We start from the raw sequence: 40,751 nt of genomic DNA, 5'->3' as shown, positions 1-40,751 counted from the left end.
CGTCGACAACCTCGCCAACTGGATCGCCACCCGCGGCTACACCGCCACCAGCTGACCAACCCGAACAAGAAGCGTTAGGAAGGGGCCCTTCCTCTACACCAGGCGTTAAGAAGGGTCCCTTCCTTCCACCGATCCAACCGAACAACCACGAAGGGCCGACCCCAACCCGGGGTCGGCCCTTTGGCGTGCCCACCGAACGCGGCGCGGCCACCAGGTGCCTACCCGGGTCGGACGCGCCGGACGGCCCGCTCACCGGGCGGCCACCCGGCCGGGCCAGCCCCACCCGCCGCCGGGCGGCGATGGGATCACGCCGGGGTGAGGAACTCCAGCCGGTTGCCGTGAGTGTCCTCGGTGTGGAAGCGGCGCATCCCCGGCAGTTCGTCCCCGCCCCAGGTCACCGGGTATCCAGCGGCAGCCAGTCGGGCGGCGAGGGCGTCCAGGTCCGGCCGGAGCAGGGCGGGATGCGCCTTGCGGGCCGGGCGGAAGTCGTCCTCGATGCCCAGGTGCAGTTCGGCACCGTACCCACTGAACCAGCAACCGCCGCGGGCCGCGAGAGCCGGCGGTTTGGCCTGCTCGGTCAGGCCGAGGAGGCCGACGTAGTAGGCCCGCGAGCGGTCCTCGGAGCCCCGCGGGCAGGCCAGCTGAACGTGGTGGATCATGGTTGCACCTCCCGTCCACACGATGGCATCGGGTTGCACTTATAGCAAGACGGACGTACGGTTTTGTTGACAGCGAGAATCGGCGGTAAGTGTTGCCTAACCACGGCGGCGCTCCGGCCGGTGCGACAGACTGCTCAGGACTACTCACGGTCGCTGGTGTGAAGGAGTACGACGTGGCGAGCCTCGACACCTTCGGTGCGAAGACCCAGCTACGCGTCGGAGACGCGAGCTACGAGATTTTCAAGATCAGCCAGGTGGAGGGCCACGAGCGGCTCCCCTACAGCCTGAAGATCCTGCTGGAAAACCTGCTGCGGACCGAGGACGGCGCGAACATCACCGCCGAGCACATCCGCCAGCTCGGCGCCTGGGACCCGACCGCGGACCCGAACGTCGAGATCCAGTTCACCCCGGCCCGGGTGCTGATGCAGGACTTCACCGGCGTACCGTGCGTGGTCGACCTGGCCACCATGCGTGAGGCCGTCCGCGATCTCGGCGGTGACCCCACCAAGGTGAACCCGCTCGCCCCCGCGGAGCTGGTCATCGACCACTCCGTGATCGCCGACCTGTTCGGCCGGGAGGACGCCTTCGAGCGCAACGTCGAGCTGGAGTACACCCGCAACAAGGAGCGCTACCAGTTCCTGCGCTGGGGGCAGACCGCCTTCAACGAGTTCAAGGTGGTCCCGCCGGGTACCGGCATCGTGCACCAGGTCAACATCGAGTACCTGGCCCGCACCGTGATGGAGCGCGGCGGTCAGGCGTACCCGGACACCGTCGTCGGCACCGACTCGCACACCACCATGGTCAACGGCCTGGGCGTGCTGGGCTGGGGCGTCGGCGGCATCGAGGCCGAGGCGGCCATGCTGGGCCAGCCGGTCAGCATGCTGATCCCCCGCGTGGTGGGCTTCAAGCTCTCCGGCGAGATGCCGGCCGGCACCACCGCCACCGACCTGGTGCTCACCATCACCGAGATGCTGCGTAAGCACGGCGTGGTCGGCAAGTTCGTCGAGTTCTACGGCCCGGGCGTGAGCGCGGTGCCGCTGGCCAACCGGGCCACCATCGGCAACATGTCGCCGGAGTACGGCTCCACCGTGGCGATCTTCCCGATCGACACCGAGACGGTCCGCTACCTGGAGCTGACCGGCCGCGACCCGCAGCAGGTCGCGCTGGTCGAGGCGTACGCCAAGGAGCAGGGCCTCTGGCACGACCCGGCCGCCGAGCCGGAGTACTCCGAGCACCTGGAGCTCGACCTGGGCACCATCGAGCCCTCCCTCGCCGGTCCGAAGCGCCCGCAGGACCGGGTGCCGCTGGGCAGCGCCAAGACCCTGTTCCGCTCCGCGCTGACCGACTACGTCGCGGCCGACCAGACCGGCAGCGACGCCGACGCCCGCGGCGGCGTGCGCACCAACCCGCCGTACGGCACCGCCGGCCCGGCCGACGAGGCCAGCGCCGAATCGTTCCCGGCCAGCGACTCGCCGGCCAACGAGGTCAACGACCCGGCCGACGCCCCGCGCGACCTGGTGACCGCCGCCGTCGGCTCGGGCGGGCGGGCCAGCAACCCGATCCGGGTCACCGGCGACGACGGCGTCGAGTACGAGCTGGACCACGGCGCGGTGGTGATCGCCGCCATCACCTCCTGCACCAACACGTCCAACCCGCAGGTCATGATCGGCGCGGCGCTGCTCGCCCGCAACGCGGTGGACAAGGGCCTGAACCGCAAGCCGTGGGTGAAGACCACCCTCGCGCCCGGCTCCAAGGTCGTCATGGACTACTACGAGCGGGCCGGCCTCACGCCCTACCTGGAGAAGCTCGGCTTCCACCTGGTCGGCTACGGCTGCACCACCTGCATCGGCAACTCCGGCCCGCTGCCGGAGGAGATCTCGGCCGCGGTGAACGAGGCCGACCTCGCCGTCGTGTCGGTGCTCTCCGGCAACCGCAACTTCGAGGGCCGGATCAACCCGGACGTGAAGATGAACTACCTGGCGTCCCCGCCGCTGGTGGTCGCGTACGCCCTCGCCGGCACGATGGACATCGACCTGGCCAACGAGCCGATCGGCGAGGACAGCGAGGGCCAGCCGGTCTTCCTGCGCGACATCTGGCCGAGCACCGCCGAGATCCAGGACGTCATCGCCTCGGCGATCGGCGCCACCGGCTTCAGCGCCGCGTACGCCGACGTCTTCGCCGGTGACGAGCGCTGGCAGTCGCTGCCGACGCCGACCGGGGACACCTTCGCCTGGGACGGCGAGTCCACCTACGTCCGCAAGCCCCCGTACTTCGAGGGCATGCGGCGCCTGCCGGCGCCTGTTCTCGACATCGGTCCGGCCAGGGTGCTGGCCAAGCTCGGCGACTCGGTGACCACCGACCACATCTCCCCGGCCGGCTCCATCAAGGCCGACTCCCCCGCCGGCGAGTACCTCGCCGGGCACGGCGTGCCGCGGCACGAGTTCAACTCGTACGGCTCCCGCCGGGGCAACCACGAGGTGATGATCCGGGGCACCTTCGCCAACATCCGGCTGCGCAACCAGCTGGTCCCGGGTGTGGAGGGCGGCTTCACGGTCAACCACCTGACCGGCGAGACGACCTCGATCTACAACGCCTCGATGACGTACCAGGAGGCCGGCGTCCCGCTGGTCATCCTGGCCGGCAAGGAGTACGGCTCCGGCTCGTCGCGGGACTGGGCGGCCAAGGGCACCATGCTGCTGGGCGTCAAGGCGGTCATCGCCGAGTCGTACGAGCGGATCCACCGCTCCAACCTCATCGGCATGGGCGTGCTGCCGCTACAGTTCCCGGTCGGGGAGAACGCCGATTCGCTGGGGCTGACCGGCACCGAGACGTTCACCATCACCGGGGTGACCGCGCTCAACGACGGCTCGATCCCGCGTACGGTGCGGGTCGCCACCGACGGCGGCCTGGAGTTCGACGCGGTCGTCCGGATCGACACCCCCGGTGAGGCGGACTACTACCGGCACGGCGGCATCCTGCAGTACGTGCTGCGCCGCATGATCGCCAACTGACGTACCACGGCCGAAGGGCTCCTTCCCGCGCTCGCGGGGAGGAGCCCTTCGTCATCTGGAGGTACCCGGCGTCGGGGGTTGTCGGCCCAGGGTCACCCGACGCGGCGGCGGGCGTCCCGGAGCTTCAGGGCGTGCTCCACCAGGCTGATGAGCACCTCCTTGGCCGACTCCCGTTGCCGGGCGTCGCAGAGCAGCACCGGCACCTCGGGGTCGAGGTTCAGTGCGGCCTGCACCTCGTCGAGCCGGTACTGCCGCGCCCCCTCGAAGCAGTTGACCGCGACCAGGAACGGCGTGCCCCGTTCCTCGAAGTAGTCGATGGCGGGGAAACAGTCGGCCAGCCGCCGGGTGTCCGCCAACACCACCGCGCCGATCGCGCCGAGCGCCAGCTCGTCCCAGACGAACCAGAACCGGTCCTGGCCCGGGGTGCCGAACAGGTACAGCACCAGGTCGTCGCCGATGGTGATCCGGCCGAAGTCCATCGCGACGGTCGTGGTCCGTTTGGCCTCGACGCCGGAGATGTCGTCGATGCCGACTCCCGATTCGGTCAGCACCTCCTCGGTCCGCAACGGGCGCGTCTCGCTGACCGCGCCGACCAGCGTGGTCTTGCCGGCCCCGAAGCCGCCCGCGACCAGGATCTTGATCGCTGTGGGCAGAGTGGTCGCACCCGGCGGCCGTTCAGAGTGCCCGTAGTCCATTGATAACCGCCTCGAAGATGCTGTGGTCGGGAACGCCGACCGCGCGGTGCGGCTCCCGGATCTGTACCAGGTTGCGCGCCACCAGGTCGCCGAGCAGGACCCGCACGGTGCCCACCGGCAGGTCCAGATGTGCCGCGATCTCGGCGACGGACTGCATCCGCTGGCACCGGCCGACGATCGCCAGATGCTCCGGGCCGAGCCCGATCTCCGGAGAGACGTCCCTGCGGGTCGCCGTCACCAGGGAGATCAGGTCGAACGTACCGGTGACCGGTCGGGCCCGGCCGCCGGTCACCGCGTACGGACGAACCACCGGACCGGCATGGTCGTCCACCCACTGCTGGTCGGCGGACTTCCCCTGCCCCGCCATCCGGGTTACTGCTCCCAGTTTGTCTGCTCGGCTGATCGTGACGGCGACGCGACGTACTTGCCGACCCGGGTGACCAGCATGGCCATCTCGTACGCGATCAGCCCCACGTCGGCGTCCTCACTGGCCAGAACCGCGAGGCAGGCGTTGCGGCCGGCGGCCGTAACGAACAGGAACGACGACTGCATCTCGATGATCGTCTGCTGCACCTGCCCACCACCGAACCGCTTGCCCGCGCCCCGGGCCAGGCTCTGGATGCCGGCCGCCATCGCCGCCAGGTGCTCGCCGTCGTCGCGGCTGAGCCCCTGCGAGGAGGCCATCAGCAGACCGTCACCGGACAGCGCGACCGCGTGCTCGGCCTGCTTGACCCGACCGACCAGGTCATCCAGCAACCACGTCAGGTCGGCACTCGAAGCCGTCTTCTGCGCCACTTCGTCGTCCTCTTCTCCCCGGCTCTACGCCGTGCTCATCTGGGACTGACCGGCGGTCGCCCGGTATCGCCGGGCTCCCGAACTCGGTCAGGTCGCCTGTTGGTCAGCGTCGCCGGACTCGTCCGCGTCACGCCGACCGCCACCATCGAGCAGACGGGCGGCGTCGGAGCGTCCGCGCCGGGTGCCCGTCTGGTACGAACTCATCATGCGTCGAACCTGTTCGGGTTCGCGGAGGACGTCGTCGCCCTCCGCCACGTCCTCGCGCTCGGCCCGCAGCGCCGGCGCGAGGCTGGCCTGCCGGACCCGGACTGGCAGGCCCGACTCGGTACGGGTCGGCTCGACCTCGGCCGCCGCGGCACCACCCGACTCGGTCCAGGCCGCTGCGGTGCTCGACGGCGGGGAACCGGCCGTGGTCACGGCGTCAGCCGGCTGACTCCCGTCCGCGTCCACGTCGGCGGGTCGCCGCGACGGCCGGGTCACCCCGTCCCCACTCGGCGTCGAGGTGATCGGCAGCTCGATCGGGATGGTCGGGCCGTCCAGTGCGGGATGTCCCGGGCGGCGCCGCGACCTGGTCGGCAGCCCGGTGCCGCCGGTGCCACCGGCGGGTCCGAGGTGAACCTCCATTGGCGCGTCCCCAGTGCGTTCGACGGCGCCGTCCTGCTTGCCGACCACGGTGTCGGCTTCGGCCGGGGCACGGGGTGCGGGAAGGGCCACCGGCGCGGCCGTCCGCTCACCCGGACCGGCCGGAGCCGGCCCGGTGGCCGGGGCCGAAGTTTCGGCCCGGATTTCGCTCAGGTCGCCCGGCTCCGCACCGTCGGCGATGATCAAGGTACTCGGAATCAGCACCACGGCGGTCGTCCCGCCGTACGCGGACTCCTTCAGCTGCACCCGCACCTCGTGCCGGTCGATCAGCCGGCTCACCACGTAGAGCCCCAGCCGGGACGCGTCGGCGAGGTTCAGCTCGGCACGGTCCACGATCCGGTGGTTGGCTGCGGCGAGGTCCACCTCGGTCATGCCCAGACCGCGGTCCTCGATCTCGATGGCGTACCCGTTGGCGACCAGTTGCCCGCGCACCTCCACGCTGGTGTGCGGCGGGGAGAAGGACAGCCCGTTCTCGATCAGTTCGGCGAGCAGGTGGATCACATCGCCGACCGCCCGCCCGGCCAGCGACACCCCGCCGATCGGGAGCACGGTGACCCGGCTGTACTCCTCGATCTCGCCGACCGCGCTGCGGATCACGTCCACCATGGGCACACTGCGCTGCCAGGCACGGTCGGGCGTGGAGCCGCAGAGCACGATCAGGTTCTCCGCGTTGCGCCGCATCCGGGTGGCCAGGTGGTCGACGCGGAACAGGTCCTCCAGTTCCTCCGCGTCGTGCTCCCGCCGCTCCATCGAGTCCAGCAGGGTGAGCTGGCGATGCACCAGCGACTGGTTGCTCCGGGCCAGGCTGAGGAATACCTCGCGGACGGCACGCCGCAGCTCGGCCTGCTCCACCGCGGTACGGATGGCGGTCTCCTGCACGGCGTTGAAGGCCCGACCCACCTGGCCGATCTCGTCGGCACCGAACTGCAGCGGCGATGTCTCCTTGGCGACGTCGACCTTCTCGCCGCGGCCGAGCCGCTCCACCACGCTCGGCAGCCGCTCGTCGGCGAGTTGGAACGCGGCGTCGCGCAGCCGTTGCAGCTGTTGCGCCAGCGCACGCGCGGTGGTGGCCGAGGCGACCACCGAGACGATGACCGCGAGCAGGCCGAGACCACCAGCGAGCACCAGCCGGACGATGACGCCGGCCGCGACCGGGGTGGCCCGCTCGACGAGGTCGTCACCACCGGCCAGCACGACGTCGCCGATCTCGATCAGCGAGGGGCTGGTGGTGTCGGCCCACTCCTTTGCGGTGAACGGCGGCCGGGAGTTACCGGGGCCGAGCATGATCTGGTTCTCCAGCTCGGCCAGCCGGCGGAAGTTCGGGCCGGCGATCAGCTGCGCGTAGCGACGCTGATCGGCGTCCGGCAGGCGGATGACCGCCTGCTCGGCGACGAACCGCCGGGCGCCCACCACCCGGGCGAACTCCGCCCGCTCGGCCGGGGTGATTCGGCCGGCGGCCAGCACACCGGCGAGCAGGGCGTCCTCCTGGGACAGCAGCTCCCGGGCCCGGTTGAGCCGGATCAGCTGGGTGGTGTCCTCGGCGACCTCGTCGTCGTCGAGATTGCCGAGCTCGTGGTAGATCTGGTAGATCGACTCGATCAGCTCGGTGAACGCCCTCCCGGCCTCGCTGCGGCCGATGTTGCGCCCGTCGACGGCGGTGCGGGTGTCCCGCAGCGTGTCCAGTCCCCGATTCAGCTCCGTGACGCGCTCGCGCAGGTCCTCGCTGCCGAGTAGGCTGACCTGCCAGTTGTCGGCCGACTCGGCGAACTCGGCGGCCAGTTCGTCGGTACGCTGCCGCAGCTGTTCCAGCTCACCCCGCTGCGCCTCGGCCGGCCGCCCCAGGTACGCCAGCGAGGTACGCCGTTCCAGCTGCAGTTGCAGCAGCAGCGGCTCGCTGGGGTCGAACACCCGCCCGTCGAGCGCCCGCACGCCGACCAGGTTGACTCCCTCTCGGACGGTTACCCAGGCGGTGAATCCCCAGAGTGCCACCAGCAAGACCAGCAGGGCCACGACCTTGGTACGCAGGTTTGAACTGCGGGAGTTCATCGCACCGTCCCTGGCCGTTAACTAGCTGATCGGTCAGTCAGGAAGGCGTCACACGCACCGACCCCGGCGCACGCTAACAGCGTCGCAGCAGCAACTCAAGCGCTCGTGATCATGCCCTGGTCGCCCCGGGGCGGCGCTGCGCCGGCCCGCCGCTCGGGCCCGGCACGGTCGGCACGAACGCGAGCTACCGCGCCGCGAGCAGCGCCGCCCGAACGATCAGCACCGGCCCGTAAAGCCCCTTGTCGCACCACAGTGGCGGATGCTCCACCAGGTCGGCGCGGTGGTGCGAGAGCGCCCGAGTTGTCGACCAGCCGCAGGATCCGCCGCGCCGGGCCGCCCCCATGAGCCACCGTACCGAGGGCCCCGGCGATCTACACCCTGCACCGTCGGGCCGTTCCGCCGCGTCGCCGGGTTCACCGGGGGGAATGCGGGCGCGGCCCGCCTCGCTGTGCCAGGCTCAGAGGCATGGACGACAAGACCATCCTGAGCCGGATCTCCGATCTGGTCGACGAGGAGCACCGCCTGCGCGCAGCGGCGCAAGCCAACGAGGCGGGCACCGACGACGAGGCCCGCACCCGGCTGCGTGAGCTGGAGGAATCCCTCGACCAGTGCTGGGACCTGCTGCGCCGGCGCCGCGCCGCCCGGCAGGCCCACGGCGACCCCGACGCCCAGGGGGCCCGCCCGGTGCCCGAGGTCGAGCGGTACCTGCAATGAACGAGCGCCGCGTGACGGCGTGAGCCCAGGGGCTCCGGGCGGCGGTCCACCCGCCACCCGGAGCCCGCTGGTCAGCGCAGGCCCGCCTCGCGCGACAGCGCCTCGGTCAGCGCGGCCGGGTCCACCACGTTCGGCGGCAGGCCGCGGGCCGCGAACCAGGTGGCGACGACCTGGACGTCCCGGGCCAGGAAGTCCCGCCCCTGCGGGTTCGCCACCACGTCGACCACCTGCGGCAGGTCGATCAACACCAGTCGCCCCGCGTGCACGAGCAGGTTGTACGGCGACAGGTCGCCGTGCGCGTACCCCGCCCGAGCCAGCACCACCAGGGCCTCGACCAGCTGCCCCCACAGCTCACGTAGCTCGGCCGGGGCCGGGCGTAGTTCGGCCAGCCGGGGTGCGGCCCGTCCCTCGTCGTGATCGCCGAGGAACTCCAGCATCAGCTCGGTGCCCCGCAGCTGCACCGGGTACGGCACGGCCACGGTGCCGTACCGCTCGCCGATCTCCCAGAGTCGGGCCAACGCGGCGAACTCCGCCGCCGCCCACTGCCCGGCGATCATCTGCCGACCGAACGCCGTCCGGCCGGCCATCGCGCGCATCTCCCGCGACCGGCGCACCCGGCGCCCTTCCAGGTACCCGGCGTCGCGGTGGAAGAGCCGGTGCCGAGGATCGCGGTAGCGCTTCGCCGCGAGCAGGCAGGACCGATCGGTGCCGGGGACGGCCCGGCGGACCAGGTGGACGTCCGCCTCCTTGCCGGTCTTGAGCACCCCGAGTTCGGTGTCCTTCGCGGCCAGCTCGGTGACCAGCCAGTCCGGGTGGGGTTGCGGACCGTGCACGGCATCGTCCCAGGACGACCAGACCGCACCGGTGTCCGGTTCGGGTTCGTCGTCGGGGTCGGCCGGGGCGGGTCCGGAGGCCCGGCCGTGCTTCAGGAAGTGTGGTTCGTCGTCGTCGAAGCGGCGCCTGCCGCGGGCCCGGCGCTCTGGCGCCGGGAAGTCGTGATCGCGCACTGCGCTGGTCGTCCCTTGTTCGAGGTTGATGGAGGCAGGAAGTGACCTGCGAAGACGGCCATGACCGACCCCCTCTCCTCGACCGGACGCGCGCCCGGATGCACGATGCGACGACCATGCTCGCGGCGACGACGCGCCGGGTCAACCGGTTTTACGGTTCAGGCACCCATGGCGGCGGCGACCGCGGCGATCACCGTGTCGACGGTCGCGGTCGGCGCGAAGCGGGTGTCCGTCCAGGGCCGGCCCCGGTGCAGCCAGATGCTGGGCAGCCCGACCGCGGTGGCGCCGCCGATGTCCGCCTCCGGGCCGTCACCGATCACCCAGGCGCCGCGCAGCGGCATCCGGACCCGCTGGGCGGCCAGTGCGAAGATCCTGGGGTTGGGTTTGCTGACCCCAGCCTCCTCGGAGATCACCCAGTCGGCTACATACCGGTCCAGCCCGGTGCGCCGGATCTTGGCGTCCTGCAGGCGTACCGCGCCGTTGGTCACCACCACCGGCATCCAGCCGGCGTCGTCGGCGATCCGCAACGCACAGGCGACCAGCGGGTCGAGCCGGGTGAACTCGACGACCCCGTCGTGCAGTTCCTCGACCAGGTCGATGGAGGGAATGCGCAGCCGGTAGCGGTCCCGGATGGCGTCGGCGACGTCCCAGCGGTCGGTGAGCCCGTCGGCGTCGATGGACAGCAGCCATTCGAGGTCGTTCGGCGGGGCGCCGATGCCGTCGAGGAAGCGCTCTGCCCAGGTGCGGAACGGCCCGGCCCGGTCGAGCAGGGTGTTGTCCAGATCCAGCAGGAGCAACGGCACTCGGGAACCCTACGGGAATCCGGTACCCCGCCGACAGGGCCGCAGGTTACGCGCTCGTGTCAGGCTGGCACCGACGCCCGGGGTGCCCCCTGGCGCGGCAGCCGGTCGCGCAGCATCGAGTGCGCCGCCCGGGTAGCCGCCAGGGCCGCCGGGTCGAGGACGGCGACCAGCACCTCCTCACCGGCGTCGGCACCCCGGGCCAACGGTCGGCCCTGCGGGTCGTAGATCGCCGCCCCGCCGTTGAACCGCCACGGGTCCGTGCCGCCGACCGAATTGGCGAAGGCCACGTACATCGTGTTGTCGAGCGCCCGCGCGGCGTAGTAGAGGTCGCGACGGTGTTCGGAGCCGACCAGGTAGCCGCTGGGGCAGAGGTAGCCGTGCGCCCCGTCGTCGGCGGCGGCGCGGCCGTGCTCGGGGAAGCAGCCGTCGTAGCAGATGCCCAGACCGAGCCGCCAGTCGTCGACCAGCAGGGTGGCACCGCGCAGGCCAGGCTGAAACAGCTCCCCCTCCCCGCCCCAGAGCTGCTGCTTGTCGTACCCCACCCGGATTACGCCGGCACCGTCGACGACCAGCGCCGAGATGCACCGGCGCGCCTCGGGATGGCGGACCGCGGCGCCGACCACGACGGCGACGCCGGCGCTCGCGACGGACCGCAGCGGATCCAGCCGCGAGTCATCCACCCGCCCCGCGGCGTCGGCCGCGACGTCGGTGCCGGCGGGGTCGGCGGCCAGCGTCGGCGGATGGTACGCGGGCAGGAAGAGCTCTGGCAGCACCACGACCCGGGCGCCCAGCTCGGCGGCCCGGCGGGCCAGTCGAGCGGCGGTGACGGCGTTGCCGGCCACGTCTCCGGGGACCGGCTCGGCCTGGACGACGGCCACCGTCAGTGGCGCGGACGGCAGGGGGAAGGTGGGCGGCGGCACCGCCAGATCCTAACCGGGCCGGCAATACCAAGCCGTACGTACGGTTTGCGTTACCCGGTGTGAGCTGACACGATCGCGATGTGCCCAGAGTAAGTCAGGATCAGCTCGATGCCCGCCGGCAGGAGATCCTCGCCGCCGCGCGGGCCTGCTTCGCCCGGCATGGCTACGAGGGCGCGACCGTCCGCCGCCTCGAGGAGGCGACCGGGCTGTCCCGGGGGGCCATCTTCCACCACTTCCGGGACAAGGATTCGCTCTTCCTCGCCGTCGCCGAGGACGACGCGGCGGCGATGGTGGAGACGGTCGCCCGCAACGGTCTGGTGCAGGTGATGCGTGACCTGCTCGCCCGCGCGATCTCCCCGGACACCACGGGCTGGCTGGGCAGCCAGCTGGAGGTGTCCCGGCGGTTGCGTACCGACCCGGCCTTCGCCAAGCGGTGGGCCGAGCGGTCGGCGGCCATCGCCGAGGCGACCCGGGAGCGCCTGTCCCGGCAGCGGGAGGCCGGTGTGCTCCGCGACGACGTGCCGATCGACGTGCTGGCCCGCTTCCTCGAACTCGCCTACGACGGCCTGGTGCTGCATCTGGCGATGGGACGCCCGGCCGGCGACCTCGGCCCGGTGCTCGACCTGGTCGAGGAGGCCGTGCGCCGGCGCTGACGCGTCAGGTAACGACGAGATAACTGGCCCCCTGCGGGACCAGGTTGCTGGCGTCGCCGCTCCACAATGAAACCGCGTCTCCCCTCGCGCGACAGGAGCAGGCCATGATGGGTCTCGCAGCAGATTTCGACACCTGGGGCGTCCCGAGCCGGACCTTCCTCATCTTCTACCTGGTGGCGACCGTCGTCCTCGTCACCGGTGTGCTGATCCACCGCCGGGCGCTGCTGGCGGGCCGGTCCGCGCCCCCTGCCGACCAGCTCGGCCCGCAGCAGGTCGCCTACCTCAACGGTGGGGAGGACCTCGCGGTCTGGACCTCGCTGAGCACCCTGCGCAGCCAGGGCTCGATCGGGGTGCAACCGGACCGCCAGCTGACCACCGAGGGCCCCCTGCCGCCTGGGGCCACCCCGCTCGACCGGGCCGTCCACTACGCCGCGGCCCAGCACACGACCGCCCGGCAACTGCGCGGCACCGAGTGGGTCGACCGCGCCCTCGTCGAGCTGCGCGACGGGCTGGACCGGCGAGGTCTGGTGGTCGGTCCGAACCGGCGCACCGCCCTGCGTATGGGCCCGCTGCTGCTGGTCGCGTTGCTGCTGCTCGGCGTCTTCCGGATCGTCGCCGGGCTGGCCAACGACCGTCCGGTCTGGTACCTCGTACTCATCGTCTGCGGGCTCGCGGTGGTCACCACGGTGCTGTTCGTCCGGGTGCCCCGGCGGACCCGGGCAGCCGACGTCGCGGTCCGGAGCCTCCGCCAGCGAAACCGCCACCTCGCGCCGGCCTCGCACCCCGCGTACGCCGTCTATGGCGCGGCCGGGCTGGCGATGGCCGTGGCGCTCTACGGCACCGCCTCACTCTGGGCACTGGACCCGACCTTCGCCCAGCAGGCCGAGATCCAGCGTCAGGCGATGACGGGCGGCGGCACCAGCACGACCAGCAGCTGTGGCAGTGGCAGCACCGCGGGTGCCAGCTGCGGCAGCAGTTGCGGAGGCGGTGGTGGCGGCGGTGGCGGCGGGGGCTGCGGCGGGGGCGGGTGCGGCGGATGACCGGCCCGCACGGGGTAGGCATCGGCTGGCGGCCGGAGATCGCCGGGTTCGTCGCCGAGCTGCCCGGCCTGCGCTTCGTCGAGGTGATCGCCGAGGCGGTGCCGGCCGCCGGTCCGCCGCCGGACGGGCTGGTCGAGCTGCGGGAGCGCGGCGTGACCGTGGTACCGCACGGGGTACGACTCTCCCTCGGCGGCGCGGAGCCGGTCGAACCGGCCCGGGTTGCCCACCTGGCGGCGGTCGCCGACCTGCTGGCGGCCCCGCTGGTCAGCGAGCACATCGCCTTCGTCCGGGCCGGCGGGCTGGAGGCAGGGCATCTGCTGCCACTGCCGCGCAGCCGGGAGGCGGTCGACGTGGTCTGCGCCAACGTCGCCCGGGCACAGTCGGAACTGCCCGTACCGATCGCGCTGGAGCCGATCGCGGCCCTGTTCGACTGGCCGGACGACGAACTCGACGAGGCGGCGTTCCTGAGCGAGATCCTGGAGCGCACCGACGCGCTGCTGCTGCTCGACATCGCCAACGTGCACGCCAACGCCCGCAACCGGGGCACCGACCCGCTCGCGCTGCTGGACCGCCTGCCGTTGGAGCGGGTCGCGTACCTGCACGTCGCCGGTGGGGCCGAACAGGGTGGCTTCTACCACGACACGCACACCGACCCGGTTCCCCCGCCGGTGCTCGACCTGCTCGCCGAACTGTGCGCCCGGCAGCGCCCTCCGGCGGTGCTGCTGGAACGCGACGGGCACTACCCACCCGCCGCCGAGCTGCGCGCCGAGTTGGACGCCGTAGCCGCCGCCAGCGGGTTCCCGGTGGTGACATGAGCACCGCCGGCACCGATCCGGCGGCACCCGCCGGGGATACGCCGGGATCGCTGGAGCACCGGCAGGCGGAGCTGGTGGCGGCGTTGGTCGCTGGCGGCCCGCTGCCGCCGGGATTCACTCCCGCCCCGCTGGCCGCCGCCCGCGCCGCGCTGCTGCGCAAGCGCGCCGGTGAGGTCGCCCGGCACTGGCCGCTGCTCGCCGCCGGGCTCGGCGCTGATTGGCCGGCGGCCTTCATCGAGTGGGCGGCGGACCGGCCCACCAGCGGTGGCCTGCGCGACGGCTGGGACCTGGCCCGCGCGCTGCACGCCCGCGACGCGCTGCCGGCGCTGGGCGCTGAGGAGCTGGCCGTCCGGGAGGCGGCGTTCCGCTACGACGGGCAGCGCGCCCCGCGCCCGCGCCGGGCCCCCGCCGTCGGCCGGGCCGGCAACGCCGTCGCCGTGCAGTTCGCCAGCCGGGTACGCCTGCTACGCCCGCCCCGTTGAAAGGAAGGGCCCCTTCTTAACGCCTCCGGTAGAGGAAGGGCCCCTTGTTAACACCCTCCCCTCCGTCCGAACGGAAGCCGGGCGGGCCCGGGATGTCGCGCCGGGGCCAGCTGCGGCAGGATCGGTGGCATGGATCTCGGACTGACCGATCGGGTGTACGTGCTGACCGGCGCCTCCCGTGGGCTCGGCTACGCAACCGCGCAGTGCCTCGTCGCCGACGGCGCCCGAGTGGTGCTCTCCGCCCGGGACGCCGACGCGGTGGCCGCCGCCACGGCCGGCCTCGGCGGTCCGGATCGGGCCGTCGGCGTCACCGCCGACCTGGCCGACCCGGCCACGCCTGGGCTGCTGGTGGACGCCGCGCAGCGCCGCTTCGGCCGGCTCGACGGCGCCCTGGTCTCGGTGGGCGGCCCGCCACCGGGCACCGCCGCCTCGGTCGACGACGAGCAGTGGCGGCAGTCCTTCGAGACCGTCTTCCTGGGCAGCGTGCGTACGGTGCGCACGGTCGCGGCCGCGCTGCCCGACGGCGGCGCGATCGGGCTGGTGCTCTCCACCTCGGCGCGCGGCCCGGTGCCCGGGTTGGGCATCTCCAACGGGCTGCGTCCGGGCCTGGCCGGCGTCGCCAAGGACGTCGCCGACGAGTACGGCCCGCGCGGCGTACGGGTGATCGGGCTGCTGCCGGGGCGGATCCTGACCGACCGTAACCGGGAACTCTTCGCCGCCACCGGCGACCCCGTTCGGGCCCAGGCCGAGGCGGAGGCCGGCATCCCGCTGCGCCGCATCGGCGACCCGGCCGAGTTCGGTCGGGTGGCCGCCTTCGTGCTCTCCCCCGCCGCGAGCTACCTCACCGGGGTCACCATCCCGGTCGACGGCGGCGCGCTGCGCGGCCTGTGACCGCCTCGCCGGCACCAGACCGCAACCCGCGCCCGCGCCGCGACGAGCGGACCCACCAGCCGGCCCGCGACGAACCGACGGCCCGCCACCAGAACTGCGACGAACCGGCGGCCCGCCACCAGAACTGCGACGAACCGCCGGCCCGCCGGAACCCGCGTCCGAGCCGGGAGGAACTGGCCGCGGCGGCCGACCGGACCCTGCCGGATCTCATCTCCGCCGGGCTGGACGTGCTCTTCGTCGGGATCAACCCGGGGCTGTGGTCGGCGGCGACCGGCTGGCACTTTGCCCGCCCCGGCAACCGGTTCTGGCCGGCCCTGCACCGGGGCGGGTTCACCCCGCGCCTGCTGCACCCCAGCGAGCAGGACGAACTGCCCGGGCTCGGGCTCGGCATCACCAACCTGGTCGCCCGGGCCAGCGCCCGGGCCGACGAGCTGACCGCCGCCGAACTGGTCGCCGGCGCGCAGGAGCTGGCTGGCAAGGTGGCCCGGTACCGGCCCCGCTGGGTGGCCGTGGTCGGGGTGACCGCGTACCGGATCGGGTTCTTGCGGCCGAAGGCGACCTTCGGCCCGCAGCCGGAGCCGCTGGCCGGCGCCCAGCTCTGGGTGCTGCCCAACCCCAGCGGCCTGAACGCGCACTACACCCCGCCGACCCTCGGCGCGGCCTTCGCCGAGCTGCACGAGGCGGCTCGGCGGGAGTGAGCCGCCGGCGGCGTCCGTGACACGGGGCGACGGTGTCAGGCGAGCGCCCGCTCCGTCGTGGCCGGGGCGTCCCAGTCGATGGTGTAGCGCTGCTCCGGGCCCAGGGTCTTCTCCGGCTTCATCGCGACCTTCATCAGCATCCGCATCATCACCGGCATCACCACCCGGCCGACCGGTCCGGGTGCCTTGGCGTGGTTGATCCGGGCCGCGCGGGCGGCGATCCCCTCCACCCGGGCTCGGCGCAGCCGCTCGTACGTGGTGAAGGCCGCCGGTACGTCGGGCAGGTCGCGCAGGCAGCGGGCGAGTTGCACGGCGCTCTCGATGGCCAGCGACGCCCCCTGCCCGGAACTGTTGGACGGCGCGTGCACCGAGTCGCCGACCAGCACCATCCGGCCCCGGTGCCAGTGCGGCACCGGCGGCATGATGTGCAGCGATCCGGAGACCTGCAACCCGGCCGGGTTGCTGCTGCGGATCAGCGCGGCACCGGGGTCGTCGTCGCCGTACGCGTCCCACAGCCGGTGCAGCCAGTCCTCGGAGGACACCGCCCGCGCCTCGGCCAGGCTCATCGGCCGGTCCTGCGGCAGGTTGGCGCCCCAGCGGGTGCCGCCGCCCGGCTCGGACCAGTAGAGGTAGTAGCCGCGCCGGCCGAAGGTGAAGGTCATCGTTCCCGGCTCGACGTCCACGGTGTGCGCCGCCACCGATTCGAAGCCGAGCACGCCGGTGTATCGCGGCCCCGGCGCGTGCGGGTCGATCAGGTTACGCACCGTGGAGTGCACCCCGTCGGCGCCGATGAGGATGTCGGCGCTGGCGGTGCTGCCGTCGCCGAACTCGGCGGTGACCCCGGTGGCGGTCTCCCGTGCGCCGGTCAGCCGCTTGCCGTGCACGATGGGGATGCCCTCGGCGGTCGCCCGTTCGTGCAGCACCCGGTACAGGGCGTTGCGGTGGACCACGCGCAGCGGCGGGGCACCGGCCAGGACGGGCAGGTCGACACGGTTGGCGCCGATCACCAGCGCGGTGCGGTGCATCGGCGTGGCGGCGTCGGTCACCGCCTGGTCCGCGCCGACGATCCGCAGGGCCGCGACGCCGTTGGGCGCCAGCGCCAGCGTGCCGCCGATGCCGTCGGCGGTGCTCGGGTACGCCTCGTACACGGTCGCCGCGATGCCCGCCCGGTGCAGCGCGAGCGCCGCGACCGGGCCGGCGATGCCGCCGCCGATGATGATGGCTGTCCGTACGTCGGTCATTGGTCCTCCCTGGGACTCGGTCCGGTGCATGGCGAACCGCCCTGGGTGGGAACCCGGCTATCCTCGATGGTTGCCGCCTCGTGCCGAGCGCCTGCCCAGGTGTGGTTCGAGGTAAGGGCCCCGGCGCGGTGTTGGCGCACCGCGCCGGGGCCGCGTCGTTATTCGGATGGCTCGTCGGGAGTGCTCGTCCTTTCCGCGAGTGCGGCCAACTCGGCCGGGATCTCGCCGGTCTCGTGGAACGCCCGCCACTGGTCGAGCCCGGGGAAGGTGCCCGAGTCGAAATCGGCGAGGACGGTGCGGATCCAGGCCGCCTCGGCCTCCCGCATCGCCAGGTCGTACTCGGACTCGATCAGGAACAGCCGGGGCACCTCGGTGGAGTGTCCGGCAAGTTCGGCTCGGGCCGCGGTTATGTTCTCGACCACCTGCCTCAGCCGCTGCCGCAGCAGATCGGCGGCCTCGTCGGGGTGCACGGCGGCAAGGACCGACAGGCCGGCCCGGAACCGCGGGTACTCGGCCATCGGGGTGGCGAGCAGTTCGCGTGCCCAGTCGACCAGTTCGGCCCGGCCGGCGTCGGTGATGCGGTAGACCGTGCGCTCGGGGCGCCGGCCGGCGCGCACGCTCTCCACGGCCGTGATGAAGCCGTGTTTGTCGAGGTTGCCGACGACCGTGTAGAGCGACCCCCACTTGATCGGCATGTCCTGGTCCTTGCCCCAGCCGCGCAGCGCCGAGGCGATCTCGTAGGGGTGCATCGGTCGGTGCACCAGGACGGAGAGCACGGCCAGCGCCATCAGATTGTTGACCTTGCGACGCTTGGCCATCCGGCATCTCCTCGCACCCGATTACTCGCAGCCGAGTATACCTCCACGAGTAACCGCCGCAATCCTCGTTCTGACAGCGGACGGACCGGGGTCCACACCTGCGCCGGTGCGATCAGCACGAAGGGCACCCGTCCGAAGATCGGGTGCCCTTCGTGTTGACCGGCCGCGTCTACCGGCTACCCTCGCCGCCCTTGATCCCCTCGACGAATGCCGCCCACCCACCGGTCGTGAAGATGAGCGCAGGGCCCCCGGGATCCTTGCTGTCCCGTATGGCGATCATGTGTTGGAGGTCGGCAGCCTCCAGGCAGTTGCCGTTCGCGCCACTCCGGGTGCTCTTACGCCATGTCACGTCGCCCAGGTCTGGCGCGTCCACCTGCAACACCTTCCTTGCTATCTCTTCTCGATCAACTTTGAGATCAACATCTGACTGTCGGCGGTGTTCAGCGCAGCAGCTCGCAGCTGGTCGAACATCTCGGCGTAGCGGCGCACGTCGGCTTCCTTCTCCAAGAACAACGCGCCGGCCATGTTCTCGATGTACACCAACTCCGGATCGGCGGCGTCGGGAAAGTCCATCACGGCAAACGCACCGTGCATCCCCGCATGGGCGCCCACCTTGTACGGCAGCACCTGAAAGGTGACGTGCGGCTGGCTGGTCACGTCGAGCAGATGCCGCAACTGCTCGTCCATCACCTGCTCGCCGCCCACTTGGCGGTGCAGCACAGCCTCGTCAACGATCGCCCACAGCTTGAGCGGGTCGTCCTTCGTGATGGACGCCTGCCTCTGGGCGCGGGTATCCACGCGCTGTTGCACTTCGTCGCCGCTGGTGTAGGGCAAGCTTGCCGTCACCACCGCTCGCGTGTAGCCCTTGGTCTGAAGCAGGCCGGGCACGAACAGCGACTCGTAGTTGCGCACACTCCGGGCCTCGGCCTCGAAGCTGATGTAGGTGGTGTATTCCTCCGGCAGCTCGGCTTCGTACGCCTGCAGCCAACCGAGCTGGGTGGCCTGCCTGGACAGGTCGAGCAACGCGGCGCGGCGGGCCGCGTCAGTTACACCGTAGTGATCCAGGAGCGCGAGCAGCGTCCGCTTTTGCGGTCGGGCCTTGGCCGTCTCGATCCGGTAGAGCGTGGCGAACGGTAAGTGTCCAAGGTCTCGGAGGTTCTCCGTGATCCCTTCGTGCGGTCAGGTCGACAGGGCCGGCGCGCAGTTGTCGTGCCAGCGGCAACCGGGATGGCCCTCGAACTAGCCGGGGGCGCCGGGATCGTGTTGCCGCGCCGGGGCCGGTCGGCGGCCGCGTGCGGAACGGCGTAGATCTTGGTACGTTCCCGCCCCGCGGCGGGCCGCAACGTACCAAGATCTCGGCACCACGCCGTCAGTTGGCGGCGGCGGGCGGCAAAGCCTCGTCGGCGACGTACTCGCGGGTCGGGATGACCACCGGCTCCGGACCGGTGGCGGGGACGTGCGGGGTGGGCGAGTCGGCCACCGCGAACTGGGTGCGGTACAGCTCGGCGTAGAGGCCGCCGACGGCGACCAGCTCGGCGTGGCGACCCCGCTCGACGATCCGGCCCTCGTCGAGGACCAGGATCTGGTCGGCGTCACGGACGGTGGACAGCCGGTGCGCGATCACCAACGCGGTACGCCCGGACAGCGCCACCGACAGCGCCCGCTGCACCGCCGCCTCGCTCTCCGAATCCAGGTGTGCGGTCGCCTCGTCGAGGATGACGATCGACGGCGCCTTGAGCAGCAGTCGGGCGATGGCGATGCGCTGCTTCTCGCCACCGGAGAAGCGGTAGCCGCGCTCACCGACGGTGGTGTCCAGCCCGTCGGGCAGGGCGCGGACCAGGTCGGCGACCTGCGCACCCGCGAGGGCCGCCCACAGCTCGTCGTCGGTGGCGTCCGGCTTGGCGTAACGCAGGTTCTCCGCGATGGTCTCGTGGAACAGGTGGGAGTCCTGGGTGACCACGCCGATCTCGTCGCGCAGCGATTCTCCGGTGGCGTCGCGCACGTCCACCCCACCGACCAGCACCTGCCCGTCCGTGACGTCGTAGATGCGGGAGATCAGCATGGACAGCGTCGACTTGCCGGCGCCGGACGGGCCGACCAGGGCCACCATCTGCCCGGGCTCGACCCGGAAGGAGACGCCCTTGAGGACCGGTTCGTTGACCGTACGGTCCAGCGTGGCGACCTCCTCCAGCGAGGCGAGGGAGATCTCCGCCGCGCTGGGGTAGCGGAAGCGCACGTCGCGGAACTCGACGGTGCCCGTGCCCTGGGGCACCGGCACCGCGTCGGGCCGCTCCTGGATCGCCGGCTTCAGGTCGAGCACCTCGAAGACCCGGTCGAACGAGACCAGCGCGCTCATCACGTCGACGCGGACGTTGCTCAGCGCGGTGAGCGGGCCGTAGAGGCGGGTGAGCAGCAGCGCGAGGGTCACCACGGTGCCGGCGCTGACATCCCCGGTGACCGCCAGCCAGCCACCGAGGCCGTAGGTGAGCGCCTGGGCCAGGGAAGCCACCAACAGCATCGCGACGAAGAAGGTCCGCGAGTACATCGCGGACTGGATGCCGATGTCGCGAACCCGCTCGGCGCGCTGGGCGAACCGGCCCGCCTCCGCGTCCGGCCGGCCGAACAGCTTCACCAGCAGCGCGCCGGCGACCCCGAACCGTTCGGTCATGGTCGCGTTCATCTTGGCGTCGAGGTTGTACGACTCGCGGGTGATCTCGGCCAGCCGCCGGCCGACCCGCCGGGCCGGGATGATGAACACCGGCAGCAGCACCAGCGAGAGCGCGGTGATCTTCCAGGAGAGGGTGAACATCACGGCGGCGGTGAGCACCAACTGGATCACGTTGCTGACCACGCCGGACAGCGTCGAGGTGAACGCCCGCTGGGCACCCAGCACGTCGTTGTTGAGCCGGCTGACCAGCGCGCCGGTCTGGGTGCGGGTGAAGAACTGCAGCGGCATCCGCTGCACGTGGTCGTAGACCCGGGTACGCAGGTCGAGGATGATGCCCTCGCCGATCCGCGCCGAATACCACCGCTGGGCGAGCGAGAGCAGCGCGTCGGCGACCGCGAGCGCGGCGATGAACAGGGCCAGCCGGATCACCAGCGCGGCGGCCTCGGGGCCGCCCCGGGTGATCGCGTCGATCACGTCGCCGGCGAGCAGCGGGGTGGCCACCCCGATCACCGCGGCGATGATCACGGTCAGCAGGAAGATGACAATGTCCCGCCGGTAGGGCTGGGCGAACGCCACGATCCGCCGGGCGACCCCGCGTTGCAGCCGGTGGGTGGAGACCTCGTCGCGGCTGCGCATCGACCGGAGCATGCTCCAACCGCCCATGCCGCCAGCGGCCATCGGGTTGGACACGCACACCTCCGGATCAACAGGCTCGGCACACCGTCGGGTCAATTCTCCCGACGACTACGACAACCTTGCGAGTAACCCGGATCTTCCCGAACGGTCCTTACTATTCGCCCCGCCCGGCGAGATCGTGCAACCGCCGGGTCTGCGCCTCCCGCTCGGCCCGCTGCTGCTCGGCGTGGGTACGCCCGGCCGCACCGGCGAGCAGGGCCTTGATCTCCACCACGGCGTCCCGGTGGTGGGCGAGCAGCCCCGCGGTGAGATCCCGCACGGCGTCGTCCAGCTCGGTATTCGGCACGACGAGGGTGGCCAGGCCGATCCGGTCCGCCTCGGCGGCGTCCATCCGCCGGCCGGTGGCGCAGATCTCCAGCGCGCGGGCGTAGCCGACCAGCTCGACCAGGCGCTTGGTGCCGGCCAGGTCCGGCACCAGGCCCAGCGTGACCTCGGCCATGGAGAACTTCGCGTCCTCGGCCAGGACCCGCAGGTCGCAGGCGAGCGCGAGTTGGAAACCGGCGCCGATGGCGTGCCCCTGCACGGCCGCAACGGAGATCACGTCCGGGCGGTGCAGCCAGGTGAACCCGCCCTGGAACGCGGCGATCCGGTCGGCGCACTCCGCTTCGGGCAGGGCGGACAGCTCGGCGAACGAACCTGGCCCGGTGGCACCCGCGACCGACAGGTCGAGGCCGGCGGAGAAGGCGCGCCCCTCACCTCGCACGATCACGACGCGCACGTCACCGGGCAGGTCCCGGGAGAAGTCGCTCATCGCGCGCCACATCGCCGGGGTCTGCGCGTTGAGTACGTCGGGCCGGCACAGGGTGACCGTGGCTACCGGCCCGTCGCATTCCAGCCGGACCCCGGTCGCCTCGGCGGTCACCGGGCGGCCCGGGTCACGGTAGTGGTCGACAACGCTGACGGGCGGGTCACGCCTTCTTGCGACGCCGGGCCCCGCCGCGCTGCCGCAGCTGCACCCCGGACTCGGTGAGCACCCGGTGGATGAACCCGTAGGATCGGCCGGTCGAGGCCGCGAGCGCACGGATGCTTTCTCCCCCGGTGTACCGCTTGACGAGGTCCTTGGCGAGCGTCTGACGCTCGGCTCCGACGATCCGGCGACCCTTCTCAGTGCTGGTGGCTGTGCCAGTGGCTGCCATGCTGTGTCCTCACGTCCCAGACTGTGCGGTTCGGATACGGTCCCACCTATTAGACCGCCTCGAACGATCATGCGCCAGATATCAACTATTCGCCAACCGACACGCTATGCAATGTCAGCTTCCCGATAGGTGACGCTGGCGACCCGTCGCGATCTGATCGCTCTCCGCTACCGACAGCGGCCCGCCTCAGGCCAGCTCGACCAGTTCGAGCAGGTCGTCGCTCCAGGCGTCCTCGTCACCGTCGGGCAGCAGGATGGCGCGGTCGGGCTTGAGCGCGAGGACCGCACCCGGGTCGTGGGTGACCAGCACGATCGCCCCCGGGTAGCGGGCGATGGCATCCAGCACCTGCTCCCGACTGACCGGATCCAGGTTGTTGGTCGGCTCGTCCAGCAGCAGCACGTTGGCGCCGGAGCAGACCAGCGTGGCCAGGGCCAGCCGGGTCTTCTCGCCGCCGGAGAGCACCCCGGCGGGCTTGTCGACGTCCTCGCCGGAGAAGAGGAATGCCCCGAGGATCTTGCGCAGCTCGGTGTCGGTCTGCTCGATCGAGGCGGCCCGCATGTTCTCCAGCACGGTCCGCTCCACGTCCAGCGTCTCGTGCTCCTGGGCGTAGTAGCCCAGCCGCAGCCCATGACCGGGGAGGACCTCGCCGGTGTCCGGCTTCAGCAGGCCGCCGAGCATCCGAAGCAGGGTGGTCTTGCCGGCACCGTTGAGCCCGAGGATGGCCACCCGGGAGCCCCGGTCCACCGCCACGTCAACGTCGGTGAAGATCTCCAACGAGCCGTACGACTTGGACAGGCCGGTCGCGGTCAGCGGGGTACGCCCGCACGGGGCCGGGGCGGGGAACCGCACCTTCGCCACCTTGTCCGAGACGCGTACCTCCTCCAGGCCGGACATCAGCCGCTCGGCCCGGCGGGCCATGTTCTGCGCGGCGACGGTCTTGGTGGCCTTGGCCCGCATCTTGTCCGCCTGCGCCATCAGCGCGCCGGCCTTCTTCTCGGCGTTGGCCCGCTCCCGGCGCCGGCGCCGCTCGTCGGTCTCCCGCGCCTCCAGGTACGCCTTCCAACCCAGGTTGTAGACGTCGACCACGGACCGGGTGGCGTCCAGGAACCAGACCTTGTTGACCACCGACTCCAGCAGGTCACCGTCGTGCGAGATCACGATCAGCCCGCCCTTGTGGTTGGCGAGGAAGCCGCGCAACCAGGTGATCGAGTCGGCGTCGAGGTGGTTGGTCGGCTCGTCCAGCAGCAGGATGCCGCCACCGTCGTCAGCGGCGTCGCGGAACAGGATGCGGGCCAGCTCGATGCGGCGGCGCTGGCCGCCGGAGAGGGTGCCGATGGTCTGCGCGAGGGCCCGGTCGGGCAGCCCGAGGTTGGCGCAGATCCGGGCCGCCTCGGCCTCGGCCGCGTACCCGCCGAGGGCGGCGAACTGGTCCTCCAGCGCGCCGTAGCGGCGGACCAGCCGCTCGTCGCCGCCATCGGCGAGCTGTGCCTCCAGCTCCTTCATCTGGGCCATCAGCAGGTCCAGGCCGCGGGCGGAGAGCACCCGGTCCCGGCCGGTGACTTCCAGATCGCCGGTACGCGGGTCCTGCGGCAGATAGCCGACGGTGCTGCGCCGGTCGACCTGCCCGGCGTACGGCTGACCCTCGCCGGCGAGCACCTTGAGGGTGGTGGTCTTGCCGGCGCCGTTGCGGCCGACCAGGCCGATCCGGTCGCCCGGCTGCACCCGCAGGGTCGTGTCGGACAGCAGGATCCGGGCGCCGGCGCGCAGTTCCAGGCCGCTGGCAGTGATCATGTCGGGGTACTCGCTCTCGGGATCCGGAGGGCTGACTCAGGGCACACGAAAGCGCCGGCGAGTCCCGGTGGACCCGTCGGCGCGGGGCGTTCAGCCTTCGCAGAGCAGCACGGGTCAATTGTAGCGGGCCGCGACTGGCGGCCATCGCGGATTACCGACCAAGATCGTCGGGTACCGTCTCGCCGTCCGGACCGCTACCCGGCACCGCGACCACCACACTGATCATCGACTGATCGGGGTCATCATGGAGCTGAACGAGAACGCGCGGATCGACACCAGCCAGGTGGACGACCGGCGAGGAACCGGCGGAGGCGGCGGGCTGGGCATCCCCATCCCGATCGGCGGCGGGCGCGGCGGCATCGTCGGGATCGTCATCGCCGTGCTGGTCGCCCTCGTCGGCGGGGGCCTCGGCCTGAACGTCATGACCGGTGGCGACGAACCACAGGGCGACAATGCCTCGCTGGAGCAGCGGTGCGCGGCCGAGGACGCCCTGGACCAGCTCGACTGCCGCAACACCCTCTACGTCAACTCGATCCAGGCGTACTGGCGCACCGCCCTGCCGCAGGCGCTCGGCGAGCAGTACCGCCCGACCCGTACCGTCTTCTTCAGCCAGGCCGTGAACACCGCCTGCGGCCCGGCCGACTCCGGTGTCGGCCCGTTCTACTGCCCGGCGGACTCGCTGGTCTACATCGATCTTTCGTTCTACCGGGTGCTCGCCGAGCAGCTCGGCGCCGCCGGCGAGTTCGCCCAGCCGTACGTGCTGGCCCACGAGTACGGCCACCACGTGCAGAACCTGCTCGGCACCAACGAACAGGTCCGCCGCGCGCAGCAGCGCGACCCGGGCAACGCCAACCGGCTGTCGGTACTGCTGGAGCTACAGGCCGACTGCTACGCGGGCGCCTGGGCGCGCAACGCCACCGGCACCGCCGACGGCAGCGGCCAGAAGATCTTCAAGAGCATCACCGAGCGGGACATCGCCCAGGCCATCGACACCGCGGAGAAGATCGGCGACGACGCGATCTCGAAGCGGGCGAATCGCCCGGTCAACCCGAACGAGTTCACCCACGGTTCGTCCGCCGACCGCAAGCGGTGGTTCAGCCGGGGCTACGAGACCGGCGACCCGGCCTCCTGCGACACCTTCCGCAGCGGACAGTGACGGGGCCGGAACCATCGCTGGTTCCGGCCCCGCACCTGCCTCCGGCCCGAGCGGTCACTGCGGGAGCTGGCTGGCCAGTTCCCGCCACCGCCGGGGGATGCCGAGATCGAAGTACTTGGCCTTGATGAGGACGATCTTCTGTTCCCGATCGGCGAGCAGGGCCTGCACCGCCGACTGCGCCTCGGCGAGAAAGCCTCCCTCGCCGAACCGACGCAGACATCCGCTCTCCAGATCGACCGACCAGCCGGCCATGCCGGTGGTCCGGATCCGGACGGCGCCCGATGCCGAGATCCCCTCCCCCTCGACCCTGGCCAGGTCCTCGCTGTACTTCTCCCGCCGGGGATCCAGCGGCGCGGACTGTTCCGCCTGGACGACCTCCTGCTGGGTCATTCCCTGCGCGACGCGGTAGGCCTCGGTACGCGCCCGTTGCACGGAAACCCACGTCATCATGCCCAACCGGGACAGCTGATAGCTGAGTTGGTTCTCGTTGTATGTCTCGAAGGTTCCGGGTTGGAAAGTTAACTCCACCTGGCCGTCAGTCGACACCCGGGCCTTGACGTTGCGATCGGGCGAGAGGGCCGTCGCCACCCACTGATGGCTGCCAAAGGACATGATCCTCCTTAGTTTCGAAGCGCTCCCGGGCAGAGTGCACCACGCGGAGCGAGCGCGCGACCGCCCGGATCTGCGGCACTTGAGATACAAGATCTTGTGGTAGACACGTCGGGTGTTCACAACCCGGGGAATCGGTACCACGCTGGCGGCCATTGTCGCGAGCACCACGGCCTTGGTCCTTCCCCAGAACAATGCGGCGAACGCCGAGCGGCCCGTGCTGGTCGCCGGCATGGGTACCGCCGGCAACTCCGGCGACGGGGGTCCGGCGGCGTCCGCCGGGTTGAACACGCCCTCCGGGGTCGCGGTGGCGCCGGACGGCACCGTCTACATCAGCGACACCGGCAACCACACCGTCCGGGCGGTGTCCCCCGCCGGCACGATCACCACGGTGGCCGGCACCGGCCGGCCCGGCAGCCCCGGCACCCAGATTCCGGAGGGCGCGCCGGGAACCGAGGTCGATCTGGGCAGCCCCACCAGCCTGGCGCTCGGTCCGGACGGGACGCTCTACCTGGCGGACGTCGCTCTGCTCCGGGTCTTCGCGCTCGCCCCGGACGGCACGATCTCGGTGATGGCTGGCACCGGCTTGCCCGGCTCGGCCGGCGAGGGCGGTCCGGCGACGGCCGCGGCGATCGGCCAGCCCGGCGGTCTGGCCGTGGCCGCCGACCGCACGCTCTACCTCGGCGACCTGACCAGTCGGCGGGTGCGCGCCGTCACGCCGTCCGGCACCATCACCACTGTCGCGGGCAACGGCGCGAGCCAGTTCACCGCGGCGGGCGGCCCGGCCACGGAGGTGCCGGTACCGGCCGTGAACGGCATCTCAGTCGCGCCCGACGGGGACGTCTGGCTCGCGGACGGCCTGGTGCTGCATCGCCTCCGCGCCGGTGAGATCGCCACCGTCACCAGGCCGGGCGAGGGGGACGTCGGGGACGGACCGTGGACACTATCCACCTCGGAGTCCTGGCCACCGGCCCAGCCACCGTTGAACAACGTCGCCGCGGTCGCCGCCGGCACTCAGGGCATCTACCTCTACGACCAGGGCGAGCGCAAGCTCCTCCGGTTGGGGCCGGACGAGGTGGTACGGACCGTCGCCACGCTCGATCCGCAGACGGTCGGCACGCTGGTTCCACAGCTGGCGGTGAACGGCTCGGGCACGGTCTACCTGCTGGCCACGAGCGAGCACCGGCTGTACGCGGTGCGCGACGGGGGCGGGTCGCCGGACGAACCGGCCGCCGGCGGCACCCGCTGGTGGCTCCTGGCCGCCGGAGCCGGCGTGATCGTCCTGCTGACGGTCGGCTGGGCGGTGGCCCGTCGCCGTCGGCCCTGACCGCGTCGCACGCCGGACGGATGCCGACCTGACCTCCACCTCCGCCGGTCCCGGCCGGCGGAGATCAGATATCCAGAGACACGGGGACCGATGATGGCTGAGATTGTTGGTGGCGACCTCTACCGCCTCTGGCGGGTTTCCGAGGTGCACCTCCCCCGGATCGCCGACGTCTACTACGACGCCGCCCGGGTGGTCGCGGGCGCACGCGGTTCGGGTTCGTCGAGCGACGCCGACGCGTTCCGGGACAGCACCCCGGTCTATCCGGGCTCGACCGTGTTGTCGAGCCCGGTAGGGGCCGCCTGGGCCCAGCTGCGCAACGAACTGCAGCGCATGTACACGCAGATCGGCGACACGGTGCTGGTCGGCGCGGAGGGCATCCGGCAGGCGAGTCAGGCGTACCTCGACACGGATCTGGTCAACTCCGACGCCCTGCAGCTCTACCTGGACGACCCGAGGAACCACAACCCGAACGATCCGGCGTCGAACCCGCCGGCCGCGGGCGCCGACGACCACCCCGGCACCCCACCACCGCTGCCCTGACCGACAGCCTCACCGACCCCTACCCGTCAGGCAGAAGGACACCCCGCTGATGACCGAGTCCGTGACCACCCCGTCCGACCTTGCCGGCAGCGCCTACGAAAACACGGTACGGACCAAAGCCGCCGAGCTGAAACGGGAACTGATCCGGCAGACGCTCGACGACATCGAGTCCTGGCGCAAGGCCGTCGACGTGCAGTGGGAGCGGGCCCATCGGACCGGCAACACGAGCGCGCCGAGTCCGATGTCCCCGATCCCCCCGGAGGAGATCGAGGCGTACCGCCAGACCGTCCACAACGACTACTACGAGTGGGTGGTGCCCGCGTTCGAAAGGCACCTCCTGCCGGATCCGGACGCCATCAATCCGATGATCGACGGCCTGCGGACCATCGAGAGTTCGTTCCACGGCAGCCAGGACAACGCGGGAAACTTCACCCCGGCCAGCCCCGCCCTCTCCCGGATCAACGACGTCCGGGCGGACATGAACCACTGGCAGGGTGACATGCAGGTCAACTTCATCGACAACTTCCTGACCCCGTTGCAGAACGTCTCGGTCAACCAGGCGGCGGTGGCCAAGGTCGTCCGCGAACAGCTCGAGTGCAGCAAGATCATGTACATCCGGTACCGCAAGGCGGTCGTGAACCTGCTCGACCAGTCCATCGAAGCGGTCCGGGAGCTGAACAACAGCAAGGATCCCAAGAGCTACACCTGGGGGACCCTGATCGGGATCGCCGTCGGCACCGGGCTCACCATTGCCACCGGCGGAGTGGCCGTCGCCGGAGCCGTCCTCATCATGGGCAGCACCCTGGCCCAGGGCCTGGTGCCGGATCCGCCCAAGACCAACGAGCTGAGCGCGCCAACCGCCCAGGAGGTGGCGGTCAACGTCAGCGACGCGTTGAGCAAACTCAGCGGCGACGTGTTCGAAGAGGAGCGCAAGGTCCAGGACGCCTTCAACAACATCTGTCAGACCATCGCCGACTCCCGAGCCGCCTCGATCATGAACAACAAGGCCGGCCCGCTCGCGGTCGCCACACCGTCCGTGAGCACCGCGCGGCCGTCCGAGATCACCGACGGCTCGCTACGCCCGAGCCGCTAGCGTCTGCGGCTCGGGCGTCAGGGTTCTGCTCTGCTTTGCCCGCCGGCGTCGCTCTGCGGCTCCCGGATCAGGATGCGGACCGACCGGGCGGCGGCGACGGCGGCCACCAGCACCGCGTGCCGGGGCTCGGGCACGTCGAGCAGCCGCTCGGCGCGCAGCGCCGCGAGCGGGGCGAGGCGGCGGTCGGCCAGCACCGTGTCCACGGCCCGCCGATCCCCGCCGGCGACCACCGCGTCCAGCCGGTCGGCCACCGGCAACAGCAGCCGGGCCGCGAGGTCGACCGCGTCGGCCAGCGCCGCCTTCGCCTGGTTGTCGCGGCGGCGGGCGAAGCGCTGCTGAGACCAACCACCCGCGGCGGTACGGCCCTGCACGTAGCGGGTGTCCACCTTGTGCACCGACAGCTGTTCGCCCTCTGCGACGCCGACCGCCACCGCGCCCTTGCGGGCCAGCAGCAGGCCGATCCGGCGCGGCGCCGTCGCGGCGGCCACGAAGGTCTCCAGATCCGTGGTGGCCGGCGCGCCCGGTGGGGTGTGCAGCTCGGCGGTGGCCCCGTCCGGGGCGGTCAGCAGCAGTCCGTACTCCTGGGCGGCGGTGGTGGGCGGGCCGTGCCGGTCGGCGAAGCCGGCGACCCAGCGGGCGACGCGGGCCGGGTCGACCTCGACCCACCGGCCGCCCCCGGCGGCGGGTCGGCTGCTCATGCCCCGACCGTACGGCACGGGAGATCGCCACCGCGCGGCGGGAAACGGGTACGCGGGAGGACACCGCTGCCGGCGTCCTCCCGCGCTGTCACTCCGTCGGTTCAGTGCACGGTGAGGTTGCCGCCGGTCAGCTTGACCTCGCCGGTGCCCGCCCCCGTCCAGTCGGACGAGAAGAGCAGGACGCCGCCCTGCCACAGGGTGACGCCGACCGTGTCGTTTCGGCCGGGGGAACCCCCGTCGGTCACCATCACCGCCAGCGTCAGACCGCTGACCAGGACCTCGCCCTTGCTGTCGTACAGGCTGGCCCGGTAGCGCACCTCGGCGGCCTTACCCGCCGAGGTCACGCCGAGGCCGTCGACGGTGGATGCCTTGACCTTGTAGGTCTTGCCACCGGAACGGAACTCGATCTCCGCCTCGCCGGACGCGGCCTTCTTAACCGTGGCCGGCTTGGCGGTCAACTCCACCTCGACCTTCGACGCCGGGTCGGCCGGGTACGCCCCCGCCGAGCGGCTGACGACGGCGTGACCGTCACCGGTGAGGAACCCACCGTCGGAGACGGCCACCGTCACCGTGGCGCTGGTGCTGCCGGTGTAGTACCCACCGACCGTCGCGGTGACCGTGTGCGTGCTCGAAGCGCTGGAAGGTGCCGTCCGGGGCGGGCAGTGACACCACCTGCCGCTGCTGGCGCGCGTGATACTGCTGTCCATGGTGGATGGCGAGGGGCGATCATTCATTGAGGAGCATGCCCACGGCGAGCGCCGCGATGATGGCGCTCGACAGCAGCGCGGTGACCAGACGGCCGCGGTCGCTGGTGAGCACCCGACCGATCAGGGTGCCGCCCGTGGCGACCAGCAACTGCCAACTGGCCGAGGCGAGGAACACGCCGAGGGTGAAGAGCACGGCGGCGCCGATCTCGGACCCGCCCGGGTCTCCGCGGCCCAGCACCAGTGCCGTGAAGTAGACGACGGTGGCCGGGTTGAGCATGGTCAGCGCGAGGATCCCGGCGAACGCGCGGGCCGGGGTGTCCAACCCACGCCGCGCGCCCGCCGGGCCGGCCGGGGCCGCGACGCGCAGGGCGCGCCACGCCCCGTACCCGGCGAGGGCGAGCAGCACCGCGGCGGCGACCAGCCGCATCGGCCCGGCGACCGGGGCGAGCCAGCCCGCCACCACCGCGCCGCCGAGCGCCGCGACACCGGCGTAGATCCCGTCGGCGGTGGCCACTCCGAGCGCGGCGGAGGCGCCGACCCGGAACGAGGTACGTGCGGTGAGCCCGAGAATGAGCACCGCGATCGCGCCGACCGGGATGGCGACGCCGTAACCGGCGACCAGGCCGGCAAGGAACGCCGCGGTCACGACGGTGCGCGGCGCGACGAGGCCGGACCCGGCGCGGTCCGCTGTCGGCCCGCGGCAGTGGCCACGGCGACGGGGGACGGCATCATCGGGTACGGCTCGCTCACGCGCACCATCCTGCGCCGGCGACGCCACCCACGCCACGCCATTTCCGGTTGCCACCGGCGGCACGTTCGCGGCCACTGGGTACATCTGTTGTCGCTAAGCGACAACAGATGTACCCAGTGCAGCAGGTACCGACCGTCGACGAGGCGGCCAGGCTCGGCCGCTCAGCCCACCTCTAGCGGCAGCGTCGGGTCGCTGGTCCACTCCCGCAGCGAGCCGTCGTAGACCGCCACGTCGGTCTCGCCGATCAGGCGCAGGGCCAGGGCGTCCCCGGTGGCGGCGATCCCGCCGCCGCAGTAGGTGACCTTCCGTCCCGGCTGAGCCTGCACGTCCTTGAAGATCTCACGCAGCTCCGGCACCGACCGGAAGGTTCCGTCGGTCGGATCCAGCAGGGCGGCGACGAAGACGTTGCGGCTGCCCGGGATCCGACCCGGCCGCGGGTAGCTGATCGTCTCGGTGGCGTGGTGGTCCTCCGGCGACAGCGAGTTGATCAGGCAGGCGCCACTGCCGCTCTCCACCACCTGCCTGACCTCGTCGAGATCGGCGAAGAGCGCCGGGCGGGGGGTGCCGACGAACTCCGCGGGCGGGTAGCTCTCCGCCCCGGACCGGGTCGGCCGGCCCTCGGCGGTCCACTTGCCGAACCCGCCGTCGAGCACCGCCACGTTGTCGAAACCGTTGGCGAGCAGCAGCCACCACACCCGGGTGGCCCAGAACACGTTGGCCGCGTACACCACGACGGCGGTGTCGGGGCCGATGCCCAGCCGGCCGGCCGCAGCGGCGAACCGCTCCGGCGACGGCTTGGTGAACCAGCCGCCGTCCGGCTCGGAGAGGTCGTCGATGATGTCGGCGAACGCCGCTCCGGGGATGTGGGCGGCCAGGTAGTCGGGTCGGCCGGACGTCTGGCTCCACTCCCCGCCCGCCTCGGTCGGCGCGGCCAGGTGCACCGTCGCGTCGAGGATCCGCAGGTTTGGGTCGTCGACGTGCTGGGCGAGCCACTCGGTGGACACGAGTGGGGTGGGCAGGTCGGCTGTGCTCGGCATGAGTCCTCCTGGCGCCATCGTCGCTAATCCCTATCGGATTAGACGGGATCACGTAGCTGGCCAAGTCCGGCCCGCCAGCAGATATTCCTCCGGGTGGCGCAACTCACCCGACAGCACCCCGTGCCCTGCCGCTGGGCAACGGGAGTGAAACCGCGTCGAGCGCGCCACCCGGACGGGTTGACGCGCTCGACGGCCGGCGAACGCCGGGTCAGACGTTGAAGCCGAGGGAGCGCAGCTGGTCCCGGCCCTCGTCAGTGATCTTGTCGGGCCCCCACGGCGGCAGCCAGACCCAGTTGATCCGGATGTCCGAGACCAGCCCGCCGCCCGGCCCGGTGGTCAGCGCCTGGCGGGCCTGGTCCTCGATCACGTCGGTCAGCGGACACGCCGCCGAGGTCAGCGTCATGTCCAGGGTGGCCACGTTCTGGTCGTCGACGTGCACGCCGTACACCAGGCCGAGGTCGACCACGTTGATGCCCAACTCCGGGTCGACGACGTCCTTCATCGCCTCCTCGATGTCGGCGACGACTGCCTTCGTACCGGCCGACTCGGCCCCGGCGGATGCCGACGTGCCGGCGGCCGGCGGGGTCGCCGAACCGTCGGTGGCCACGGCCCCGGTCTCCGGCGTGGTGGTTTCCTCGCTCATGCCTTCACCTCCGTCGGGCTCGCGCCCACACCGGCGCGTGCCGCGGCGTCCTTGAACGCCATCCACGGCAACAGCGCGCACTTGACCCGGGCGGGATAGCGGGCGACTCCCTCGAACGCCACCCCGTCACCGAGCACGTCCTCGTCCGGCGTGACCTGGCCACGACCGGACATCAGCGCCACGAACGCCTCATGCACCTCGAACGCCGCGACCGCGCCCCGGCCGACCAGCAGTTCGTGCAGCACGCTCGCCGACGCCTGGCTGATCGAGCAGCCCACACCGTCGTACGACACGTCGTGCAGCACGTCGCCGTCGGTGGCCACCCGGATGGTCACCTCGTCACCACAGGTCGGGTTGACGTGGTGCGCCTCGCCGACCTGGTCCGCCGGGTCGGCGGCGTCGCGCAGCCCACGGCCGTGCGGATGCTTGTAGTGGTCCAGGATGATCTCCTGGTAAAGAGACTCAAGCTGCATCAGGCCGTCCTCCCGTCGATTCGCCGGGCTCCCGCGTCGCCCGGCTCATCGGAACACCTTCCGCACCTGCTCCAGCCCCGCCACCAGGGCGTCGACTTCCTCGGTGGTGGTGTAGAGGTAGAACGAGGCCCGGGTCATCGCCGGCACCCCGAACCGGGAGCACACCGGCCGGGCGCAGTGGTGGCCCACCCGCACCTGCACACCGAGCGAGTCGAGCACCTGCCCGACGTCGTGCGGGTGCACATCGCCCAAGGCGAAGGAGATGGTGCCGCCCCGGCCGACCGGCACCTCCGGGCCGAAGATCCGCAGGCCCGGCACGGTGGCCAGGGCATCCAGCGCGTACGCGGTCAACTGCTTCTCGTGCCACTGGATCGCCCGCATGCCGATGCCGGTGAGGTAGTCCACCGCGGCGCCGAGCGCGACCGCCTCGGCGATCGGCGGGGTGCCCGCCTCGAAGCGGGCCGGCGGCGGCGCGTACGTCGAGCCGCCCATCGCCACCGTCTCGATCATCGAGCCGCCGCCGAACACCGGCGGCATCGCCGCCAGCAGCTCCGCGCGCCCCCAGAGCACCCCGATGCCGGTCGGGCCGCACATCTTGTGCCCGGTGAACACGATGAAGTCCGCGTCCAGGTCGACCACGTCGATCGGCAGGTGCGGCACCGACTGCGAGCAGTCGAGCAGCAGCAGCGCCCCCACCTCGCGGACCCGCGCGGTGATCCGCGCGGTGGCGTTGACCGTGCCGAGGATGTTGGACATGTGCACCAGCGAGACGATCTTCGTCCGCTCGTTCACCAGGTCGGTCAGGCCCGACTCGTCCAGCCGGCCGTGGTCGGTGACCGGGAACCAGCGCAGCGTCGCGCCAGTGCGCTCGCAGAGCAACTGCCACGGGACGATGTTCGAGTGGTGCTCCATCTCGGAGATCACCACCTCGTCGCCGGGGCCGAGCCGGAACCGGGGGTCGGCGTCGGGTCGCAGCGAGGCGTTGGAGAAGGCGTACGCCACGATGTTGATCGCCTCGGTGGAGTTCTTGGTGAACACCACCTCGTCGACGCTCGGCGCGTTGACGAACGCGGCGACCTTCGCCCGGGCCCCCTCGTACGCCTCGGTGGCCTCGGTGCCCAGCGTGTGCACCGACCGGGACACGTTGGCGTTGTGCCGCTCGTAGTGCTCGCGCAGCACGTCCAACACCTGACGCGGCTTGTGCGAGGTGTTCGCGCTGTCGAGGTAGACCAGCGGATGCCCGTTGACCTCCCGACCGAGGATCGGGAAGTCGGCGCGCACCGCCGCCACGTCGTAGCGGGGCACGTCGTCGTACTGCGGCATCCCCGGTGGGATCGCGATGGTGGTCATCGTCGTGACCGGCCCTTCCTTCGGATCAGGCCCGCGCCGAACCGGCCCCGGCCACGTACCGCTCGTAGCCCTCTTCCTCGAGCTTGTCGGCCAGCTCCGGGCCGCCCTGCTCGACGATCCGGCCAGCGACGAAGACGTGCACGAAGTCCGGCTTGATGTAGCGCAGGATCCGGGTGTAGTGGGTGATCAGCAGCAGACCGGTGTCGCCGGTGTCGCGCACCCGGTTCACGCCCTCGCTCACCACGCGCAACGCGTCCACGTCGAGGCCCGAGTCGGTCTCGTCGAGGATGGCCATCTTCGGCTTGAGCAGCTCCAGCTGCACGATCTCGTGCCGCTTCTTCTCACCGCCGGAGAAGCCCTCGTTGACGTTGCGCTGGGCGAAGGCCGGGTCCATGTGCAGGCGCTCCATGGCACCGCGCAGCTCGCCGCCCCAGGTGCGCAGCTTCGGCGCCTCGCCGTCGATCGCGGTCTTGGCGGTACGCAGGAAGTTCGCCACCGACACGCCGGGCACCTCGACCGGGTACTGCATGGCCAGGAAGAGGCCGGCGCGGGCCCGCTCGTCGACGGACATCTCCAGCACGTCGACGCCGTCCAGGGTCACCGAACCGCCGGTGATCTCGTACTTCGGGTGACCGGCGATCGAGTACGCCAGGGTCGACTTGCCGGAGCCGTTCGGGCCCATGATGGCGTGGGTCTCCCCGGACTTCACGGTGAGGTCGACACCGGCCAGGATCGGCTTGAGCTCACCCTCGGGCAGCTTGACCGACACCTGCAGGTCACGGATCTCCAGGGTGCTCATTATCGGGTCACTCCATTGCTCGGCGTCAGACTGACGTAGATGTCGCCGTCGCGGACTTCGACGGGATAGACGGGTACGGGTTCGGTCGCGGGCAGCCCGGTCGGCTCACCGGTGCGCAGGTCGAATCGGGAACCGTGCAGCCAGCACTCCAGCGTGCAGCCCTCGACCTCGCCCTCGGACAGCGCCACCGCGGCGTGCGAGCACTCGTCGTGTACGGCGTAGAACTGCTCGTCCTCGCCGTGCACGAGCGCGATCTGGGTGCCGTTGACGTCGGCGCTGATCGCGGTGCCCTTCGGCACGTCCTCGACGGCGCAGATGCGGATCATCAGGCGCCGGCCTTGGTGAGTCGGGCCTCGATCGCCTCGCCGAGGCGGTCGCGCAGCTCCTCGACCGGGATCTTGTTCAGCAGCTCGGCGAAGAAGCCACGGACCACCAGCCGGCGGGCCTCGGCCTCCGGGATGCCGCGGGCCTGCAGGTAGAAGAGCTGCTCGTCGTCGAAGCGGCCGGTGGCGCTCGCGTGGCCGGCGCCAGCGATCTCGCCGGTCTCGATCTCCAGGTTGGGTACGGAGTCGGCCCGCCCGCCGTCGGTGAGCAGCAGGTTCCGGTTGATCTCGTACGTGTCGGTGCCGGTCGCCTCGGCGCGGATCAGCACGTCGCCGACCCAGACCGTGTGGGCGCTCTCCCCCTGCAACGCGCCCCGGTAGCCGACGTAGCTGCGGCAGTCCGGGACGGTGTGGTCGACCAGCTGGCGGTGCTCGAGGTGCTGGCCGGAGTCGGCGAAGTAGACGCCGTACAGCTCGGCCTCACCGCCCCGGTCGGTGTACTCGACGGTGGTGTGCTGCCGGACCAGGTCGCCACCGAGGGTGACCTGGACGTGCAGCACCCGCGCGTCGCGGCCCAGCTTCACCTTCAGGTGCTGCGCCTGCACCGCGTCGTCGGCCCAGTCGGCGACGGTGACCAGGGTCAGCTTCGCGCCGTCGGCCACCGACACCTCGACGTTGTCGGCCAGCGTCGCCGAGCCGACGTGCTCCAGCACCAGCGTCGCCTCGGCGAACCGCTCCACCTGCACCACGGTGTGCCCGAAGGCCAGACCGTCGGCGCCCTCGCCGACCACCCGCAGGGTCACCGGCTCGGCCAGCACGGCCTCCCGGGCGACCCGCACCAGCAGCGCCTGCCCGGCCCCGCCGTAGGCCAGCGCGCTGACCCGGTCGAACGGGGTGAGCACGGTACCGACCTGCGGGTCGTCGTGGCCGATCCGCTCGACGGTCACGCCCTCGGGCAGGTCGGCGTACTCGTGCCGGACCGTGCCGGTGGCGGTCCGGTCGGCACCGACCAGCCCGCGCAGCCGCTTGAGCGGGGTGAAGCGCCACTCCTCCTCCAGGCCGGTGAGGGCGGGGAAGTCGGCGACGTCGTACGAGCGCAGCGCCTGCGACTTGGTGCTGGGCGGCGCGGAAGCCTGGGTAGTCATCTCGTCCTTGGTCTGTTCTTGCGACGGCGTTCTGGTGCTCGGGTGGCGGGCCGGCGCGGGCCGGCCCGCCGGGCGGGGTCAGCCGACCGCGCCCTCCATCTGCAGCTCGATCAGGCGGTTGAGCTCCAGGGCGTACTCCATCGGCAGTTCCTTGGCGATCGGCTCGATGAAGCCACGCACGATCATCGCCATCGCCTCGTCCTCGCTCAGGCCCCGGCTCATCAGGTAGAAGAGCTGGTCCTCGCTCACCTTGGAGACGGTGGCCTCGTGCCCCATCGACACGTCGTCCTCACGGATGTCGACGTAGGGGTAGGTGTCGGAGCGGGAGATGGTGTCGACCAGCAGCGCGTCGCACTTGACCGTGCTCTTGCTGCTGTGCGAGCCCTCCAGCACCTGCACCAGGCCCCGGTACGAGGTCCGGCCGCCGCCCCGGGCGATCGACTTCGACACGATGGTGCTGCTGGTGTGCGGCGCGGCGTGCACCATCTTGGCGCCGGCGTCCTGGTGCTGGCCCTCGCCGGCCATGGCCACCGAGAGCACCTCGCCCTTGGCGTGCTCGCCGGTCATGTAGACCGCCGGGTACTTCATGGTCACCTTGGAGCCGATGTTGCCGTCGATCCACTCCATGGTCGCGCCCTCGTGACACACCGCGCGCTTGGTGACCAGGTTGTAGACGTTGTTCGACCAGTTCTGGATGGTCGTGTAGCGGCACCGGGCGTTCTTCTTGACGACGATCTCCACCACCGCGCTGTGCAGCGAGTCGGAGGAGTAGATGGGCGCGGTGCAGCCCTCGACGTAGTGCACGTACGCACCCTCGTCGACGATGATCAGCGTCCGCTCGAACTGGCCCATGTTCTCGGTGTTGATCCGGAAGTACGCCTGAAGCGGGATCTCCACGTGCACGCCCTTCGGCACGTAGATGAACGAGCCACCGGACCACACGGAGGTGTTCAGCGCGGCGAACTTGTTGTCGCCGACCGGGATCACCGTGCCGAAGTACTCCTTGAACAGGTCCTCGTGCTCCTTGAGGGCGGTGTCGGTGTCGAGGAAGACGACACCCTGCTCCTCCAGGTCCTCACGGATCTTGTGGTAGACCACCTCGGACTCGTACTGGGCGGCGACACCGGCGACGAGGCGCTGCTTCTCCGCCTCCGGGATGCCCAGCCTGTCGTAGGTGTTCTTGATGTCCTCCGGCAGGTCCTCCCAGCTGGCGGCCTGCTTCTCAGTGGAGCGCACGAAGTACTTGATGTTGTCGAAGTCGATCCCGGTGAGGTCGGCGCCCCAGGCCGGCATCGGCTTGCGCCCGAACAGCCGCAGACCCTTCAGCCGCAGGTCGAGCATCCAGGCGGGCTCGTTCTTCTTGGCCGAGATGTCCCGCACCACCGCCTCGCTGAGGCCGCGCTGGGCGACCGCCCCGGCGACGTCCGGGTCGGCCCAGCCGTACTCGTAGTTGCCCAGGGCAGCGAGCTGCTCCTCCTGGGTCAGGGGCTGGACGATCTGCTCGGTCATCTATCTGTCCTCACAGTGGTGACGGTCTTACCGGACTGGGCAGGCGGCTGAGCCGGAATGTGCGTGGTGCACACCCCGTCGCCGTGCGCGATGGTGGCCAGGCGCTGCACGTGAGTACCGACCAGGCGGGAGATCACCGTGGTCTCGGCCTCGCACAGCTGGGGGAACTCGGCGGCCACGTGCGCCACCGGGCAGTGGTGCTGGCAGAGCTGGCCGCCGGAAGCGATCGTGGACGCACTGGCAGCGTATCCCTCGGCGGTCAGCGCGGCGGCGAGTGCCTCCGCGCGGGCCATCGGATCGCCGCCGGCGTCGGCCAGCGCGGCCTGGCAGCGGGCCTCCAGGGCGGCCACCTGCTCGGCGGCGAACTGCTCCACCGCCGGCGAGCCACCGGTGCGGGCGATCCAGCGCAGCGCGGCGGTGGCCATGTTGTCGTAGTGGTGCGTGCCACACCGGCTGCGGGCGGCGTCGGTCAGCAGGAACACCTTGGCCGGGCGGCCCCGCCCCCGGTGACCGCGTACGGTCTGCTCGCGGGCGACCACGTCACCGTCAGCGAGCATCGCGTCGAGGTGCCGGCGGATCGCCGCCGGGCTGAGCCCCAGCGCGTCGCCCAGTTGGGCGGCGGTGACGGCACGCCGCTCCAGCAGCAGCTGGGTGACCCGGTCCCGGGTCGACAGGTCGGCGACGGGCGCGGCCTGGGCGGCCGGCACCGACCGACCGGCGGCCAGGTCAGCCGCCGGCTGGTGCCCGGAAAGCCCCGCCGCCTTTTTCACAACGCCCACGTTACGTAATTCGCCAGGGGCCTGCAAACGCGGGGTCCGGTGATCCGAACCACCGCGCGGGCGGAGTCACCCGATCGGGGTCAACTACGGTGCGTAGGATTCGCTCCGTGAAGCGAACTGTCCGGTTCCCGGTCTCCGCCACTCTGCTACGCCGCCTCGCGTACGCCAACATCGTCGCGAACGCGGCGATCGTCGTCACCGGCGGGGCGGTCCGGTTGACCGCCTCCGGGCTGGGCTGCCCGACCTGGCCCCGGTGCACCGACGAGTCGTACACCGCCACCGCCGAGATGGGCGTGCACGGGGTGATCGAGTTCGGCAACCGGCTGCTCACCTTCGTGCTGGTGCTGATCGCGGGTGCCACCCTGCTGGCCGCGCTGCTGCACCGGCCCCGCCGGCGCGGCGTGGTGCCGCTCGCACTGGCCGTCGTCCTCGGCATCGTGGCGCAGGCCGTGATCGGCGGGATCACCGTGCGCACCCAGTTGCACCCCTCGATCGTGGGCATCCACTTCGTGGTCTCGATGCTGCTGCTCCTCGTCGCGTACGCCCTCTGGCGCCGGGTCCGCGAGCCGGACGGCCCCAAGATCGCGCTGGTGCCACCCGCGCTGCGGACCCTGACCTGGCTCACCGTGATGGCCAGCGCGGCGGTGATCATCGTCGGGGTCGCGGTGACCGGCAGCGGCCCGCACGCCGGCGACGCCGACGCGATCCGCAACGGCCTCGACCCCCAGACGATCTCCCAGGTGCACGCCGACCTGGTCTTCCTGCTCGTCGGCCTGACCGTGGGCCTCTGGCTGGCCCTGCGGGCGATCGGCGCGCCGACCCACGTCGTCCGCGCCGCCCGCACGCTGCTGCTGGTCGAGCTGGCCCAGGGCGTGGTCGGCTTCGTGCAGTACTTCACCAACCTGCCCGTACTGCTGGTGGGCGCCCACATGCTCGGCTCCTGCCTGGTCTGGCTCGCCACCCTGTCGGTGCTCTGGGCGACCCGCGAACGCCGCCCGGTCGACGCGACCCCGACCGAGACCGCCACGCCGGCCGAGGAACCCGTCCCGGCCCACGCCTGAAACCACCCGCCGCACCGAGCGCCGTCCGCGGGAGACGTGTCCGCGGACGGTGCTCCGTCAGGCGCGGGCGAGGTGGGTGAGGATGGCGTCAGCCAGGCGGTCGGGGGCGCCGTCGGCGTACCCGATGAACAGCGAGGGCTCGGTCAGCTCCAGCTCCACCAGTACCGGCGTGCCGTCGGGGCCGGGAATCAGGTCCACCCGGGCGTAGAGCAGCCGGCTCGACCCACCGGGCACCGCCACGAGCGTCTTCTCCGCGACCTCGAGTTCTGCCGGCTCGGCCGTCCGAGCGGTGATCTCCTCGGGCTTGTAGAGCCCCTCGACGCCCTCGTCCGGGCCGGTCAGCAGCGGCCCCTTGCGGATGGCGTGGCTGAAGGCCAGGCCCTCCGGGCCGGCGAGGAAGAGCAGCGCGGTCTCGCCAGCGGTGTCGACCGCGGTCAGGTACGGCTGGACCATGGTCACCCGGCCGGCGGCACCGAGCCGGTGCACGTGGGCCAGGGCGAGTTCCCGGTGCAGCGGGTCGGCCAGGTCGT

Annotated in this window: 42 protein-coding genes and 2 pseudogenes; 13 read left to right on the top strand and 31 right to left on the bottom strand. The window is 71.5% G+C overall.

Features of this window, described 5'->3' with window-relative positions:
• Window positions 1-305 precede the first annotated feature (305 nt).
• The gene (locus tag AB0M52_RS02925; protein WP_363948041.1) at window positions 306-659 is read right to left on the bottom strand and encodes a VOC family protein; all 354 of its coding nucleotides are present in this window, start codon (window positions 657-659) and stop codon (window positions 306-308) included.
• A gap of 158 nt (window positions 660-817) precedes the next feature.
• On the opposite strand from AB0M52_RS02925, the gene AB0M52_RS02920 reads away from it, so the two are divergent.
• Complete coding sequence (locus AB0M52_RS02920; protein ID WP_363948038.1) at window positions 818-3,670, top strand: aconitate hydratase; 2,853 nt, start codon at window positions 818-820, stop codon at window positions 3,668-3,670.
• A gap of 92 nt (window positions 3,671-3,762) precedes the next feature.
• Here the strand turns inward: AB0M52_RS02920 and AB0M52_RS02915 are convergent, their stop codons facing one another.
• The 5 genes from AB0M52_RS02915 to AB0M52_RS02895 form a co-directional block, all read right to left on the bottom strand.
• The gene (locus tag AB0M52_RS02915; protein WP_363948035.1) at window positions 3,763-4,365 is read right to left on the bottom strand and encodes an ATP/GTP-binding protein; all 603 of its coding nucleotides are present in this window, start codon (window positions 4,363-4,365) and stop codon (window positions 3,763-3,765) included.
• Window positions 4,346-4,732 carry a DUF742 domain-containing protein gene (locus AB0M52_RS02910; protein ID WP_363948033.1) on the bottom strand — a complete coding sequence of 129 codons (387 nt, stop codon included), beginning with the start codon at window positions 4,730-4,732 and terminating at the stop codon, window positions 4,346-4,348. Before AB0M52_RS02910 ends, AB0M52_RS02915 begins: the two co-directional genes overlap by 20 nt.
• Before the next feature lie 5 nt (window positions 4,733-4,737).
• A complete protein-coding gene (locus AB0M52_RS02905) occupies window positions 4,738-5,160 on the bottom strand; it encodes a roadblock/LC7 domain-containing protein (protein WP_363948031.1) in 423 nt (140 codons plus the stop codon).
• Between the two features lie 87 nt (window positions 5,161-5,247).
• Entirely contained in the window at window positions 5,248-7,848 is a 2,601-nt protein-coding gene (locus AB0M52_RS02900; RefSeq protein ID WP_363948029.1) for a nitrate- and nitrite sensing domain-containing protein, read from the bottom strand.
• A 184-nt stretch (window positions 7,849-8,032) separates the two neighbouring features.
• The gene (locus AB0M52_RS02895) at window positions 8,033-8,191 is read right to left on the bottom strand and encodes a hypothetical protein (RefSeq protein ID WP_363948027.1); all 159 of its coding nucleotides are present in this window, start codon (window positions 8,189-8,191) and stop codon (window positions 8,033-8,035) included.
• A gap of 122 nt (window positions 8,192-8,313) precedes the next feature.
• On the opposite strand from AB0M52_RS02895, the gene AB0M52_RS02890 reads away from it, so the two are divergent.
• Window positions 8,314-8,562 carry a DUF2630 family protein gene (locus AB0M52_RS02890; protein ID WP_363948024.1) on the top strand — a complete coding sequence of 83 codons (249 nt, stop codon included), beginning with the start codon at window positions 8,314-8,316 and terminating at the stop codon, window positions 8,560-8,562.
• A gap of 71 nt (window positions 8,563-8,633) precedes the next feature.
• On the opposite strand, the gene AB0M52_RS02885 is transcribed toward AB0M52_RS02890, so the two are convergent.
• The 3 genes from AB0M52_RS02885 to AB0M52_RS02875 form a co-directional block, all read right to left on the bottom strand.
• On the bottom strand, window positions 8,634-9,569 hold the full coding sequence (locus AB0M52_RS02885; RefSeq protein ID WP_363948021.1) for an RIO1 family regulatory kinase/ATPase: 936 nt from the start codon (window positions 9,567-9,569) through the stop codon (window positions 8,634-8,636).
• Between the two features lie 158 nt (window positions 9,570-9,727).
• The gene (locus AB0M52_RS02880; RefSeq protein ID WP_363948019.1) at window positions 9,728-10,372 is read right to left on the bottom strand and encodes an HAD family hydrolase; all 645 of its coding nucleotides are present in this window, start codon (window positions 10,370-10,372) and stop codon (window positions 9,728-9,730) included.
• 59 nt (window positions 10,373-10,431) lie between these two features.
• The gene (locus AB0M52_RS02875) at window positions 10,432-11,292 is read right to left on the bottom strand and encodes a carbon-nitrogen hydrolase family protein (protein WP_363948016.1); all 861 of its coding nucleotides are present in this window, start codon (window positions 11,290-11,292) and stop codon (window positions 10,432-10,434) included.
• An 80-nt stretch (window positions 11,293-11,372) separates the two neighbouring features.
• Between AB0M52_RS02875 and AB0M52_RS02870 the strand changes: the two genes are divergently transcribed.
• The 6 genes from AB0M52_RS02870 to mug all read left to right on the top strand — a co-directional run bounded on the left by AB0M52_RS02870 (window position 11,373) and on the right by mug (window position 15,871).
• Entirely contained in the window at window positions 11,373-11,945 is a 573-nt protein-coding gene (locus AB0M52_RS02870) for a helix-turn-helix domain-containing protein (RefSeq protein ID WP_363948013.1), read from the top strand.
• Window positions 11,946-12,049: 104 nt separating this feature from the next.
• Window positions 12,050-12,985: a TIGR04222 domain-containing membrane protein gene (locus AB0M52_RS02865; protein ID WP_363948010.1), complete on the top strand. Its 936-nt coding sequence runs from the start codon at window positions 12,050-12,052 to the stop codon at window positions 12,983-12,985.
• Window positions 12,982-13,800 (top strand): DUF692 domain-containing protein, encoded by an 819-nt coding sequence (locus AB0M52_RS02860; protein ID WP_363948007.1) that lies wholly within the window; start codon window positions 12,982-12,984, stop codon window positions 13,798-13,800. Before AB0M52_RS02865 ends, AB0M52_RS02860 begins: the two co-directional genes overlap by 4 nt.
• Window positions 13,797-14,282: a hypothetical protein gene (locus tag AB0M52_RS02855; protein WP_363948004.1), complete on the top strand. Its 486-nt coding sequence runs from the start codon at window positions 13,797-13,799 to the stop codon at window positions 14,280-14,282. The genes AB0M52_RS02860 and AB0M52_RS02855 overlap by 4 nt, the downstream gene beginning before the upstream one ends.
• A gap of 129 nt (window positions 14,283-14,411) precedes the next feature.
• On the top strand, window positions 14,412-15,173 hold the full coding sequence (locus tag AB0M52_RS02850) for an SDR family oxidoreductase (RefSeq protein WP_363948002.1): 762 nt from the start codon (window positions 14,412-14,414) through the stop codon (window positions 15,171-15,173).
• Between the two features lie 173 nt (window positions 15,174-15,346).
• On the top strand, window positions 15,347-15,871 hold the full coding sequence (gene mug / locus AB0M52_RS02845) for a G/U mismatch-specific DNA glycosylase (RefSeq protein ID WP_363948047.1): 525 nt from the start codon (window positions 15,347-15,349) through the stop codon (window positions 15,869-15,871).
• Window positions 15,872-15,906: 35 nt separating this feature from the next.
• Here mug and AB0M52_RS02840 read toward each other — a convergent pair whose 3' ends face one another.
• The 8 genes and pseudogenes from AB0M52_RS02840 to AB0M52_RS02805 all read right to left on the bottom strand — a co-directional run bounded on the left by AB0M52_RS02840 (window position 15,907) and on the right by AB0M52_RS02805 (window position 24,221).
• Window positions 15,907-17,112, bottom strand: a complete 1,206-nt coding sequence (locus AB0M52_RS02840) for an NAD(P)/FAD-dependent oxidoreductase (protein ID WP_363948000.1) — start codon at window positions 17,110-17,112, stop codon at window positions 15,907-15,909.
• Between the two features lie 158 nt (window positions 17,113-17,270).
• Window positions 17,271-17,930: a PadR family transcriptional regulator gene (locus tag AB0M52_RS02835; protein ID WP_363947998.1), complete on the bottom strand. Its 660-nt coding sequence runs from the start codon at window positions 17,928-17,930 to the stop codon at window positions 17,271-17,273.
• Between the two features lie 169 nt (window positions 17,931-18,099).
• The gene (locus tag AB0M52_RS02830) at window positions 18,100-18,303 is read right to left on the bottom strand and encodes a DUF397 domain-containing protein (protein WP_363947996.1); all 204 of its coding nucleotides are present in this window, start codon (window positions 18,301-18,303) and stop codon (window positions 18,100-18,102) included.
• A 17-nt stretch (window positions 18,304-18,320) separates the two neighbouring features.
• Window positions 18,321-19,058: pseudogene (locus tag AB0M52_RS02825) on the bottom strand (DUF5753 domain-containing protein); the annotation flags it as partial.
• Between the two features lie 241 nt (window positions 19,059-19,299).
• Complete coding sequence (locus AB0M52_RS02820) at window positions 19,300-21,276, bottom strand: ABC transporter ATP-binding protein (RefSeq protein ID WP_363948045.1); 1,977 nt, start codon at window positions 21,274-21,276, stop codon at window positions 19,300-19,302.
• Window positions 21,277-21,388: 112 nt separating this feature from the next.
• The gene (locus tag AB0M52_RS02815; RefSeq protein WP_111215360.1) at window positions 21,389-22,156 is read right to left on the bottom strand and encodes an enoyl-CoA hydratase/isomerase family protein; all 768 of its coding nucleotides are present in this window, start codon (window positions 22,154-22,156) and stop codon (window positions 21,389-21,391) included.
• Window positions 22,157-22,202: 46 nt separating this feature from the next.
• Entirely contained in the window at window positions 22,203-22,430 is a 228-nt protein-coding gene (locus AB0M52_RS02810) for a helix-turn-helix domain-containing protein (RefSeq protein ID WP_007072022.1), read from the bottom strand.
• 186 nt (window positions 22,431-22,616) lie between these two features.
• Window positions 22,617-24,221 carry an ABC-F family ATP-binding cassette domain-containing protein gene (locus tag AB0M52_RS02805; RefSeq protein WP_363947993.1) on the bottom strand — a complete coding sequence of 535 codons (1,605 nt, stop codon included), beginning with the start codon at window positions 24,219-24,221 and terminating at the stop codon, window positions 22,617-22,619.
• A 244-nt stretch (window positions 24,222-24,465) separates the two neighbouring features.
• On the opposite strand from AB0M52_RS02805, the gene AB0M52_RS02800 reads away from it, so the two are divergent.
• Complete coding sequence (locus AB0M52_RS02800) at window positions 24,466-25,377, top strand: neutral zinc metallopeptidase (protein WP_363947990.1); 912 nt, start codon at window positions 24,466-24,468, stop codon at window positions 25,375-25,377.
• A 54-nt stretch (window positions 25,378-25,431) separates the two neighbouring features.
• Here the strand turns inward: AB0M52_RS02800 and AB0M52_RS02795 are convergent, their stop codons facing one another.
• Window positions 25,432-25,989, bottom strand: coding sequence for a hypothetical protein (locus tag AB0M52_RS02795; RefSeq protein WP_363947988.1), 558 nt, complete (start codon window positions 25,987-25,989; stop codon window positions 25,432-25,434).
• A gap of 172 nt (window positions 25,990-26,161) precedes the next feature.
• On the opposite strand from AB0M52_RS02795, the gene AB0M52_RS02790 reads away from it, so the two are divergent.
• From AB0M52_RS02790 to AB0M52_RS02780, 3 genes are all read left to right on the top strand, one after another.
• Window positions 26,162-27,313: a hypothetical protein gene (locus AB0M52_RS02790; protein WP_363947986.1), complete on the top strand. Its 1,152-nt coding sequence runs from the start codon at window positions 26,162-26,164 to the stop codon at window positions 27,311-27,313.
• Window positions 27,314-27,406: 93 nt separating this feature from the next.
• Window positions 27,407-27,853 (top strand): hypothetical protein, encoded by a 447-nt coding sequence (locus AB0M52_RS02785; protein ID WP_363947984.1) that lies wholly within the window; start codon window positions 27,407-27,409, stop codon window positions 27,851-27,853.
• 49 nt (window positions 27,854-27,902) lie between these two features.
• Entirely contained in the window at window positions 27,903-28,946 is a 1,044-nt protein-coding gene (locus AB0M52_RS02780) for a hypothetical protein (protein WP_363947982.1), read from the top strand.
• A 17-nt stretch (window positions 28,947-28,963) separates the two neighbouring features.
• Here the strand turns inward: AB0M52_RS02780 and AB0M52_RS02775 are convergent, their stop codons facing one another.
• The 12 genes from AB0M52_RS02775 to AB0M52_RS02720 form a co-directional block, all read right to left on the bottom strand.
• The gene (locus AB0M52_RS02775; protein ID WP_363947979.1) at window positions 28,964-29,644 is read right to left on the bottom strand and encodes an acVLRF1 family peptidyl-tRNA hydrolase; all 681 of its coding nucleotides are present in this window, start codon (window positions 29,642-29,644) and stop codon (window positions 28,964-28,966) included.
• Window positions 29,645-29,745: 101 nt separating this feature from the next.
• Entirely contained in the window at window positions 29,746-30,351 is a 606-nt protein-coding gene (locus AB0M52_RS02770) for a hypothetical protein (protein WP_363947976.1), read from the bottom strand.
• Window positions 30,352-30,370: 19 nt separating this feature from the next.
• Window positions 30,371-30,997, bottom strand: a complete 627-nt coding sequence (locus tag AB0M52_RS02765) for a LysE family transporter (protein ID WP_363947974.1) — start codon at window positions 30,995-30,997, stop codon at window positions 30,371-30,373.
• A gap of 266 nt (window positions 30,998-31,263) precedes the next feature.
• The gene (locus AB0M52_RS02760) at window positions 31,264-32,139 is read right to left on the bottom strand and encodes a sulfurtransferase (RefSeq protein ID WP_363947971.1); all 876 of its coding nucleotides are present in this window, start codon (window positions 32,137-32,139) and stop codon (window positions 31,264-31,266) included.
• A 208-nt stretch (window positions 32,140-32,347) separates the two neighbouring features.
• On the bottom strand, window positions 32,348-32,782 hold the full coding sequence (locus tag AB0M52_RS02755; protein WP_363947968.1) for a metal-sulfur cluster assembly factor: 435 nt from the start codon (window positions 32,780-32,782) through the stop codon (window positions 32,348-32,350).
• The gene (gene sufU, locus AB0M52_RS02750; RefSeq protein ID WP_363947965.1) at window positions 32,779-33,255 is read right to left on the bottom strand and encodes a Fe-S cluster assembly sulfur transfer protein SufU; all 477 of its coding nucleotides are present in this window, start codon (window positions 33,253-33,255) and stop codon (window positions 32,779-32,781) included. The genes AB0M52_RS02755 and sufU overlap by 4 nt, the downstream gene beginning before the upstream one ends.
• A 45-nt stretch (window positions 33,256-33,300) precedes the next feature.
• A complete protein-coding gene (locus AB0M52_RS02745) occupies window positions 33,301-34,605 on the bottom strand; it encodes a cysteine desulfurase (RefSeq protein ID WP_363947963.1) in 1,305 nt (434 codons plus the stop codon).
• A gap of 25 nt (window positions 34,606-34,630) precedes the next feature.
• Entirely contained in the window at window positions 34,631-35,404 is a 774-nt protein-coding gene (gene sufC / locus AB0M52_RS02740) for a Fe-S cluster assembly ATPase SufC (protein ID WP_137781468.1), read from the bottom strand.
• Window positions 35,404-35,730 carry a non-heme iron oxygenase ferredoxin subunit gene (locus AB0M52_RS02735; RefSeq protein WP_363947959.1) on the bottom strand — a complete coding sequence of 109 codons (327 nt, stop codon included), beginning with the start codon at window positions 35,728-35,730 and terminating at the stop codon, window positions 35,404-35,406. The genes sufC and AB0M52_RS02735 overlap by 1 nt, the downstream gene beginning before the upstream one ends.
• Window positions 35,730-36,872, bottom strand: coding sequence for a Fe-S cluster assembly protein SufD (sufD, locus tag AB0M52_RS02730; protein WP_363947956.1), 1,143 nt, complete (start codon window positions 36,870-36,872; stop codon window positions 35,730-35,732). Before sufD ends, AB0M52_RS02735 begins: the two co-directional genes overlap by 1 nt.
• A 78-nt stretch (window positions 36,873-36,950) precedes the next feature.
• Window positions 36,951-38,381, bottom strand: coding sequence for a Fe-S cluster assembly protein SufB (sufB, locus tag AB0M52_RS02725; RefSeq protein WP_363947953.1), 1,431 nt, complete (start codon window positions 38,379-38,381; stop codon window positions 36,951-36,953).
• Window positions 38,378-39,106 carry an HTH domain-containing protein gene (locus tag AB0M52_RS02720; protein ID WP_363948043.1) on the bottom strand — a complete coding sequence of 243 codons (729 nt, stop codon included), beginning with the start codon at window positions 39,104-39,106 and terminating at the stop codon, window positions 38,378-38,380. Before AB0M52_RS02720 ends, sufB begins: the two co-directional genes overlap by 4 nt.
• A gap of 143 nt (window positions 39,107-39,249) precedes the next feature.
• Between AB0M52_RS02720 and AB0M52_RS02715 the strand changes: the two genes are divergently transcribed.
• Window positions 39,250-40,221, top strand: coding sequence for a COX15/CtaA family protein (locus tag AB0M52_RS02715; protein ID WP_363947950.1), 972 nt, complete (start codon window positions 39,250-39,252; stop codon window positions 40,219-40,221).
• Window positions 40,222-40,278: 57 nt separating this feature from the next.
• Here the strand turns inward: AB0M52_RS02715 and AB0M52_RS02710 are convergent.
• A pseudogene (locus tag AB0M52_RS02710) lies at window positions 40,279-40,751 on the bottom strand (hypothetical protein); the annotation flags it as partial.

The sequence above is a fragment of the Micromonospora sp. NPDC051296 genome (assembly GCF_040682255.1).
Taxonomy (GTDB): domain Bacteria; phylum Actinomycetota; class Actinomycetes; order Mycobacteriales; family Micromonosporaceae; genus Micromonospora; species Micromonospora craterilacus.
This window is presented reverse-complemented; position numbering and strand designations above follow the sequence as displayed.

Excerpts from the sequence above, each read along its gene's own strand:
- AB0M52_RS02925 (WP_363948041.1), bottom strand. The coding sequence starts at position 659 with ATGATCCACCACGTTCAGCTGGCCTGCCCGCGGGGCTCCGAGGACCGC.
- AB0M52_RS02915 (WP_363948035.1), bottom strand. The coding sequence starts at position 4,365 with ATGGACTACGGGCACTCTGAACGGCCGCCGGGTGCGACCACTCTGCCC.
- AB0M52_RS02910 (WP_363948033.1), bottom strand. The coding sequence starts at position 4,732 with ATGGCGGGGCAGGGGAAGTCCGCCGACCAGCAGTGGGTGGACGACCAT.
- AB0M52_RS02900 (WP_363948029.1), bottom strand. The coding sequence starts at position 7,848 with ATGAACTCCCGCAGTTCAAACCTGCGTACCAAGGTCGTGGCCCTGCTG.
- AB0M52_RS02895 (WP_363948027.1), bottom strand. The coding sequence starts at position 8,191 with ATGGGGGCGGCCCGGCGCGGCGGATCCTGCGGCTGGTCGACAACTCGG.
- AB0M52_RS02890 (WP_363948024.1), top strand. The coding sequence starts at position 8,314 with ATGGACGACAAGACCATCCTGAGCCGGATCTCCGATCTGGTCGACGAG.
- AB0M52_RS02865 (WP_363948010.1), top strand. The coding sequence starts at position 12,050 with ATGATGGGTCTCGCAGCAGATTTCGACACCTGGGGCGTCCCGAGCCGG.
- AB0M52_RS02860 (WP_363948007.1), top strand. The coding sequence starts at position 12,982 with ATGACCGGCCCGCACGGGGTAGGCATCGGCTGGCGGCCGGAGATCGCC.
- AB0M52_RS02855 (WP_363948004.1), top strand. The coding sequence starts at position 13,797 with ATGAGCACCGCCGGCACCGATCCGGCGGCACCCGCCGGGGATACGCCG.
- AB0M52_RS02850 (WP_363948002.1), top strand. The coding sequence starts at position 14,412 with ATGGATCTCGGACTGACCGATCGGGTGTACGTGCTGACCGGCGCCTCC.
- AB0M52_RS02840 (WP_363948000.1), bottom strand. The coding sequence starts at position 17,112 with ATGACCGACGTACGGACAGCCATCATCATCGGCGGCGGCATCGCCGGC.
- AB0M52_RS02835 (WP_363947998.1), bottom strand. The coding sequence starts at position 17,930 with ATGGCCAAGCGTCGCAAGGTCAACAATCTGATGGCGCTGGCCGTGCTC.
- AB0M52_RS02820 (WP_363948045.1), bottom strand. The coding sequence starts at position 21,276 with ATGGCCGCTGGCGGCATGGGCGGTTGGAGCATGCTCCGGTCGATGCGC.
- AB0M52_RS02810 (WP_007072022.1), bottom strand. The coding sequence starts at position 22,430 with ATGGCAGCCACTGGCACAGCCACCAGCACTGAGAAGGGTCGCCGGATC.
- AB0M52_RS02805 (WP_363947993.1), bottom strand. The coding sequence starts at position 24,221 with ATGATCACTGCCAGCGGCCTGGAACTGCGCGCCGGCGCCCGGATCCTG.
- AB0M52_RS02800 (WP_363947990.1), top strand. The coding sequence starts at position 24,466 with ATGGAGCTGAACGAGAACGCGCGGATCGACACCAGCCAGGTGGACGAC.
- AB0M52_RS02795 (WP_363947988.1), bottom strand. The coding sequence starts at position 25,989 with ATGTCCTTTGGCAGCCATCAGTGGGTGGCGACGGCCCTCTCGCCCGAT.
- AB0M52_RS02785 (WP_363947984.1), top strand. The coding sequence starts at position 27,407 with ATGGCTGAGATTGTTGGTGGCGACCTCTACCGCCTCTGGCGGGTTTCC.
- AB0M52_RS02780 (WP_363947982.1), top strand. The coding sequence starts at position 27,903 with ATGACCGAGTCCGTGACCACCCCGTCCGACCTTGCCGGCAGCGCCTAC.
- AB0M52_RS02775 (WP_363947979.1), bottom strand. The coding sequence starts at position 29,644 with ATGAGCAGCCGACCCGCCGCCGGGGGCGGCCGGTGGGTCGAGGTCGAC.
- AB0M52_RS02770 (WP_363947976.1), bottom strand. The coding sequence starts at position 30,351 with ATGGACAGCAGTATCACGCGCGCCAGCAGCGGCAGGTGGTGTCACTGC.
- AB0M52_RS02760 (WP_363947971.1), bottom strand. The coding sequence starts at position 32,139 with ATGCCGAGCACAGCCGACCTGCCCACCCCACTCGTGTCCACCGAGTGG.
- AB0M52_RS02755 (WP_363947968.1), bottom strand. The coding sequence starts at position 32,782 with ATGAGCGAGGAAACCACCACGCCGGAGACCGGGGCCGTGGCCACCGAC.
- sufU (WP_363947965.1), bottom strand. The coding sequence starts at position 33,255 with ATGCAGCTTGAGTCTCTTTACCAGGAGATCATCCTGGACCACTACAAG.
- AB0M52_RS02745 (WP_363947963.1), bottom strand. The coding sequence starts at position 34,605 with ATGACCACCATCGCGATCCCACCGGGGATGCCGCAGTACGACGACGTG.
- sufC (WP_137781468.1), bottom strand. The coding sequence starts at position 35,404 with ATGAGCACCCTGGAGATCCGTGACCTGCAGGTGTCGGTCAAGCTGCCC.
- AB0M52_RS02735 (WP_363947959.1), bottom strand. The coding sequence starts at position 35,730 with ATGATCCGCATCTGCGCCGTCGAGGACGTGCCGAAGGGCACCGCGATC.
- sufD (WP_363947956.1), bottom strand. The coding sequence starts at position 36,872 with ATGACTACCCAGGCTTCCGCGCCGCCCAGCACCAAGTCGCAGGCGCTG.
- sufB (WP_363947953.1), bottom strand. The coding sequence starts at position 38,381 with ATGACCGAGCAGATCGTCCAGCCCCTGACCCAGGAGGAGCAGCTCGCT.